We start from the raw sequence: 57,671 nt of genomic DNA, 5'->3' as shown, positions 1-57,671 counted from the left end.
GATCGCGAACTGGCTGGGCGAGTGCGGTGCGCGGCCGGGGCTGATCGTCGACGCCGGCAGCGGACCGGGAGCCGTCACCTGCGTCCTCGGCGAGGCCTTCCCGGATGCCCGGGTGGTGGCGGCCGACGGCTCCGAGCCGCTGCTGGAACGCGCCCGCGCGCGAGCCGCCCGGCTGGGCATGGCCGACCGTTTCAGCACACTGACCGGTGAACTCCCCGGCTCCCTCGACCAGTTGGAGTACCCGGTGGATCTGCTCTGGGCGAGCCGCAGCCTGCACCACCTCGGCGACCAGCGCGCGGCGCTCGCCGCTTTCGCGGACCGTCTCGCTCCGGGCGGGGTGGTCGCCCTGCTGGAGGGCGGCCTGCCGCCGCGCTCGCTCCCGCGCGACATCGGCATCGGCCGCCCGGGGCTGGAGGCCCGGCTGGACGCGGTGGAGACCGAGCGGTTCACCACGATGCGCGCGGAACTGCCCGGCGCGGTCACGGAGACCGAGGACTGGGCTGCCCTCATGACCTCCGTCGGGCTGAGCGCACCGGTGACCCGTACCTTCCTGTTCGAGCTGCCCGCGCCGCTCTCCGACGAGGCCCGCGCCTGCGTCGTCGCCGAGTTCCAGCGCCGTCGCGACAAGCTCGGGGACGGCCTGGACGTGACGGACCGCGCGACCCTGGACCGCCTCCTGGACCCGGACGACAAGGCGAGCCTGTACCACCGGCGCGATGTCTTCGTACTGGAGGCGCACACGATGCACACGGCCGTCAGGGCGTGACTCGGCACCCTGGTCGGCCCGGCCGGCGCCCTGCCGCGGTGACGCACTGACGCGCGCCGGGTGCCCGGCACCGGGCACCCGGCATGCCGGGATCAGTTGTCCGCGATGAACTGCTTGGCCAGGGACTGGCCGAGGGACACCGCCGCGCTGTGGCTCTCGATCGGCGACACCTGCGAGTTCTTGAACAGGATGTACGTCACGCCGGAGTCCGCGCCGCCGGTCGCCGGGTCGGGGTCGATGCCCAGCGCCTTCGCGGTGGCGTAGGACGCCTCACCGATGATCTTCGTCGGGCCGGTGTCGCCGACGACGGCGTACTCGACCTTGTTGTTGTAGATCACGGCGACCACGCCACCGCCCTTGATGCCGGAGCTGGAGTACTTCCAGATGCTGCTGGCGCTCGGCACGACGACGTACGGGAGCGATTCGGCGCGCAGCGGCTTGCCGTCGGACTGGTGGAACGCGGTGTCGTCCTGGAACCAGGGGTCGGTGTCGCTGTTGCACTTGCCGGTGACCTGACCGTCGCAGTCGACGTCCATGTCGGCCTTCCAGAACACCGCGCCGTTCTTGCCGCACACGGGGACGGTGGCCGAGGTCTCCTCGTCGGTCTTGTACTTGCCGTTCGATATCTGCGAACAGGACGTCACCTTGGCGAGGAGGTCGGCCGCGCTGACCGAGCCTTCCTGAGCGGACCGGGGGGCGGCTCCCGAGGCGTTCGCGGGGAGCGCGGCGGTGGCGAGGAGTGCGGCGCCGGCGGCCGCGGCGAGGGTCAGTGGTCGAGTGCGCACTGTGGGGGACCCTTCTGTTAGGAAAGTTTCCTTACCGGGTGCCGTACAAGGTGGACCCGTCTGCATGCTCGCGTCAAGCCCTGCAACGCGCGGGGGAGCGGCCCCGGTTGGGCGCCGACGACGAAAGCCGCAGCTCGGCCGCGTGAGCGAGGCCGTGCATGGCCGATCGGCCGACGGGTACTCGAAGCGCGTTTTCACGCCTGCCGTGAGGAGTCCGCCGAGTGACGCGAACGGACATCGCCGCCACGCGTCGACGCGCCCCGCGGGTCCCGCGCGGACCTCGCTGGGGTCAGGCGGCCGGTGCCCTGTCGCTGTCCGCGTCACCCGTCTTCATCGCGCTCAGCCGCACCGGCGCGGGCACCGCCTCGGCGTACCGCTGTCTGATCTCGCTGCCGTTCCTGGTGCTGCTGGCCCTCCCCGAGTGGCGCCGCGAAGGCCCACCGCCCCGGCGACAGCTCTGCTACGGGCTGGCCGGCGGGGCGCTGTTCGCCGGGGACACGCTGCTGTGGGCCAAGTCGATCACCGAGGTCGGCGCCGGGCTGTCCACCGTGCTGGTCAATGTGCAGGTCGTGGTGGTGCCGCTGCTCGCCTGGGCGGTGGACCGGGAGCATGTGCCCCGCCGGTTCCTGAGCTGGCTGCCGGTGCTGGTCGTGGGGGTCGTCCTGACCGGCGGGCTGTTCGAGAAGGGCGCCGGTGGCAGCGATCCCACCGCGGGCACGGTCCACGCGGTCCTCGCCGCGCTGAGCTACTCGGGCTTTCTCTTCCTGCTGCGCCGCGGGGGCTTCCGGGGGCATGTCCGGACCACGTACACGGTGGTGATCTGCGCGGCGACCGCCGTCTCGGCGGTCGGCGGCGCGGCATGGGGCGTCTTGGACCTCACGCCGTCCTGGACCGCGCTGGGCTGGCTGGCGCTGGTCGCGCTGAGCAGCCAGGTCGTCGGCTGGCTGCTGGTGGCCGTCAACTCCCCACGGCTGCCGAGCCACACCGGAGCGGTCCTGCTCCTGCTCACCCCGGTGGGCGCGCTCGCCCTCGGCGCCCTGGTGCTGGGGGAGCGGCCGACGCCGATGCAGGGGGTCGGTTGCGCGCTGATCCTGGTCAGCGCCTATGCGACGGCACGCGGGGACGCGCACGGCGATGCGCCCCGGGGCCACGGCGACGCGGCCCGGGACCATGGCGACGCGCCCCGGCACCACGGCGACGCGCCCCGCAACCGCCGTGGCGGAGGTCCGGGGCGCGTCGTTCGGTCGCCGGTCAGCCCAGGTCGAACGTCGCCGGGTCGGGACCCAGGCGACGGTCCTCGTTCAGCGCGCTGATTGCCGCCATGTCCTCGGTGTCCAGCGAGAAGTCGAAGACCTCGATGTTCTCCCTGATCCGGGCCGGGGTCACCGACTTCGGGATCACGATGTTGCCGAGCTGGACGTGCCAGCGCAGCACGATCTGGGCCGGGGTACGGCCGTGCTTCTGCGCGATGGCCACGATCGCCGGCACCTCGAGCAGACCCTTGCCCTGGCCGAGCGGCGACCAGGCCTCGGTCGCGATGCCCTGCTCCGCGTGGTACTCGCGGGCGGCGTGCTGCTGCAGGTGCGGGTGCAGCTCGATCTGGTTGACCGCCGGGATGACGGACGTGGCGTCGATCAGCTCCTGAAGGTGCTCCGGAAGGAAGTTGGAGACACCGATCGCCCGGGCGCGGCCGTCCGCGTGGAGCTTCTCGAAGGCCTTGTACGTCTCGACGAACGTGCCCCGGGACGGCAGCGGCCAGTGGATCAGGTACAGGTCCACGTACTCCAGGCCGAGCTTGTCCAGCGACGCGTCGAAGGCGCGCAGCGTGGCGTCGTACCCATGGTCGCTGTTCCAGAGCTTGGTGGTGATGAAGAGGTCCTCGCGGGGGATGCCGGAGGCGGCGACGGCCTTGCCGACGCCCTCCTCGTTGCCGTAGATCGCCGCCGTGTCGATGCTGCGATAACCGGCCTGAAGCGCGGTGGTGACCGCGGTCTCCGCCTCGTCGTCCGGCACCTGCCAGACGCCGAAGCCGAGCTGGGGCATCTCGACGCCGTTGTTCAGGATGATCGGGGGGACCTTGCTGCTCACGAGCTCTCGATCCTTCAGTCGTCGGGTGGTGCTCCTATCGTCAACGATCACCACCCTACGTGCATTCCTGAGCCCCGGGTTCCCCGCGAAGTCTCGACGACAACCACAGATTGGCCGGAAATGGATCCGACCTTATCGGTCCGGACCATTGACCGGGTCACGCCATCCCGCAACTCTGTATCGCGGTACCGAACGCATCACTGAACCTGGTGCATCTATGTGAACCACGCGCCTGCCTGGCCCTGACTGGGCCCACCCCACCCCCCACTCGCTGGAAAGCAGGTACGCAGCCATGAACGAGAAGGCCCACGGGGCCAGCCGACTGGAGCAGAGCATTCGGGAAACATCGGAGGACGCGGCCGGTCAGGTCCCCGACTGACCGGACCATCGGTGCGTCGGCGACCCGGTGACGCGAACTGTTCGCCGCCCCCCGGCAGTTGACGGCGCGCGCGGAGTTCGCGGAGGGGGGCGCGCGGCCGAACGGGGCCTGCTCACACGCCACCGTCCCGCTCCCGGCCCCGGAGGCCGCCGTCATCCGCCGCCCCCGTACACCCGTCCCGCGCCCGTCCCGAGCCCATCCCCGCGCCCGTCCCGAGCCCATCCCCGCGCCCGTCCCGAGCCCATCCCCGCGCCCGTCCCGAGCCCATCCCTGCGCCCATCGAAAGGAAGCGTCATGAGACGACGCCTGCGAGCCGCACTGACGGCGGGCGCGCTCGCCACCGCCGGGCTGACCGGGCTGGCGGCCACCGCACCGGCCGCCCCGGCTCCGGTACCCCACGCCACGCGCCCCGTCGCCGCCCCGGACTGGTCGGTCGCGGTCGTGGACTCGACCACGTCCCGTTACACGCCGAGCACGATCGGCGGCTGGTCCTACCCGGTCGGCCTGTACCTGTACGGCCAGTACCTCGTCTACCGGCGCACACACGACGCCCGCTACCTGACGTACATCAAGAGCTATGTCGACCGTTTCGTGAAGAGCGACGGCTCGATCGACCAGAACTTCGACAGCCTCGACAGCATGCAGGCCGGCCGTTTGCTCGTGCTCCTGCACCACGAGACCGGTCAGGACCGCTACCGCACCGCCGCCCGGAAGATCCGCGACCGGCTGAACACCTATCCCCGCACCTCGGACGGCGGTTTCTGGCACGCCGACACCGGCAGCCGGGCGCACCAGCTCTGGGCGGACGGCGCCTACATGGTGAACCCGTTCCTCGTCGAGTACGGCGAGGAGTTCGGCGACAGCGCGTACACCGACGACGAGGCGGCCAAGCAGCTCTCCGTCTACGGCAGCCATCTGCAGGTCGCCGACGGCCTGCTCAGGCACGCCTACGACGAGTCCAGGAGCGCGGGCTGGGCCGATCCGCAGACCGGGCTCGCCCCCGAGCACTGGTGCCGGGCCGTCGGCTGGTACTCCATGGCGATCGTCGACGTCCTGGACGCCATCCCCGCGAACCAGCCCCGCCGCCCCCGGCTGGTGTCGATCTTCCGCAAGCTGGCCGCGGGCCTGGAGAAGTACCAGGACCCGGCGACCGGGCGCTGGTTCCAGGTGATGGACAAGGGGAGCCGGCCCGACGACTGGACCGAGACCTCCTGCTCCAGCATGTTCACCTACGCCCTGTCGCGCGGTGCCCGACAGGGTTACATCGACCCGCACTACGCCGCCGTCGCGCGCCGCGGCTACCAGGGCGTGCTGGCGAAGCTCACGGTCGGCTCCGACGGCCGCACGCATCTCGCCGACATCTCCATCGGCACCAACGTCGGCGACTACGCGTACTACGTCGGCCGCACCCGGGCCACCGACGACTTCCACGGCCTGGGTGCCTTCCTGATCATGAACGAACAACTGCGAGGTGATTAGTGTCATGAGCACGTCCAGAAGGAGGCTGCTGGGCGCCGCCCTCGGTGGCGCGGCGGCGGTCGCGGCCGGCCTGCCGACCGCTGCCACGGCCCACGCCGCCTCCTGGCGGCAGAAGTGGGCGCCCTCCGCGAGCAGCGAAGGCCTCGGCGCCTTCGAGACGGTCGAGGACGACCGTGCCGACTCGCACCCCGCCGGGCATCCGCACATCTTCGCCACCGGCGACAACTGGCGCTTCAACATGCACATGGTCGACCGCGACACCTCGACCGACCGCCAGCGCCAGGAGGTCACCGGCCTGCGCACGAGCAGCAGCAGCTACCTCAAGTGGACCGAGGGACAGACCTGGCGGGTCACGTACTCGATGTACATCCCGAGCTCGCTGAAGGCGACCACGACCTTCACCCACATCATGCAGATGAAGCAGCCGGGCAACGGCACCTCGCCGATCGTCGTGCAGTCGCTGCGGCGCGTGAACGGCAAGCAGACCATCGAGTTGAAGCTCGCCGTCGACGACATCCTCGTCGGCCGGACCGACCTGGACCCGCTCCACGACAAGTGGACCGACGTCGACTTCCAGATCAAGGTCGGCAACGGCTCGGCGGGTTCGGTCCGCTGGATCCTCAGGTCCGGCGGCTCGACCGTGATCGACGCGTCGAAGACGGGCGTCGACACCTTCCTGGCCGACCGGGTGCGCCCGAAGTGGGGCATCTACCGCTCCCTCGGCGACACCTCCGGGTCCCTGCAGGACACCTACCTCCTGCTCACCAACCTCCGCGGCTACCAACTGGTGTGAGGAGCCGTCACATGAGACCCCCCACTGGTCCACGCAGCCGAGCGACGGCCGTCGTCCTCTTCGTCGTGGCCGTCGTCCTCGGCCTCACCCATCCCGCGGCCCTCGCCGCCCCGCACGCCATCGCCCGCGCCGCCACCGAGTACGACGTGCGCGACTACGGCGCCAAGGGCGACGGCTCCGCCAACGACTCCCCGGCCATCGACAAGGCGATCACGGCGGCCAACTCGGCGGGCGGCGGTACCGTCCGCTTCCCCTCCGGCACCTACAAGTCCAAGAACACCATCCACATGAAGAGCCATGTGACGCTCCGACTCGACAAGGGCGCCACCCTCCAGGGCTCCAGCGCCGACACCTACGACAAGGCCGAGTCCAACCCGTACGACGGCTACCAGGACTACGGGCACAGCCACTTCCACGACGCGATGATCTACGGCGACAAGCTGACCGACATCGGCTTCGTCGGCCAGGGCGTCATCGACGGCGCGGGCAACCTGATCACCGGCAACCCCAAGTCCGGCCAGGCCGACAAGATCATCTCGCTGACCCGGTGCGACGGGCTCAGGATCGGCGACGGTCTCACCCTGCGCCGGGGCGGCCACTTCGCGGCCCTCATCAACGGCTGCAAGAACGTGACCTCCGACCACCTGACCATCGACACCGCGAGCGACCGCGACGGCTGGAACGTCATCTCCACCACCGACGTCACGATCACCAACGCCACCATCCACGCCAACGACGACGCCCTGGTCTTCAAGAGCGACTACGCGCTCGGCGCCAAGCTGCCCAACGGCCATGTGCGGGTGAGCGATTCGACGCTCGGGGCCAAGTGCTGCAACGCCCTGATGTTCGGCTCGGAGACCTGCGGCGACTTCTCGGACTACCGGTTCGAGAAGATACGGATCGACGGCGCCGACAAGTCCGGCCTCGGCATGGTCTCCATGGACGGCTCGAAGATCTCCGACGTCCACTACCGCGACATCACGATGACCAACGTCCACTCGCCGATCATGCAGAAGATCGGCACGCGCAAGCGATGCGGGAACAGTCCCGGCGTCGGGTCGATCAGCGACGTCACGTACGACCACATCACGGCCACCGGCAACAGCCCGTCCTTCAGCCCGACCCTGTGGGGCGAGAGCGGCCACCGCATCAACGGCGTGACTTTCACCGACGTCAACATCACGGTCCCCGGCGGCAACGGCACCATGTCCACCGGCGTGCCGAGCAACGACCCGACCGACTACAACCCCAAGAGCATCGGCACCCGCCCGGCCTACGGCTGGTATCTGCACAACGCGGACAACGTCCAGTTCACGGACAGCTCGGTGAAGTTCGCCTCGAACGACGGCAGGCCCGCGTTCATCGCCGACGCGGCCGACGGCATCCGGCTCACCCGCTTCACCGCGCAGAAGGGCGGCGGCTCCCCGTTCGACGTGGGCTTCCAGGACGTCACCGACGCCTGCGTGACGGACAGCCACAACACGTCCGGCGGCGCTCTGCGGGTCTCGGGAAGCCAGGACTGCGGCAGTACGGCCGTCAAACCGCTCGACCTGCAGAACCCCCGTCAGGACTTCCTGCGCGCGTCCGTCGGCGGGCTCTTCCTGCACTGGGGCCTGCGCACCGCGCCGGCCCACACAAGCTGCACCGCCTGGGAGAACGACGTGACCAGCGGCGGCTGGAGCCCGGACTACTGGGTGAACGAGGCGCAGAAGCTGCACACCCAGTACCTGGTCCTCGCCACCTTCCACAGCCGCCTCGGCTACGCCCGCCCCTGGCCGTCGAAGATCCCCGGCTCCTGCTCCACCAAGCGGGACTTCCTCGGCGAGCTGATCACCGCCGCCAAGACCAAGGGCATGAAGGTCATCCTCTACATGACCAACGACCCGCAGTGGCACGACGAGGGCGGCCACGAGTGGCTCGACTCGGCCGCCTACTCCGCCTACAAGGGCGAGAACGTCGACCTGACCACCACCGACGGCTTCGGGCGGTTCAGTTACGACAACTTCTTCGAGGTCATGGAACGCTACCCCGACCTCGGCGGCTTCTGGATCGACAACGACAACCCGTACTGGGAGAGCCACAACCTCTACCAGCAGATCTACGACAAGCGCCCGAACTACACGCTCAGCAACAACAACGAAGACACGCCGATCATGGACATGATCAGCAATGAGCAGAAGACCGGGATGACCCCGGCCTACGACTACCCGCAGGCGGTCTACACCGCCCAGCCCCGCCTGACCGAGGCCGACTTCAAGCTGCCCTCGACCGGCGCCTGGTGGTACGACGGCTCCGACCCCTCCGTCGACCGCATGCTCACCCTCGGCCGCCTCATCACCAACGCCGGGTCCTCGGTGAAGGCGCTGATGGCCGAGACGGCCCAGGTCAACGGCAAGTTCCCGTCGAACCAGGCCTCCTTCAACAACTTCGCTAACTCCTACCTGGGCCCCATCTGGGAGTCCCTGCACGGCACCGAGGGCGGCGGCTACATGTACGGCGGCCTCAAGCCCGGCTTCTGGAACGACGGCGCCCACGGCGTGACGACCATCGCCAAGGACGACCCGAACCGGCAGTACATCCACGTCCTGACCCCGCCCAGCACCAGCACCCTGCGCGTCCGGGACAACGGCTACCGCATCGCCTCCGTCACCGACCTCCGTACCGGAAAGGCGGTTTCGTGGTCGCAGTCCGGGGGTGTGCTGACCCTGTCCGGGCTCGGTGACTGGGACCCGTACGACACCGTCTTCAAGGTGACCACCGCCGGCCGCGAGGGCATCCTCACCGGCGTCAAGGTCAGCGCGAGCGCCTCCGCGAGCGGACACGCCGCGTCGGCGGCCGGCGACGGCGACTACCTCACCTACTGGGACGACAACAAGACCCTGCCGGTGAACCTCACCTTCGACCTCGGCTCGGCCAAGAAGGTGCAGTACATCGGGCTCAACCAACGCGAGGACTCCGTGGCCTACGCCCGCTCGGACACCGAGCAGTCGGCGCGCATCAAGGACTACAAGGTGTACCTGAGCAACGACGGCCGGACGTGGGGGAGCGCGGTCAAGACCGGGCAACTGCCGAGCCGCCGGGGAGTCCAGGGCATCGACCTGACAGCCGCCAACGCACGTTACGTCCGTCTCGAGGTCGACACCACCTGGGCCGCCTCCAGCGACTCGGCCCGCTACAAGCGCCTGCGGATCGACGAGGCGTGGATCGGCACGTCGTACGCGACACCCGTGAACGGGGGACAGTCATGATCCGTGTCAGATCGCTCACGGCCGCGGCGGCCGGTCTGCTCGTCACGGCCGCCGTGCCGCTGGCAGGCGTCACCGCCCACCCGGCGGCCGCCTCCGACAACGGTCAGTCCGTCCGGCCCGCCATGGGCTGGTCGAGCTGGAGCTTCGTGCGCCGCACGCCGACCGAGGCGAAGATCAAGGCGCAGGCCGACGCACTGGTCTCCAGTGGCCTGAAGGACCACGGCTTCGTCTACGTCAACCTCGACGACTTCTGGCAGAAGTGCGACGACAACGGCTTCACCGTCGACGACTACGGCCGCTGGGCCGTCGACACGGCCAAGTTCCCGCACGGCATCAAGGGGCTGGCCGACTACGTCCACTCCAAGGGCCTGAAGTTCGGCTTCTACGTCACCCCGGGCATCGCGAAGAACGCCGTCACCGAGAACACGCCGATCGAAGGGACCTCGTACCACGCGAAGGACATCGCGGACACGTCCAAGACCGAGAAGAACTACAACTGCAAGAACATGTACTCCATCGACTACTCCAAGCCGGGCGCGCAGGAGTTCGTCAATTCCTGGGCGAAGCAGTTCGCGTCCTGGGGAGTCGACTACCTGAAGATCGACGGGGTGGGCAGCGCCGACATCCCCGACGTCCAGGCCTGGGACAAGGCGCTGCGGGCGAGCGGACGGCCCGTCAACTTCGCACTCTCCAACAACCTGCCCATCGCCGACGCCGCCACCTGGCGGAAACTGGCGAACAGTTGGCGCACCCAGGGCGACGTGGAGTGCTACTGCGGACCGGGGAGCAACGGCAGCGGCTACCCGCTGACCGACTGGTCCCACGTCTCCAAGCGGTTCGACTCGGCCGCCTCCTGGCAGCCGTACGCCGGGCCCGGCGGCTGGAACGACCTGGACTCGCTGGAGATCGGCAACGGCGACCAGGTGGGCCTGACGGCGGACCAGCGCCGTTCGCACTTCACGCTCTGGGCGATGGCCGCGGCCCCGTTGCTGCTCGGCACCGATCTCACACAACTCGACTCCGCCGACAAGGCGATGCTGACCAACGACCGGCTGATCGGGGTGGACCAGGACGGGGTCGCCGCGAAGCGGATCGTCGACAGCGGTGTCAAACAGGTCTGGAGCAAGAAGGAGAGCGACGGACAGTACGTCGTCGCGCTCTTCAACACCGGCACGTCGGGCAACGCCACCGTGAGCGTGAACTGGTCGCAGGTCGGCTTCAGCGGCTCCGGTGACGTCACCGACCTCTGGTCCGGCTCCCACAAGGGCGTGATCGCGAACTCGTACAGCGCGACCCTGCGTCCGGGCGAGACCCGGCTGATCCGGGTCAAGCCCGTCAACTCCCTGAGCACGACCGCGGCTTCCCCCGGATTCGCCGTGGCCCCATACGAGTACCTCGGCTGGGGCAACCCTCAGAACCCCACGTCCGTCATGTCCGCGACCGGCGTCAAGTGGTTCACCCTCGCCTTCATCCTCTCCGACGGCACCTGCAACCCGAAGTGGGACGGCTCGCGCCCGCTGACCGGAGGCGGCGACCAGTCGACGATCAACGCGATCAGAGCGGCGGGCGGTGACGTCGTCGTCTCCGTCGGCGGCTGGAGCGGGAACAAGCTCGGCGAGAAGTGCTCCAGCGCCTCCGCGCTCGCCGGCGCCTACCAGAAGGTGATCAACGCCTACAAGCTCAAGGCGCTGGACATCGACATCGAGAACACCGAGTGGTCCAACGCCACCGTGCGGCAGCGGGTCGTCGACGCGCTGAAGACGGTCAAGGCGAACAACCCGGGCCTGAAGACCGTCATCACCTTCGGCACCACCTCAAGCGGTCCCGACTCCACCGGCGTCGACATGATCGAGCGGGCCGCCACCTCCGGTCTGGCGAACGACGTCTGGTGCATCATGCCGTTCGACTTCGGCGGCGGCACCACGAACATGGGCACCCTCACCACCAAGGCCATGGAAGGCCTCAAGGCCCAGGTGAAGTCGGCGTACGGCTACAGCGACGCCACCGCCTACACGCACATCGGGCTGTCGTCGATGAACGGCAGGACCGACGACTCCGGTGAGCGCGTCCGGGTGGCCGACTTCAAGACCATGCTCGCCTACGCCCGGCAGCACCACATCGGGCGGCTCACCTACTGGGCCGTCAACCGCGACCGGGCCTGCGGCTCGGGCACCGACGGCGACTCCTGCAGCGGCGTGACGCAGCAGCCGTACGACTACCTCAAGGTCTTCACCCAGTACACGGGCTGAGGGGAACATCCGTGCACATCAGAAGAGTTCTGCCGTACGGCGTCGCGGCGGCCCTGGCGCTGCCGCTCGCCGGTCTCGGCCAGGGCACCGCGCTGGCCGCCACCGACTACCAGGCCGAGGACGCCCTGATCTCCCAGGGCACCGTCGCCACCAACCACACCGGATACACGGGCACCGGCTTCGTCGACTACACCAACGTCAAGGGCTCCTATGTCGAGTTCACGGTGAGCGCGGCCAACGCCGGCACCTCCGCCCTCACCCTGCGGTACGCCAACGGGACGTCCACCGACCGGCCGATGGACATATCCGTCAACGGCACGGTCGTCGCCTCCGGTGTGTCCTTCCCGGCCACCGCCGACTGGAACACCTGGGCCACCAAGACCGTGAACGTGCCGCTCACCGCCGGCACCGACAAGATCCGGGCCACCGCCACCACCGCCAACGGCGGCCCCAACCTCGACCGCGTCGGCCTGGACGCGGCCGCCGACACCCAGGCCCCGACCCGCCCCGGACAGCCCGGCTGCTCGGACATCGGCGAGGACGCGCTCACCCTGACCTGGGGCGCCTCCACGGACAACGTGGGCGTGACGGCGTACGACATCTACGAGCACGGCAACAAGATCGGTGAGGCGCCCGGGAGCTCGACCTCGAAGGCGCTGACCGGGCTGAAGCCGAACACCGACTACAACCTCACGGTGATCGCCCGCGACGCGGCCGGCAACACCTCCCTCGCCAGCCCCGTCGTCGACTGCACGACCAGGCCCAGCTCCGACACCACCCCGCCGAGCAGGCCGGGAACGCTCTCCGCGACCAACGTCGGCACCAACAGCGTCGATCTCAAGTGGGGTGCCTCGACCGACGACAAGGCGGTCGCCGCCTACGACGTGCGCAGCGACACCACCGTCTACGACACGGTCACCAGCGGCACCTCGACCACGCTGACCGGGCTCGCCTGCAACAGCCCCTACAGCCTGAACGTGGTCGCCCGGGACGCGGCGGGCAACGTCTCCGAGCCGAGCAACACGGTCACGTTCACCACCAGGGCCTGCGCGACGGACGGCGGGGTGCCGTCCTCGATAACCACCCTCTCCAGCGGCTGGACCATCCCGTGGGGCACCTACTGGATGCCCGACGGCAAGACCGCGCTGGTCACCGAGCGGGACGACTTCCGGGTCTGGAAGGTCACCAAGGCCGGCACGAAGACGCAGGTCGGCACCGTGCCGAACGCGGTGACCACCAACGGCGAGGGCGGACTGCTCGGCGTCGCCGTCGACCCCCGGTGGGACACCGACCACTACGTCTACTTCATGCACACCGCGTCCGAGGGCAACCGCGTGGTCCGCATGACGTACGACGGCACCAAGCTCGGCGACTACAAGATCCTGCTCCAGGGCATCAAGAAGAACCGCTACCACAACGGCGGCCGCCTCGCCTTCGGCCCCGACGGCTATCTGTACGTCTCCACCGGCGAGGCCCAGACGCCCGACCTCGCGCAGGACAGGAACTCCCTGAACGGCAAGATCCTGCGCATGACGACCGACGGCAAACCGGCCCCCGGCAACCCGTTCGGCAACTACGTCTACAGCCTCGGTCACCGCAATCCGCAGGGCCTCGCCTTCGACCGCAACGGCCGCCTGTGGGAGGCGGAGTTCGGCAACAGCTCCAAGGACGAGCTGAACCTCATCAAGCCGGGCGCGAACTACGGCTGGCCCACCTGTGAGGGAAGCTGCGACGTCGCCGGAATGACCAACCCCAAGGCCACCTGGAACGTCTCCGAGGCCTCACCGAGCGGCATCGCCATCGTCCGCAACGTGGTCTACATGGCCTCCCTGCGCGGCGAGCGGCTGTGGCGGATCCCGATCAACGGCGACAGCGAGAGCGTGGGCACCCCGAGCGCGTACTACGTCGGCACCTACGGCCGGCTGCGCACGGTCAGCAAGGTGCCCGGCGCCGACCAGTTGTGGCTGTCCACCACGAACTGCGACAACAACGGAGGTGCGGCGGACGGCTCCGACAAGATCTTCCGAGTGACGATCGAGTAGCCGGCCCCGAAGGGAGCGGAGGGGAGGGGGCGCTGTGCGGGGCTCAGGTCCGGTACAGCGCCTCGACCTCGTTCGCGTACGCGTTCTCGATGGCCTTCCGCTTCAGCTTCAGCGACGGCGTGAGCAGCCCGTGCTCCTCGGTGAACTGGTGGGCGAGGATACGGAACGTACGGATCGACTCGGCCTGCGAGACCAGCGTGTTCGCGGCGACCACCGCGCGGCGCACCTCCGTCTCCAGGTCCGGGTCCCGTACGAGCTGGGCGGGGGTCAGCTTCGGCTTGCCCTGCATCTGCAGCCAGTGCTCCACGGCCTCCGTGTCCAGTGTGACCAGTGCGGCGATGTAGGGGCGGTCGTTGCCGACGACGATGCACTGCGCGACCAGCGGGTGGTCCCGTACGCGTTCCTCCAGCAGCCCGGGCGAGACGCTCTTGCCGCCGGAGGTCACCAGGATCTCCTTCTTGCGCCCCGTGATGGTGAGATAACCGTCCTCGTCGAGGGAGCCCAGGTCGCCGGTGGCGAGCCAGCCGTCGTGCAGGGCCTCGTCGGTGGCCTTGGGGTTGTTGAGGTAGCCCTGGAAGACATGGCCGCCGCGCAGCCAGATCTCGCCGTCGTCCGCGATGTGCACGGTGGTGCCGGGGATGGCCTGGCCGACCGTGCCGTAGCGGGTGCGCTCGGGCGGATTGGCGGTCGCGGCCGCCGTCGACTCCGTCAGCCCGTAGCCCTCGTAGACGTGCACGCCGGCACCCGCGAAGAACAGCCCGAGCCGGCGGTCCATCGCCGAGCCGCCGGACATCGCGTGCCGTACCCGGCCGCCCATCGCCGCGCGGATCTTGGCGTAGACGACCTTGTCGAAGAACTGGTGCTGCATGCGCAGGCTCGCCGACGGGCCGGGACCGGTGCCCCACGCCTTCGCCTCCATCGCGTCCGCGTACCTCACGGCGACCTCGACGGCCTTTTCGAACGGCCCGGAGCGGCCCTCCTTCTCGGCCTTGCGGCGGGCCGCGTTGAAGACCTTCTCGAAGATGTACGGCACCGCGAGGAAGAACGTCGGCCGGAACGCGGCCAGGTCGGGCAGCAGCGCGGCCGCGTTGAGCTGCGGCTGGTGGCCGAACTTGACCCGGCCCCGGATGGCCGCCACCTCGACCATCCGCCCGAAGACGTGCGCCAGCGGCAGGAACAGCAGGGTGGCCGCCTCATCGCCCCGCTTGGAGTGGAACACCGGTTCCCACCGCTGGATGACCGTGTCGGCCTCGAACATGAAGTTGCCGTGCGAGAGGACACAGCCCTTGGGGCGGCCCGTGGTGCCGGAGGTGTAGATGATGGTCGCCACCGTCTCGGGGGTGACCGCCTGCCGGTGTCGGTGCACCACCTCGTCGTCCACGTGCGCGCCCGCGTCGTACAGCTCCTGCACGGCGCCCGCGTCGAGCTGCCACAGCCGGCGCAGCTCCGGCAGCCGGTCGATGACCGTGGCGACCGTCATCGCGTGGTCCTCGTGCTCCACCATCGCGGCCACGACCTGCGCGTCGTGCAGCATCCAGAAGACCTGTTCGGCCGACGAGGTGGGGTAGACGGGGACGACCTGGGCGCCGATCGCCCACAGCGCGAAGTCGAAGAGCGTCCACTCGTAGCGCGTACGGCACATGATCGCGACCCGGTCCCCGAAGCGGATCCCCTGCGCCAGCAGACCCTTGGCGAGGGCCAGCACCTCGTCGCGGAACTCGGCCGCGGTCACATCGCGCCACCGGCCCTCCGCGTCCTTGCGGCCGAGCGCGACACGGAGCGGATCTTCCTGGGCATACTCGAAGACGACGTCGGCCAGGCCGCCCACCGGCGGCGCCGACGCCGACGGAGGGTTGGTGAACTCGCGCAATCCCCGCTCCCGGCTCCTCGATTCGCCTGCGGGGTGCTCCAGCCGGTCATCTCACTGGTCGCACTCCGCACAGCGCCGTGAAAGCTACCCCACCCAAGGAGCGGGCGGGAGGGGGCTGAAAAGCCGGGGGCTCTCCGCAAACGCACAGGTCAGCCGAGGAAAATGCGAGCACAAGGGGAGCGGGCGGACAGAATCCCGTACGGTGGCGTAGGTTCCGGTCCCGTAATCTCCACGGAATCTGTACGGGGCGATTACCCCGCCGCACGTCCTACTGGCAAGTAGGGGCGGAGCGGTGGCGGGTGCCTTCCGCCGGCCACCGCCCCCGGCGGTCACCCCTGCGGTACCACTGTCTTCTTCAGCGTCCTCGGCGCCGATCCCGTCACTCGGCGTCCGGCACCTGGAGGTCACGAGATCACCTCATCGTCACCTCGTTCCTGCGCCGGGCCGAACAGCCCGCCTTCCCGCGACCGGTGCGGTGACCGGGGGGCCCGACAGCAGGCCCCCCCTACCGTCCGTGCAGCCGGTCGCCGCCCGCCAGGATCGCTGAGGCCAGTGCCCGGGCCGCGCTGTGGGCCGGGCCCCTGCGTTCTCCGTGGACCAGGACGAAGTCGATCTCGCCCAGGTCCGGCAGGCCCGCACGCTCGGGGACCCGGACCAGGCCCGGAGGGATGAGCCCCCGGGAGTGGGCCATCACACCGAGCCCGGCGCGGGCCGCCGCGATCAGGCCGTTGAGGCTGCCGCTCGTGCAGGTGATGCGCCAGGGCCGGCCCTGCTTCTCCAGGGCCTCGAGGGCACGGGCGCGGGTGATGCCCGGCGGCGGGTAGACGATCAGCGGGACCGGGCGGTCGGGGTCCAGACGCAGCCGCTCCGCGCCGATCCACACCAGCTTGTCGTGCCGGACCAGTGCGCCGCGCGGGTCCTCGGGGCGCCGCTTGGCCAGCACCAGGTCCAGCCGGCCCGCCGCCAGCCGTTCGTGCAGCGTGCCCGACAGTTCGACCGACAGCTCCAGGTCCACCTCGGGGTGCTCGTACCGGAAGCCCTCGAGGATCTCCGGCAGCCGGGTCAGCACGAAGTCCTCGGAGGCGCCGAAACGCAGTCGGCCGCGCGGCCGGGTCCCGGTGAAGAACGCCGTCGCCTGCTCGTGCACCTCCAGGATCCGCCGGGCGAAGCCGAGCATCGCCTCGCCGTCCTCGGTCAGCTCCACCGAGTGCGTGTCCCGCAGGAAGAGGGGGCGCCCGGTCGCGTCCTCCAGCCGCCGCACATGCTGGCTCACGGTGGACTGGCGCAGCCCCAGCCGCCGGGCGGCCTGCGTGAAACTCAGCGTCTGGGCCACCGCGAGGAACGTACGCAGATGGGACGGGTCGTACATGCCCGCAGCCTATCGCGTTCCATGATGACAGTAAGCGCGGTATACGGGATTCCCGATCACCCGCCGGAAGAGGACCATGGAGAGGGCGCGACCGTGCGCCGCACCGGGCACGACCGTGCCCCGCACCGGACGTACAGCGAAGTAAGCGAAGTAGTGGAGCACTGTGAAACGCCTGCGATGGCCGCGTTGGATGCCCGTCGACCCGTACATCCTCCTGTTGCTGGGGACGGTGGGGCTCGCCGCCCTCGTCCCGGCGCGGGGCACCTCCGCGAGCGTCACCTCCGGCGCCTCCACGGCCGCGATCGCCCTGCTCTTCTTCCTGTACGGGGCCCGGCTCTCCACCCGTGAGGCGGTGGAGGGACTCCGGCACTGGCGGCTCCACGTCACCGTGCTGGCCTGCACCTTCGTGATCTTTCCGCTGCTGGGCCTGGCGGCCCGCGGCCTGGTGCCGGTGTTCCTGACGCACAACCTCTACACCGGCCTGCTCTTCCTCACCCTCGTCCCCTCCACCATCCAGTCGTCGATCGCCTTCACCTCGATCGCCCGCGGCAACGTGCCCGCCGCCATCTGCGCGGGCTCCTTCTCCTCCCTCGCGGGCATCGTCGTCACCCCGCTGCTCGCGGCGGCCCTGCTGGGCAACAGCGGCGGCGGGTTCTCCGTGGACTCACTCGTCAAGATCGTGCTGCAGCTCCTGGTGCCGTTCCTCGCGGGCCAGGTCCTGCGGCGCTGGATCGGGACATTCGTCACCCGGCACAAGAAGGTGCTGGGGCTCGTCGACCGAGGCTCGATCCTGCTGGTCGTCTACACCGCGTTCAGCGAGGGCATGGTGCGCGGCATCTGGCACCAGGTGAGCCCGCTCCGGCTCGGCGGCCTGCTCGTCGTCGAGGCCGCGCTGCTCGCCGTGATGCTGGTCCTGACCTGGTACGGCGGCCGGGCTCTCGGCTTCAGCCGGGAGGACCGGATCGCGATCCAGTTCGCCGGGTCGAAGAAGTCCCTAGCCTCCGGGCTGCCCATGGCGAGCGTCCTGTTCGGCGCGCAGGCCTCCCTGGCGGTGCTCCCGCTGATGCTCTTCCACCAGATGCAGCTCATGGTCTGCGCGGTGATCGCCAAGCGCCGCGCCCACGACGCGGACGGCCCGGCGGGCGGTCCGGAGCCGGCCGCGGCGTCACACACCACGGTCGGTACGACGACCCGTTCCGGCTGACGCCCGCCTGCGCCGGGGCAGGTCCGCTCAGGGGCGCAGCACCACCTTGCCGAGGTTGCCGCGCGACTCGACGACCGTGTGCGCCTTCGCCGCCTCCTCCAGCGGGAACTCGGCGTGCACGACGGGTTTCAGCGCGCCCTCGGAGAACAGCCGCCACAGCTCCTGCCGCCACTGCTCGTACAGCTCCGGCTCCCCGCGGGCGATCCGCGCCATCTGGAAACCGATCACGGACTTGGCGCCCACCAGCAGGTCGTACGCCTGTATGGTCCCGCCGCCAGAGCTGTACGCGACCAGCCGGCCCCCCGGCGCGAGCGCGGCGATCGCCGGGCCGAGCAGATCGCCGCCCACCGCGTCGAGGGCGTAGTCGGCGGGCCCGCCCCACTCCGCGGCGTCGTAGACGACCACCTCGTCGGCGCCGAGCGCGCGCACGAACCCGGCCTTGCCGGCGTCGGACACCGCGCCGACGACGCGTGCCGCCCCGCGCAGCCGGGCCAGTTGCACCGCGAGATGGCCGACACCGCTCGCCGCCGCCGTGACCAGCGCCGACTCGCCCGGCGCGGGGCGGGCCGCCGTCAGCGCGCCGAGCGCGACCAGGCCGCTGCGGACCAGTGCGACGGCGTCGACGGCGCTCGCCGTGCCGGGGACCGGAGAGGCCATGGCCTCGTGCAGAACGGCGAAGTCGGCGTAACCGTGCCCGAAGCACAGTCCCGTCACCCGGTCACCGGTCCGGAAGCGGGTGACGCCGGCGCCCACCCCGACCACCTCGCCGGCGATCTCGCCGCCGAGCGGAACCGGCTCGGCGGCCTCGGTGACCTTGCGCACGACGGGCAGGGTGACCCCGACGGCCTCGCAGCGCACGAGGAGTTCGCCGGGGCCCGCCTCGGGGACGGGTACCTCCTCCAGGAACAGGGGGCCGCCGGTGGACTCGTACCGGACGCGACGCATCGCACCTCCAGGGGGCGTCGGGGTGTTCCCCGGAATTCGTTGGGAGTCCCAACGGTATCCCGAAGTCGTGGGGGACTCCAACGACTTTTTCGCTAGGCTGCGACCATGGCCGAAGCTCCTCTCCCCGCGATCCGCTCCCTCCCGAGCTGGCTCCTCGGCCGTGCCGCCGCCCGCGGTCGGGCCCTGGTGGCCGACGCCCTCGCCGCCGAAGGCATGAAGATGTGGCACCACGTGGTGCTCTCCGCCGTCCGGGACCTCGCCCCCGTCGCCCAGGCCGACCTCGGCCGGGGCATCGCGCTCGACCCGAAGGACCTGGTCGGCATCCTCAACGATCTGCAGGCGGCGGGTCTCGTCGTCCGCGAGCCCGACCCCAGGGACCGCCGCAAGAACGCGGTGTCGCTCACCGAGGAGGGCGGCCGGCTGCTGGAGCGCTGCGAGAAGGCGGCCCGCGAGGCGAACGACACGCTGCTCGCCCCGCTCACCGCGGCCGAACGCGACCGGTTCATGGACCTGTTGATCCGCATTTCCGGCACGGGCGGCTGACGACGGCTAACGTTCCGTCATGACCGTAGCCGACGCACTCGATCCCGCGCGCACCGCTCTCGTGCTCGTCGACCTGATGGACCGCATCGTCGCCCTGCCTCTGGAGCCACGCAAGGGCACGGACGTCCTCGCCACGACCGAGGCGCTGGCGGACGCGTTCCGCTCGGCCGGCGCTCCCGTCGTCCTCATCCGCGCCGAGCGCCCCGGCGTCGCCGAACAGCCGCCCGGCAGCGGGCTGGTGCCCGGACTGCTCCGGGACGGCGACCTGGAGGTGGTGAAGCGGACGATCGGCGGCTTCCAGGGCACGGGCCTGGACGAGCGCCTGCGCGAACGCGGCATCACCACCCTGGTGTTCGGGGGCATCGCCACCAACCTCGGCGTGGAGTCCACCGCCCGCGCCGCCGCCGACCTCGGTTACGACCTGGTCTTCGTCGAGGACGCCATGGCAGCCCTCACCGCCGCCGAGCACCAGGCGTCCGTCGGACTGGACTTCCCGCGCCTCGGATCGGTCCTGACCGCTGCCCAGGTGCGCCTGGCCACCGGCTGACCTCTCGCAGGGCCCTCAGAGCCCCGAACGAAATGGGCGCCCGGCCATTTCGTTCGGGGCTCTCAGACCAGCAGACCACCGCCGTCCACGACCACCACCGAGCCCGTGCTGTAGCCGCCGCGCATCAGGTACAAGTACGCCACCGCCACGTCCTGGGGCGTGCCCACCCGGCCGACCGGCAGCGACGCCGCACTGGACTCGAACAGACCCCGCCGGTCCTCCTCGGTCATCTCCCGCCACAGCTCGGTCTGCACCACCCCGGGGGAGACCACGTTGACCCGCAGCGGGGCCAGTTCCAGGGCCAGCGCCCGGGTGAGCGACTCCATCGCCCCGCACAGGCTGGCCGCGACGGTCGTGCCCGGCAGCGGCCGGTGCCCCGCGATCCCGGTCGTCAGCACCACCGAGCCGCCCTCCCGGATCGAGGGCGCGCCGTGCTTGACGGCCGTGTACGCGCCCCACAGCCGGGTGTCCAGGAACCGTCTGGCCCGCGCCAGGTCCGACTCGAGGAAGTTCTCCATCAGCAGTGACTCACCGGCCGTGTAGACCAGGTGGTCGAAGCCGCCGATCCGTTCGAAGAAGGCGCGCACCGCGGCCTCGTCCGTCGCGTCGAGCGTGTGCCCCTCGGCGCCCTGCGGCAGCCGCCCCAGCGCGGCCTCCACGCTCTCCTGCCGCCGGGAGGCGACCACCACCTCCGCCCCCTCCCGTGCGGCACCCTCCGCGACCGCCAGGCCGATGCCCGACGTGCCGCCGACGACCACGATCCGCTGTCCCCGCAGGCCCATTTAGAAGCCCCTTTCTCGCTTGTCCGACGTGCTTCAGCCTGCGCCCGGCGGCACCTCGCCGTCCAAGACCTCTTCCGTCCACGGCGATACCCTGAAGGCATCGCCACCGGAACGGCGGAAGGGGCGGCCATGGATCTCGACCTGCGGAAGGTCCGCTACTTCACGGCGGTCGCCGAGCAGCTCCACTTCGGGCGTGCGGCGGAGAGCCTGCACATCGCGCAGCCGGTGCTGAGCCGTCAGATCCGGGCGCTGGAGAAGGAGCTGGACGCCACGCTCTTCGTCCGGGACAGCCACGGCGTGACGCTGACGGCGGCCGGACGCCAGCTCCTGGACGACGCCCGCAACCTGCTCGCCGCCGCGGACGCCACCCGCCGCCGGGTGCGCCGGGCCGCGCGGGGGCCGAAGCGCTTCGTCGTCGGCTTCCGGGCGGGTGTGGTCGTCACCCCGGCCCGGCGGGAGTTCGCCGCCGCCCACCCCGACGTGGAGGTGCACGCACGCCGTGTGGAGTGGGACGACCAGGAGGCGCTGATCCTGGACGGGACGGTCGACGTGGCCTATGTGCGGCGCCCGGTCCGGGAGCGGGGGCTGAGGCTGCTGCCGCTCTACACCGAGGCGCGGGTGGCGATGCTCCCCGCCGACCACCTCCTCGCGGGCAAGCAGGAGCTGTCCGTGGCCGACCTGGCGGACGAGCCCCGGCTGAGCTACGGCGACCCCCGCCCCGACGACCTCCCCATCCGCACCATGGAGGAGAAGTTCGAGTGCGTGGCGGGCGGGGCCGGCATCACCCTCGTACCGGAGTCCGTCGCCCGGCACTACTCGCGCCCCGACATCACCTACGTGCCCGTCCCCGACGCGGAGCGCGACGAGGTGCTGCTGGCCTGGGAGGCGAGCCGCCGCTCCCCGCTGATCCCGGCGTTCGCGCAGGTGGCGCGGGAGGTCGGCGCCGAGTGAGCCGCACCGGCCGAAAGCACCCGTAGGCAGCGAGGAGAAAGAGCACAGCGGGGCCCCGGGCACGCAGGCGGCGCTCCCCGGCGACCGGAGCCCCCGCCGTGTCGTCGGAGGCGCTCAGCCCTGGGCGGCCGCGGCCCGCAGGGTGATGCGGTCCTCGCCCGCGTACACGTTCATGGAGCTGCCCCGCAGGAACCCCACCAGGGTCAGTCCCGTCTCCGCGGCCAGATCCACGGCCAGCGAGGAGGGAGCCGAGACCGCAGCGAGAACCGGGATGCCCGCCATCACGGCCTTCTGCGCCAGCTCGAAGGAAGCCCGGCCCGACACCAGCAGGATCGCCCGGGACAGCGGCAGGTCCCCGTTCTGCAGGGCCCGGCCGACCAGCTTGTCCACCGCGTTGTGCCGGCCCACGTCCTCCCGCACGTCGATCAGCTCGCCGTCCTCGCTGAACAGGGCCGCCGCGTGCAGCCCCCCGGTCCGGTCGAAGACCCGCTGGGCCGCGCGCAGCCGGTCGGGAAGGCTCGCGAGCAGTTCCGGCTCCACCCGGACCCGGGGCGTGTCGGCGATGGGCCAGCGCGCCGTCGTACGGACCGCGTCCAGGCTGGCCTTGCCGCACAGACCGCACGAAGAGGTGGTGTAGACGTTCCGCTCCAGCGTGATGTCCGGAATCGCGACACCGGGCGCCGTCTTCACGTCCACCACGTTGTAGGTGTTGGATCCGTCCACGGTGGCGCCCGCGCAGTACACGATGTTCTGCAGGTCCGACGCGGCACCCAGTACACCCTCGCTGACCAGGAACCCGGCGGCGAGCGCGAAGTCGTCGCCGGGCGTGCGCATGGTGATCGCCAGCGGCCTGCCGTTGAGCCGGATCTCCAGCGGCTCCTCGGCGACCAGCGTGTCCGGCCGGGTGGAGACCGCCCCGTCCCGGATCCGTATCACCTTGCGTCGTTCCGTGACTCGTCCCATGTCTGATCAGCCCCGGTTCTGTACGTGCTGGTGGCCGAAAGGGCCCTTGATGCAGAGGTTGCCGTGGGTCACCGGGTCGTCGTACGGGGAGGTGACCTTCACGATCTCATTGTCCTGCACGTGCAGGGTGAGGTCGCCGGCCCACACCGCAGTGGGCGCAGACCGTGGCGGTCCCCGGCTCCTCCCATGCACCCGCCGCGCGCATGCCGAACTCGGACCCGGACGGCAGCGCGCGCCGTACGATCCCGGGCCCTTCGACCCCGGTCGCGGCGTGGACCGCACAGCCGATGGCCCGTTCGGGCGCGAGCACCGCCCCGCCCGCGCCGTCGCGCATCCCGGAAACCGGCGGACGCACGACCGTTCGGCGCACGGCGGATACCGTTCACCGCATACGGTCGACGGGCGGGGTTCTCAACTCCCGTACGGCTTCCTACTGTTCGGGATCATGAGCCCTCCTGTCGCACCCCCGGGATGGAGTCGCTGGCTGGTGCCGCCCGCCGCTCTCTCCGTCCACCTGTCCATCGGCCAGGCCTACGCCTGGAGCGTGTTCAAGCCACCGCTCGAATCCGCCCTGCACCTCAGCGGCACGCAGAGCGCGCTGCCCTTCCAGCTCGCCATCGTGATGCTCGGGCTGTCCGCCGCGTTCGGCGGCACGCTCGTCGAGCGCAACGGTCCGCGCTGGGCCATGACCGTCGCCCTGGTCTGCTTCTCGACCGGCTTCCTGATCTCCGCGCTGGGCGCACAGACGCAGCAGTACTGGCTGATCGTCCTCGGCTACGGGTTCGTCGGCGGCATCGGCCTCGGCATCGGCTACATCTCGCCCGTCTCCACCCTGATCAAGTGGTTCCCGGACCGGCCCGGCATGGCCACCGGCATCGCCATCATGGGCTTCGGCGGCGGCGCGCTCATCGCCTCGCCGTGGTCGGCGCAGATGCTCAAGTCGTTCGGCTACGACCACTCCGGGATCGCGCTCGCCTTCCTCGTGCACGGGTTGACGTACGCCGTCTTCATGTCGCTCGGGGTGCTGCTGGTGCGGGTGCCGCGCGGCGAGAAGCCGGTGGACGCCGGGCCGAGCGCCTTCGAAGGGGCACAGGTCTCCGCCCGGAGCGCGGTGCGCACCCCGCAGTTCTGGTGCCTGTGGATCGTGCTGTGCACGAACGTGACCGCCGGCATCGGCATCCTCGAGAAGGCCGCCCCGATGATCATGGACTTCTTCGGGGACACCTCCACGTGGCCGAAGGGCCCGGCGGCCCCGGTGTCGGCCTCCGCCGCGGCCGGCTTCGTCGCCCTGCTGTCGGCGGCCAACATGGCGGGCCGGATCGGCTGGTCGTCGGCCTCCGACCTGATCGGGCGCAAGAACGTCTACCGCGTCTACCTGGGCGCCGGTGCGCTCATGTATCTGCTCATCGCGTTGTTCGGCGACTCCTCCAAGCCTCTGTTCATCCTCTGTGCGCTGGTGATCCTCTCCTTCTACGGCGGCGGGTTCGCGACGGTTCCCGCCTATCTGAAGGACCTGTTCGGCGCGTACCAGGTGGGTGCGATCCACGGCCGGCTGCTCACCGCCTGGTCGACCGCGGGCGTGCTCGGGCCGCTGATCGTCAACTGGATCGCCGACCACCAGAAGGAAGCCGGAAAGCACGGGTCGTCCCTCTACGGCCTGTCCTTCTCGATCATGATCGGGCTGCTCGTCATCGGATTCGCCGCCAACGAGCTGGTCCGGCCCGTCCACCCCCGTCACCACGCCTCCGCACCGAAGGAGTCCGCCGATGGCCGCCGAGAGCAGCCCGCCTGACCGGCGTGCCCTGATCGTCCTCGCCTGGGTGTGGGTGGGGGCGCCGCTGGGCTACGGCCTGTACGAGCTCGTCCTGAAGGCCAAGCAGCTCTTCACCGGATAACGGTGCGCCGGACATGCTCGGGCGTCCGAAGAACTGCGGGAAGCCGACAAGCCGGACGTCTCATTCCTGTCGTTTCACCTGCCGCCCTACCCGTGAGTCACTGATCAGACTGGTGGATCCCGACACCCACGGCACCGAGGGGAACCACCCATGAACGGCTCACGCATCACCGCCGTAGGCCACTACCAGCCCGCCAGGGTGCTCACCAACGAGGATCTGGCGGGCATGGTCGACACCAGCGACGAGTGGATCAGGACCCGGGTGGGCATCCGTACGCGCCACATCGCCGGAGCCGACGAGCCCGTCGACGAACTGGCCGCGCACGCCGCCGCCAAGGCGCTCGCGGCGGCCGGCCTGGCGCCCGGCGACATCGACCTCGTCCTGGTCGCCACCTGCACCGCCATCGACCGCTCCCCGAACACGGCGGCCCGTGTCGCGGCCCGGCTCGGCATGTCGCAGCCCGCCGCGATGGACGTCAACGTCGTCTGCGCGGGCTTCACCCATGCGCTCGCCACCGCAGACCACGCCGTGCGCGCGGGCGCGGCGAGCAGGGCACTCGTCATCGGCGCCGAGAAGATGTCCGACGTCACCGACTGGACGGACCGTTCGACGTGCGTGCTGGTCGGTGACGGTGCGGGAGCCGCCGTCGTCGAGGCCTGCCCGGCCGGCGAGGAGCCGGGGATCGGTCCCGTGCTGTGGGGTTCGGTACCGGAGATGGGGAACGCGGTACGCGTCGAGGGCACGCCTCCGCGGTTCGCGCAGGAGGGGCAGAGCGTGTACCGGTGGGCGACGACCCAGCTTCCGCCCATCGCGCGCCGCGTGTGCGAGCGGGCCCGGATCGCGCCCGAGGAACTCGCCGCGGTCGTACTGCACCAGGCCAACCTGCGCATCATCGAACCCCTCGCGGAGAAGCTGGGCGCGGTGAACGCGGTCGTGGCGCGCGATGTCGTCGAGTCGGGGAACACGTCGGCGGCGAGTATCCCGCTCGCCCTGTCGAAGCTCGTGGAGCGCGGGGAGGTCTCGAGCGGTGAGCCCGTGCTGCTGTTCGGGTTCGGCGGGAACCTCTCGTACGCGGGGCAGGTGATCCGCTGCCCCTGATGCCGGGTCTTCCAGGCGCACGCCCCGTGCACCGTAGACTGTAGACAATTCACACCGGCTTTCCGGCTGCCGCGCCGTTGCCCTGGAGGGGGACCGCGATGTTGTCGACAGGACTGCCGCAGGGAGCGGTGCCCCGGCTGGAGCGGCCGGGCCCGTTGCGCGACCGGGTCTACGAGGCGCTGCTCGAACTCATCACCACGCGGGCCCTCCAGCCGGGCCAACACCTCGTCGAGAGCGAGCTCGCCGGGCACCTCGGGGTCTCCCGGCAGCCCGTGCGCGAGGCGTTGCAGCGGCTGAACACCGAGGGATGGGTCGATCTGCGGCCCGCGCAGGGGGCGTTCGTGCACGAGCCCACGGACGAGGAGGCCGACCAGCTCCTGACCGTCCGTACGCTGCTGGAGGCGGAGGCCGCCCGGCTCGCCGCCGCGAACGCGGACGGCGCCGGTGTCGCGGTCCTGGAGGAGCTGTGCGCGGAGGGCGAGCGGGCCGCGGCGAACGACGACGTGGACGGGGCGGTCGCGCTCAACGCCCGCTTCCACGCGAAGGTGACGGAGCTGGCGGGCAACGCGGTCCTCGCGGAACTCGCGGGGCAGGTCGACCGCCGGGTGCGCTGGTACTACACTCCGGTCGCACGGCAGCGCGGCCGGCAGTCGTGGATCGAACACCGCGAGCTGATCGCGGCCATCGCGGCCCGTGACGAACAGCGCGCCGCCCACCTCATGCGCGAACACACCGAGCACACACGGCGGTCGTACCACGCCCGCCCGGAGTCCTGAGCCCCAGGCCGGCCCGGCCCCCTCTTCGGCGGCCCCAGGTGAGGCGGCCCTCCCCTCGACGGGGCCGCCTCACGCGGTGCGTCGCCCTCGAGGCGGCCCGGGGGAGCGTGGGCGGCACACCGACCGAAACGGCACGAACGGCACTCGGCGCACTGGCAGACCAGGCGTGATCTCACCCATAGTGGACGAGCGGTGACCGTCGCGCGGGACGCGGCGCCACCGGCTTCCTCGAACGACGCACGACGTACGACGTCCCCGCACGGCAGTGCGAGCCGTGTGCGGGGCGGGCCCTGTTCCTCTCGCCCGTGCACCGAGAGCGGAGCTCATTCATGGCACCCACCCTCACCCTCAAATCCGGTACGTCCTGGTCCGACGCCTGGCGGCGCGCGCTGGCCGTCGCCCCCGAGGCGTTCCGGGACGACCGTGTCCTCAACCTCTGGAACTCCACCTGGCAGCCGGACGGCCGGGCCCTGCCCGCCACCAGCCCCGTCGACGGCAGCCCCATCGCCGGGCCGCCGCGCGTCGGCCGGGACACCGCCCGGCGCGCCGTGCGCGCAGCGCTGGACCAGCACCGCGCCTGGCGGCACACACCCCTGCCGGAACGCCGCGCCCGGGTCGCCGCGACCCTCGACGCCCTGACCGAGCACCGCGAACTGCTCGCCCTGCTCCTCGTCTGGGAGATCGGCAAGCCGTGGCGGCTCGCCCAGGCCGATGTGGACCGGGCGATCGACGGAGTGCGCTGGTACGTCGACGGAATCGAATCGATGATCGACGGGCGGGCCCCGCTGGACGGCCCGGTCTCCAACATCGCGAGCTGGAACTATCCGATGAGCGTGCTCGTCCACGCCATGCTGGTGCAGGCCCTGGCGGGCAACGCGGTCATCGCCAAGACCCCGACCGACGGCGGCGTCGCCTGTCTCACCCTGGCCTGTGCGCTCGCCGCACGCGAGGGGCTCCCCGTCACCCTCGTCAGCGGCAGCGGGGGCGAGCTGTCCGAGGCGCTCGTACGGGCGCCCGAGATCGGCTGCGTCTCGTTCGTCGGCGGCCGGGACACGGGTGCCGCGGTGGCCACGGCCGTCGCCGACCTCGGCAAGCGGCACATCCTGGAACAGGAGGGACTCAACACCTGGGGCATCTGGAACTACTCGGACTGGGACGCGCTCACGACGGTCGTCCCCAAACTCTTCGACTACGGCAAGCAGCGCTGCACGGCGTATCCGCGCTTCGTCGTCCAGCGCGACCTGTTCGACTCCTTCCTCGCGGCCTACCTGCCCGCGGTCCGCACACTCCGGATCGGCCACCCGCTCGCGGTGGAGCACCCCGACGACCCCCACCCGGAACTGGACTTCGGGCCGTTGATCAACGCCGCCAAGGCCAAGGAGCTGACCGACCAGGTCGCCGAGGCGATCGACCGCGGCGCGATCCCGCTGCACCGCGGCAGCGCCGCCGACGCGCGCTTCCTCCCCGGCCAGGACACCTCGGCCTACGTCCAGCCGGTCACGCTCCTCAACCCGCCCCCGTCCTCCCCGCTCCACCACGCGGAGCCGTTCGGCCCGGTCGACACGATCGTCCTGGTCGACACGGAGGCGGAGCTGCTGGCGGCGATGAACGCGTCCAACGGCGCCCTGGTCGCCACGCTGTCCACGGACGACCGCGCGACGTTCGACCGGCTGGCCCCGCAGATCCGCGCCTTCAAGACCGGCCACGGCAAACCCCGCTCCCGCGGTGACCGCGACGAGCTGTTCGGCGGCTTCGGCGCGTCCTGGCGCGGGGCGTTCGTCGGCGGCGAACTCCTGGTCCGCGCCGTGACCCAGGGCCCGGCGGGGGAGCGGCTGCCGGGCAACTTCCCCGAGTACCAGCTCATGCCGTGAGGGGCGCCCGGGTGGTGTCCGCGCACGGCGGTCACCACCCGGCGACGACCTCGTCGGCCAGCCTGCGGACGACACCCGGCGGGTAGGGCCGCGGCAGATTGAGCACGATGTGGTTCATCCCCGCGGCCACGAGTTCGCCCACGGCGGCACGCGTGGCGGCCGGGTCGTCGTACGACACCAGGAGCTGGACCGAGCGCGTGATCTCCCGCGGGTCGCGCCCGAGGTCCGCGCAGTGCGCGTCGAGCACCCGTGCGCGTTCGGCGACGAATTCCACGGTGTGGTGCGGCGGCCCGGGGATGTTCCACAGGTCCGCGTGCCCGGCGACGAGCCGCAGCAGCCGGGTCCCCCAGCCGCCGATCAGCAGCGGGGGACCGGGCCGCTGCACGGGCTTCGGTTCGCAGCGTGTCCCCCTCAGCCGGTAGTGGCGGCCATCGAAGTCGAACACGTCCCGCGTCCACATCAGCTTCAGGATCTCGACGGTCTCGCCCAGCCGCGCGATCCCCTCCGCGGGGGGAACCAGCGTGAGCCCGTACGCCTCGTACTCGGCGATCGCCGGGTTGTCCCCGGCGATCCCGCCCGCGCCGGGCGGCTGATGCGTCCCCCCGACGCCCAGCCCCACGACGAGCCGGCCACCGGAGACCACGTCCACGGTCGAGGCCATCTTGCCCAGCACGGCGGGCGGCCGGATGCGGTTGCTCGTCACGAGCACACCGAGACGCAGCCGCTCGGTCTGGGCGGCCAGCGCGGCGAGCAGGGTCCAGCTCTCGTGCGCCTGGCCGTCCTTCGGCCCGGCGAGGGGCAGCAGATGGTCCCAGAGCCAGGCGTCCTCGATCTCGGGCACGGCGTCGGCCTCCCGCCAGACGCGGCGGATGTCCTCGTAGGAGACGTGCATGGGGGCGGTCTTGATTCCGAAGCGCACCTCAGTCATGAGCAATCAGCCTAGATGATAATCAGCAATCCTGACTATCACTCGACTGTCGGAGGAGCGGCTAAAGTCGGGCCCATGGTCACCGATGAGCGTCCGGCGCCCCTGGAATCACGGCTCGGCTACCTGCTCAAGCACGCTCAGCAGCGCCTGGCCGGCCTCTCCGCCGAGGCCCTCGCCCCGTTCGGGGTGGACGGCCACGAGCTGGCCGTGCTGGCGGTGCTGGCCGGCGAGGAGCCGCTCTCGCAGGTCGAGGCGGCCGGGCGGCTCGGGGTCGACCGGACCACGATGGTGTCGCTGATCGACGGCCTGGAGGACCGCGGCCTGGTCGAACGGCGACGCAGCCCCCGGGACCGGCGCAAGAACATCCTCGAGCTGACGGCCGCGGGCGAGGACTGCCTGCGCCGCGGCGAGGAGGCACGCCGCCGGGCGGAGCGCCGCTTCCTCGCCCCACTGACCGAGACCGAGGCGGCCGCGCTCACACGGACCCTGCGACGCCTGGTCGCGAGGACCGAGGCGGAGGACCGAGCGGAGGACCGAGCGGAGGACCGAGCGGAGGACCGAGGCGGTGACGAGTGACGGCCGCCGCCGGGAAACGCAGGTGAAAGCCACTCCGAAACCTTGGTATTGTTGTCCCTGTCGCCGCGGGGGACAGCCCCGGCAAGGCGACAGACACCTGGTCCGGGTGGCGGAATGGCAGACGCGCTAGCTTGAGGTGCTAGTGCCCTTTATCGGGCGTGGGGGTTCAAGTCCCCCCTCGGACACTCCTGTAGCGATACGGAAGCGAGGGCCTCGACCTTACGGTCGCGGTCCTCGTTGCGTTGTCGTAGGTAATGGTGATGCCGAGGGCTTCGTAAAGCGGCCCCTTCTTGTCGGGGTCGGCGGCTTGGATGCGTTGTGCGATGTCTCCGAGTCTCTCAGTGATCGCCTTGATCTGGTCGGCGGTGAGGGATGATTCCTTCTTCCGGTTGACGGCGGGCAGCGCGTTGAGCTTCTTGTGCGCGGCGTCCTTGTCCCGCTGCGCGTCGTTGATCCACTGGGTGACGACGGCCGGGTCGGCTCCGGCGTCGAGGGCGGCCTGGTAGCGGGCGAGCCGCCGCTCGCATTCCTTGATCGTCTGGCGGGCCTGGGCCTGCTCGGGGGTGTGGATCGGTGCGGTGCTGGCTGCGAGGCTCGCGGCGCTGAGTGCGGCGATGGTGGCGGTGAGCCGATCCGACTCGAAGGCCCGGGCGATCCACGCATCCAGTGCCCGGCACACGATGTCTTCGCGCAGGTTGACGGTCCGCGGATGGTCGAGCCCGGGGTAGAGGGCGGCTTCTTGCTCCATGATCTGCAGCAGTGGGGTCCTCACCTGCTCATGGCACTGACCGGCGGACGGCCGCGCGGCCGTCCGCCGCCCTCGGGGCAGGCCGCAGCCGCGGCCTGCCCGAGGTGCTCTCCTGGTCGAGAACAAGCGTGAAAGGCTGTCAGGTGATCCAGACTCTTGCCGAGCTCGCCCTGATCGGTATTCCACCGCTGTGCTGGGCCGCCCTCTACCGGACCCGGGGTGTCGGGGCCGTGGTGGGCGCGGTGCTGCTGGCCGTCGCCGCGCTGCTGGGCGCGGAACTCGCCGGCCTGCTTCCGCAGCGCGCGCGGGCCGAGGCGGTGGTCGGCTACGCACCGCTGACCATTGTGGTGATATCCGTCGGCGTACTCGTCGAGCGCCGACTGCGCGGGCGCCGTCGGCGCAACGAGCGGGCACGTTCCGCCACCGTGGCGCTCAGTTGGTACGGGATGGTGGTGATGCTGCTGTTCACCCCCTACTACGTCCTCTTCGGGCTACGTGAGTCCCTGGTGCCGTCCACCGACCTGGTGCTTCCCCTGCCACCCGGCTACATGGCCACCGAGTCCTCGGGCGGCTTCGACTCCTGCGGCAGCGCGGTCTGCTCCCGCCGGCTGATCGTCACCGGGCCGCACGGGCAGCCGATCGCGGAGACCAAGGCTGTGCTGCGGGACTGGCTGACCACCCACCACGGCTGGCACCTGGACGCCGCCGGGTCGGGCACCCAGCGGGCCGGCTGGCTGCTCGACCGCCGTAGTGCCAGCGTTGATCTGGTGGTGAGCGGGCACCAGGTCTCGGTGGTACTGGCAGGCAGCGACGGTTGGCACTGAGCCGACGCGGGGCGCCAGCCCGCCGACGCGCCCGGCCAGTGGTCATCACGCCATATGACCCCTTTGTGGTATGGCTCCATGACGGCCGCGGGAACCGGAGCCTCGGCATTGATCGTCATCCCCGGCAACACCAGCCACAACAGTGGGACGGAGGCAGGCGAGGGAAACAGCGATACGGAGGACGGAATGGACACGGCACGCATACCCGCCGAGGACGAGCAGACGCGGGAGAGTGCCCCGGCACCCCACACACGCACATGGCTCGTCCGGACGAGACGCACGGCCCTCGCCCTGGTCCTCGCCGTCCTGCTGCCGCTCCTCGCCGCCGAGATCGCGCTTCGCGTGAACTACGGGGGGCGACCTGGCGGACGGCACGCACACCAGGAACCGGGACGCGATCTGGCTTGGCCACGCCTGGATCGACGGCCGCAAGAGCGACGCCGACGTCGAGGCCCTCGCCGGGCGGCTTCGCGGCACCGGCATCCGTGACCTGTACGTCCATTCGCGCTGCGGGTGCCGATTATTACGTCCGAGCTGGTCAGGCGGCATGTGTGTACTGGCGGAGGAGGCCGCCGAGTCGGTCGTGTCGACGGATGTCGAGGCGGTCCGGGCCGGTGATTGGGTCGGGGAGTGGCTCCAGGGGAGCTGCGCTGTGCAGGGTGCGGTGAGGTCGATGCTGGTTGTAGACCGACTCGAACTCCCGGAGCGCGTGGAGCAGGTGGGGCTGGTTCCAGATGAGGGTGCGGTCGAGGAGTTCGTGGCGGCAGGTCTGCACCCAGCGCTCCATGATTGAGTTCATGCGGGGTACGCGGATGCCGGTGGTGACGACCGCAATGCCCTCGGCCTCAAAGACGGCATCGAACGTGCGGGTGAACTTGCTGTCGCGGTCCCTGATCAGGTACCGGACGGTGGCGCCGGCATCCTGGAGGTCTATGACCAAGTTCCTTGCGGCCTGGGCGATCCAGTCCGCGGTGGGGTGGGCGGTCGCGCCGAGGATGCGGATACAGCGGTTGGCGTGCTCGATGACGGCGAAGACATAAAGGGTCGGTCCGTTAAGGGGAGTGACGGTGAAGAAGTCGCAGGCCAGGATCGCGTGGGCTTGGCCCCGCAGGAATGCGGCCCAGGTCTGACGGTCACGTTCGGGCGCTGGCTCGATCCCGTGGGCTCGCAGGATCTCCCAGATGGTGGAGGGTGCCACCTTGATGACGAGCACGGCGAGTTCGCCGTGGATGCGTCGGTACCCCCAGGAGCTGTTCTCGCGGGCCAGGCGCAGGACAAGGGCCTGGATGGAGCGACGGGTCGGTGGTCTGCCGGACCGCTTGCGACGGGAGGCGTCAGCGTGACGACGGCGCATGAGGTCACCGTGCCACCTCAGGACTGTCTCCGGCGAGACGATCAGATGCAGCTGCCGCAGCTTCGGCTTGGGGAGGCGGTGGAGGAGCGCGGCCAGGAAAGCGCGGTCCGCTGGGGTGACGCGCGGCCTGTCGATCTGCCGCTGCAGGACGGCCAACTGGTGGCGCAGTGTCAAGATCTCGAACTACCGCCGCTGGCCTGCGGCTTCTGTCGCCGCCAGAGGGAGCGGCGCGGCTACCCCCGTCGACCCTGGAACCGTGGCGGAATCCGAGCTGCTGAGACCCGGCGGCCCCTCTTCTCACGCCGACTGGGTCATACCGCCACCCATCGGAGGTTCCCCGCCCGCCTGTCTGGCGCGAGGGGGGTTGGGCGGTCGGTACGGACGCACTGGAACCGCTGATGAAAGTGCCCACCCCGGCAGCCGGGTCGAAGCTGGCTCGTACTCAGACCACCGCTGCCCTGTCACCGCTGCCACAAGCGCGCCGCCAAGGCTGCCACCGTCCAGAGAGCCCTGCGCGAGAAGCAGATGGTGGATCTTCTGGCCAAAGGGCATGACAACATCGCGTTCTGACCCCGTAAAAAGCCCTTCCCTGCGGATCACTGACTCCGGTACTGCTGGTCTGTTCATGCATTCGACTACGGGGAGCGGAATGAGCCAGTTCGGTGTCGACCCCGACAGGCTGACCGACCTTGCCGGGAAGTTCGACAGGGAGGCGAGGGACCTGGCGAAGCCGATCGAAGGCTTCGCGGCGACCGCCTCCGAGATCGGAGAGGCCTTCGGCCTGCTCGGCGCCTGCGACGGTGCGGCGGAGAAGTACCGGACGCTGCTGGACAGCACCGTCAAGGCACTCGGGCAGCTGCCCGGGGTGCTCACCAGCGACGGCGACCGGCTGCGTCTCAACGCCGCCAACTACCGGGACTCGGACCGGACCGCCATGGACCACCTCCGTGCCGCGACCCAGCCGGCAGGAGGCCCGGCGTGAGCATCAACAGCTGGATAGACGGCAAGGTACTGGAAATCCTCCAGGCCTGCGGGGTGGAACTCCCGGGCGGCAACGGCGCAACGCTCCGCTCGGTCGCCCGTGCCTGGGACACCATGGGCGACGAGCTGACAGAAGTCGTGCATGCCATCGACGTCCAAATCCAGGGCGTCGACAAGCAGGGCTGGCACGGCGAGGCTCGCGACGCCTTCGAGAGGCACTGGGGGGAGCAGGAGCGCGTCATCAAGGACGTCGCGCACAACTTCCACCAGGTGGCCGACGGGCTGCGGGCGTACGCCGACGAGATCGACAAGATCAACGAGGAGATCATCGACATCTGCGTCGAGATCGCCGAGATGGAGGTGGCCGGCGCGGCGCTGTCCCTCTTCACCGGCTTCCTCTCCGACCTCGTCGCGAACACGGCCATGGCCTCGCGCGTCGCCAGGATCATCGACCTGGTGAAGCTCTTCACCTCGGCCGCGGAAAAGGTGGCGGCGCTGATCGAGAGGTTCTGCGGCCTCGCCGAGAAGTCAGCCGCATTCGTAGAGAAGATGCTCACGACCGGGGCAAAGGTCCTCGGAAACTTTGCCGAGAAGGGGCTCGAGAGCTTCGCCACGAACTTCGTCGCCGACTCGGGCAGCATGATGCTCAACCAGGCGCTCAACGGCCAGCCGATCACGGTAGGAGAGGACTTCGCCACTGGCGGCAAGGAAGCTCTGGGAACGGCTGCTTTCACAGCGGGTGGCGCGTCGCTGGCCGAAGGCGCCCATCTGACGGGCGCAGTCGGCAAGGTCCTCAGCGGCGACGGCCGGGTCGGGAGCGCAGTCAACGGGGCGCTCGGCAACATCAGCGGCGGCCTGACGGCCGACGTGTGGAACCATCAGGACGGCGCGACGATCGGGTGGGACGTGGCGACGAACGCCATGACCGGAGCGACCGGAAACGCCGCCAACGACGCCCACTTCCATCACATGGAGGAACACGGCAGCCTCGGCGGCGAGAACCTCAGCGACAGGGGCAAGCTCGCCGACTCCGCGTACAAGAACTCCTTCAGCACCGGCCTCAACACAGCGGTCTACGCGGCGGGCTCAGGCATCGAGTCGGATGTCCAGAACCTGGCCAAGGACGCCGAGAAAGCGGACGAGTGATCTGTGTACGGTGAGCTGGGGAACGTGATCCTCGCGGGGGTCGCCCACAACAACCCGAATTACCACCCCGGCTGGAAGGGCTTCTTCTCGGCGCTGGTCGTCATTGCTGGGGGTGCACTCATCCTCGCGGGTGTGACCGCGGGCTTCACCACGTGGCGTCGCGCCGAGCAGCCGCGTGAAAAGGGTCTTTGGCGGGTGCTCCTTGCCACGACGGGCTGCTTCGGGGTCGTGGGCCTCGCGATCATCGCCGTCGGCGTATGGCTGTAATGAGCCGCACACCCCGTGGCCCCTTGCCGGGGGCGGCAGGGCGACAGCATGCCGAACAGCAGGCCTGCTACGCCTGAAGGGTGCCAGTATTCGCTCATCGCTGTTGACCTGCGGTGATTCGCCTGACGGGGTGATGTGGCCTCAGGCTGGGCGGCAGTACTCGTTGATGAGTCCGCCGAGGATCTTGCGACGTCGAATCGTGCCGATCTGCGGAGGAGCGACGTTGCGCCGCAGGGCGCTCTGAGGTCCAGTGATCGGTGCGATCTGCCCGCGGCAGACCCAAACCTCGGCCTACGGCGACAGTAGCCTCAGAGGTGGAGCTGCTCCTGCGCCACCGCGACCGTATCGTCGGTGGCCAAGCCCCCCTCGTGACGAGGGCCCCCACCTTACGGTCGCGGTCCTCGTTGCGTTTTCGTAGCTGATTGTGATGCCTAGGGCTTCGTAAAGTGGGCCCTTCTTGTCGGCGCTGGCCGTTTGGATACACTGTGCGATGTCTCCAGGGCTCTCAGTGATCTGCCGGATCTGTTGCGCGGCTTCCTTGTCTCGCTGTGCGTCGTTGATCCACTGCCCGGCCCACGTCGTGCACGGCCACCGCGGTCGGCTCGACGAGCGCGGCGTGGTCCAGGGCGAGGGTGCCGGGCAGCCGGACGAGTGTCGAGGCGGGCACGGTCCAGCGCTGCTGCATCGCGCCCGGCGAGTCGATGCCGATGAAGTCCAGGTGCTGGCAGACGTGCCGATGCCCGGAACGGCAGGCCGGGCAGGTGTCGTCCCAGCGCAGCGGCATCACGGTGACCGCCTCTCCGGGCGCCCAGCCCTCCACGTCCGCCCCCACCTGCGTGACCAGGCCGGACATCTCGTGCCCCAGGACGGCGGGCGTGAGGACCCGGGTATCCATGTCGCCGTGGAAGATGTGCAGATCGGTGCCGCAGATACCGACGTAGGCGGGGGCCAGTTCCACCTCGCCGGGACCGGGCGGCGCACTGAGCGCGGGAGCCGTGTCCAGGGTGCGGGCGGACGTGTAACGGACGGCGAGTGTCATTGTGTCGTCAGGGTCCCTTCAGCGCGGACGCCGATGGTCAGCAGAGGCGGATGCATGTCCCGCGCGGGTTCGTCGGCGTGCGCGATGGGTGCGCACACCGGGATGGGCGTGAGGGTCAGATGGTGTGCGTGGCGCTGTCCGCCGCCACGTCGGCTTCCTCTGACACAGCGGAGGGGAGACGGTAGAAGGCGGTCGCGGTGCCGGCGAGTACGGCGTGGATCTCGGTGTCGGAACAGCCGTCGAGCAGTTCGTCCACGGTGGCGGCCCAGCGGTTCCAGCCGCCCGCGAGGTTCGCGACCGGCCAGTCGGAGCCGAACATCAGGCGGTCGGGGCCGAAGGCGGAGAGCAGGAGGTACCACACCGGCCGGATGTCGTCGACGGTCCACTTCTCGTGGTCCGCCTCGGTGATCAGGCCCGACACCTTGCAGACCACGTGCGGGTGTGCGGCCAGCCGACACAACTGGCGTTCCCAGTCGGCCAGGTCACCGTCGGCGATCGGCGGCTTGCCGGCGTGGTCGAGTACCTGGGGCAGGTCCGGGAAGCGCTCGGCCAGCCGGATCGCCTGGTCGAGCTGGTGGCTGCGGACGAGCACGTCGTAGCAGAGCCCGCGGTCCCGGGCCGCCGCCAACCCGCGTTCGACATCGGGGCGTTGCAGCCATTCCGGATCCGTCTCGGCCTGCACGAGATGACGCAGGGAGCGCAGATATGTACCGCCCGGCTCGGCGAGCAACCCGTCGAGCCGGGCGCCGATCCCCGGTGACGTCAGGTCCGCCCAACCGACCACGGCCTCGATCAGCGGCTCCTGCTCCGCGAGGGCGAGCAGGTCTTCGGTCTCGGACACGTCCGGGATGCACTGCACGGCCACCGTGCTGTGCAGACGGCGGCCCGCGATGGGCCGGGTGGCGGTGGTACGCAGGTCACCGGGGGTGAAGGTGTGGCGGATCGGTGCCACGGCGGGGTCGTTGAGCCAGGGGTGCGAACGCTGGTCGAGGTCCCACAGGTGGTGGTGGGCGTCGATGAGGACGGGGGCGGGGGTGAAGGTCACGGCAGGTTCCAGTCGGTTCGGTCCGGTGCGGGCCGCGTCAGACGGTTGCGTCTTCGCCTGGCGGGTGGAGGTGCCAGATCTCGGTGAGTTCCGTCCACTGGCGGGAGTCGCCCCGGTCGGGCCAGGGCTCCTGGCAGGGGTCGGTGAGCTTCCACCACTCCTGGGTCTCGGGGTCGGCCTCCAGGGTGGCCATGTCGGCCTCGAAGTCGTCGCCGTGGTACTCGAAGTAGGCGAACAGCACGTCACCGTGGAGGAAGATGCTGTAGTTGCGGATGTTCGACCGGTGCAGGGCGGCTTCGACTCCGGGCCAGACGGCCGAGTGGAGTTCGAGGTACTCCTCGCGGTGCTCGGGTCGGAGCCTGATGGTCTGGGCGATGCGTTTCATGGAGTTTCTCCCTCCGTGTCCGCAGAGGACGCGTCGGCCGGGGGGTCGAACGGTGTGCGGTAGCTGGGTGTGTTGGCGCGCAGCCGGAGGCGCAGGGTGAGCCGGATGCGGGTGGAGGCGGGCAGCCGGACCGTCAGGAAGGTGCTCTCGCAGATCTGCTCCGACTCGGTGACGACGGGCTCGGTGTGGCCGTAGTCGTACATGTCACCGATCCACGTGTCGTCCTGGCAGGTGGTGTACCGGACGGTGGTGATGGTGTGCTCGGCGAAGGCGCCCGCCTGGACGATCACCGTGCGCTTCGCCTCGGGGGCGAGGTTCACCAGGTCGACGGTCGTCGCCTCGGGGTCGATGGAGGTGACCAACGCGGCCACGTCCGGGGGCAGGCCGGGGCGCCGGGCGTCGGCGTCGTGGTAGCGCAGCCGGGCCTGCTGGAGGCCGCCGTTGTAGAGCACCTGGGGTCCGCCCCAGGTCAGCTGCACGAGGGCTTCGGTGGCCACCGGGTTGCACTGCTGCCACACATGGATGTCGGCCTCGGGCACGTCCAGGTCGCGGTAGCGGTCGATGCGCCTCAGGCGGTGGCGGACCTGGGCCTGGGCGGTGGCAAGGATGCGCTCGGGGTAGCCGGGGTCGTCACCGGCGAGGAAGGCGAACCACGCCTTCTCGTGCCCGGACTCCTCCTTGGCCCGGAACGGCCGGACGGTGCGCCAGTCGATGCCGTCGGCTTCGCGCAGCCGCTCCAGCCGGGTGCGGTCGGCGGCGGAGGCCGTGTGGTGCCACAGTGCCACCGGTACGGGCAAGGTGGCCGGGTTGTAGTCGAACCAGCCCGAGTCGTTGTGGCGGAACGGCAGGTGCGGTGTGGGCGTGTGGACGTCGTCGGGGCCGAGTTCGACCGCCCACTTGGAGGGGAGGCTGGAGTCCGCCTCGCTGTGGGGCATCACCTTGGCGTGGCCGATGAGGGTGTCGAGGGAGGTCGCGACCATGGAGAGGTAGTCGTCGTCGCCGGTGACCGTGGCCGCCGCGAGCGCCGCCACACAGGCCGCGTGGCCCACGCTGTGCCAGCCGTGCGGCCAGGACCAGCCGTAGTGGCCGCCGTACCAGCGGCCCTCCAGCAGGCCGCCGACGACGCCGTCCGGGTCGGCGTTGTCCGGGATGAGACCGCCGTTCGCTTCGGTGCGCTCCCGCCAGGCGCCCACGTACTGGACGATCCAGTCGCGGTAGCGGTCCTCGCCGGACAGGATCCAGGCGTTGAGGACCAGTCCCGCCGCGGCGAGATTGACCGCCGTGTCGCCGGCGCCCATCCGGTCCCGCATCTGCGCGCCGAGACGCGGATCCTCCGAGAGCGGGTACGGGCCGCCGGCCGCCTCGGGTATCCAGTCCAGCGGGAAGCCGTACGTCTCCGCTTCCTTCTCCAGCCAGGGATAGACGTCGCCGTCGAACAGGCCCCGGCGGTCGGGGTCGCTGCCGTTGTGCGGGCGGGTGATGACGCGGTGCTCGGGGTCGTAGTTGCCCTTGGCCGGGTCGACGTACAACTCGGCGAAGCGCAGGGCGCGCTCACGCCAGCGGTCGGGGGCGGCCATGCACAGGAAGTAGAGCAGGAGCAGGCTCTCTCCTTGGTGGAACCAGTCGTAGCCGCGCTCGAACTCGTCGCGCAGCATGCCCAGTTCGGTGAGCTGCCGGGTCACGCCCTCCCAGTGCCGCTCACTGGCGGGCAGCAGGTCGTCGGCGCCGCCGAGGAGATACAGCTGGGGCCAGTTGAAGAACACCTCGTAGAAGTCGTCCACGCCGTCACGGGTGGTCAGCCGGCCGGTGTAGTTCAGCCGTCCGTCCGGACCGGTGAAGTCGCGGGTGAAGCGCCGCCAGGCGTGGTCGAGCAGGTCGAACAGGGCCCGTTGGGCCACGGCCCAGCCGGGTGGTTCGAGCAGCGGCACCCGCGCCTCGATCTCGGGTGGCGCGACCGGCTGGTCGCAGGGGGCGTCCTCGCCCGAGGTGCGGCTGGCGGAGCTGAAGCTCATGGGAGATCTCCGTTCGGGGCGGGCGGCGGGGACGGCGCACGCCGGTGACGACGGTCGGCGGACTGGGCCTGTGTCATTCCTTCGTGGCGCCGGCGAGCATCCCGCTGACCAGGAAGCGCTGGGCGAAGAGGAAGACGATCAGCACGGGCGTGATGGCCACGAGCGTCGCCAGAGCCAGCTCCGGCCGCTGGATCGCCAGGTCGCCGACGGCCGGGTTGAAGGACGGCACGTTGCTGAGCAGGTTGCCGACGCCCACCTGGATGGGCATCTGGCTGCTCTCGGGGAGCATCACGTAGGGCAGGAAGTAGTTGGTCCAGTTGGCGACGAAGCTGAAGAAGCCCACGAGCGCGATGACCGGGGTCGCCAGCGGCAGCGCGATGTGCCGGAAGACGCCGAACTCCGAGCAGCCGTCCATCCGTGCCGCGGCCAGCAGGTCCTTCGGCACAGCGGTGGTGAAGTAGATGTACGTCAGGTACACGCCGAACGGGTAGAACGAGTACGGCAGGATGATCGACCACATCGTGCCGATCAGGTGCACCGCGTTGATCTCCAGGAACAACGGCACCACCAGCGTGGCGTTCGGCATGAGCATCACGACCAGCGTCGAGACCAGCAGGGTGTGCCGGCCGCGGAACTCGGTCATCGCCAGGGCGTATCCCGCGGGAATGGCGACACCGAGAGTGATGACCAGCGAGATCACCGCGTAGAGGGCCGAGTTGCCCAGCCACTGCATGATGGCGTTGTCCTGGAACGCCGTGAGCGCGTCCCAGTTGGCTTTCAGCGCGTGCCATGACCCGAAGGAAAGCGGGTTGTCGTGGACCAGTTGCTGGTCGGTCTTGGTCGCCGCGAGGACGAGCCACAGCACCGGCAGCACGAAGAAGGCGAGGAACACGGCCAGTACGGATCCGGTCAGCAGCTGTGATGCCACACGCCGCTGCGGACGGGGACGCCGCCGCACCGGAGCCCGGTGCTGCGTTCGGCTCATGACGCTTGGTTCCCCTTCCGCATGTGGGGTGGCGGCAACCGGGAAGGCGAAGGACTTATTCGGCATCGAAGAACCCCGACCGTGCGACGAAGACGGCGGCGGCCGACACACTGACGACCAGGAGCTCCACCGAGACCGCGGCGGCGCCGTTGATGTTGTTCATCTGGAAGGCGAAGTCGTAGGTGAGCTGGTTGAGCGAGTAGTCGCGTCCGGCCACGCCCACGCTGGCGAGGGAGAGCAGTTGCGGCTCGACGAAGAGCTGGGCGCCGCCGGCGAAGGCGAGGATCACCATGTACACGATCCACTTGCGGAGCATCGGGATCTGGATGTGCCAGGCGGTCTGCCAGGCGCCCGCGCCGTCGATGCGGGCGGCTTCCATGACGTCCGTGGGGATGTTGTTGAGCGCGCCGTACATGACGACGATCCAGCCGCCCGCGCCGGTCCAGAACGCGATGATCGTGAACAGCAGGGGCAGGTTGCCGGGCGCGATCACCTCGCCGAAGGTGTGGAACCCCAGCGCGTCCAGCAGCGAGCTGACCGGGCTCACCGTCGGGTCGAGCATGAACAGCCACACCAGCACACTCGCGGCGCCGGCGAGCGCTCCCGGGATGTAGTAGAGGAAGCGCAGCGCCTTGCTCGCGGAACCCGAGGCCAGGCGGTGCAGCAGCAGGGCCAGGGCCACCACGAACACCACCAGGGACAGGAGCCAGAAGGCGAGGTAGACGGTGACATGGCCCACGGCGTCCAGGAAGCGGAAGTCCTGTGCCGTGGTGACGAAGTTGGCGAAACCGGTGACCGTGCCTCCGGCGTCGGTGAAGGCGAAGTAGACGGCGTAAGCGGTCGGAAGGACGCCGAAGGCGATCAGCAGGATCACGTAGGCGGCGACGAAGGCCATGCCGGCCCGGCTCTGCCGGGCGGCGCCGCGAGGGCGCCGGGTGGCGGAGCCGGCCGGGGAGTGGGTGAGGGTCACTGGGAGACCTTGTATCCGTTGGACTTGGCGTACTTGACGATGGAGTCCTGCCAGGCGGGGAGCATGGAGACGATGGTCTTGCCCTGGGTCAGGCCGGGCTTGACAGTGGCGGCCCAGATCGCCTCCTGGCTGAACTGGCCCGAGCCCCAGCCCGGCCAGACCTGGGAGGACGCGTCCTTGAGGGCGCTCAGGTCACTGGCGAAGTATCCGGAGGCGTTCTGCCCCTTCAGCCATACCTCGGCTGCCGGCGCGTACGCGGGGAAGCCCGGCGCCTTCTCGCCCTGGTAGGCGTTGTCGGTGGTGACCCACTTCAGGAAGTCGGTGGCCGCCTTGATGTGCGCGGAGTGCTGGGACAGCAGCCAGGTCCCCCCGCCGACGTTACCCGTGGACGGCGAGGTCTCCCCCTTCCACTGCGGGATGGGCGCCGCCGCGATCTGCTTGGCCGGCGTCTTGAACGTGCCCTCGAACAGCGCGCCGCCGTACCAGGCCGGACCCGGCATGAGCAGCACCTTGCCGGCCTCGTTCTTGCCGAAGTCGGTACTGAAGACCCCGCTGATGGACATGGACTTGTTCTTGATCAGTACGTCCATGAGCCGGGCCATCCTGGTGCAGGCCTCGCTGGTGGTGTTCACCGAAACCGACTTGGGGCCGGTGATGTGGTTGGCTCCGCACTTGCTCGCCCACAGGTAGATCTCGGGGGTGAAGGAGTCACCGGCGTCGCCCACGAGATAGCCCGGGTGCTCCTTGGCCACCTTCTCGCCGAGCTGCTGGTACTCCTCCCAGGTGGTGGGCACCGTGTAGCCGAACTTCTTCAGCAGCGGCGCGTTGTACCAGAGCACCGCCTGGGAGAGGTCGTTGCGCAGGCAGTACACGGTGCCGCCCACCGTGCAGACGTTGTTGGCGCCCGCCGCGAACTGCCCCAGGGTCGACTCGGGGATCAGGCCCTTGTTCAGCGGAGCGGCGAAGCCCGCGTCGACCGCCCAGGTCACCTCGTTGTTCTGGGAGCTGAAGACCACGTCCGGCCAGCCCTTGCCGGTGCGGTTGAACAACTGGACCTTGGTCTGGAGGTAGTTCGAGCCGTTGGCGTCGCCGTCGTAGGTGACGATGTCCAGCTTCACGTCCGGATGCAGCTTCTGGTACAGCTTCGCGGCGTCCAGACGGGTCGCGTCCACCCAGAGTGTCAACGCGCCGTCCTTCTGGGGCACCTGAGCGAACCCGTCCTTCGTCGTCGTACCCGTGGCGCCGCCGCCGCAAGCAGTCAGGGCCAGCGCCGCCGTGGCCGCACAGCCGGCCAGCAAAGCCGCACGCCTCTTGCTGGACACTCTCTGCTGACCGGACGAAGGCTTGTTGACGGTCATGTGCGACTCCACTGGTTTCACAGGGCGCCCCGAGCGGATGGACAGGTGGCGCGAGGATGGGACGACGCCGGCCGTACCGGTCGGGCGTCGGGGAGCGTGGACGGCCGTCCCGCGTGCCGTCGCGGAAGAAATTAGCCGCCTTATCGAGGGGGCCGTCAAGGGTTTGTGCAGCCTTCTCTCCAGTGATCTGGATGGGATGCAACGACACAAGGGCGAGCAACACCCAGAAAGCCACCATATGCATCGGTTCCGTCTATCGCTTTCTGGCGTGGATCTATCTCTGCGATGAGTACGACTCATTCAGGCTTGAGATACGATGAACACGGCTCCACAGCGATCAGCCGCCCCAGTTGCGTCAGCCAGGAGGCAGGACAGATGAACGACACGCCCGCGGCCCAGGCGGCCATGCCGACGCAGGCGCCTCCGGTTGTGACGGCAGCGGTGAACGACACGGACGAGCGGCGTGACTACCGGCCCGGCTACGAGGTCGTGGCGGAGCGGATTCTCGAGTTCATCGCCGAGGCCCGTCTGGTGGCGGGTGATCGGCTGCCCACGGAGAACGATCTTGCCCAGAGGCTGAACACCAGCAGGGCAGTGGTTCGGGAGGCCGTGAAGATCCTTTCGGCGCTCGGCCGGGTCCGGGCGCACAAGGGGCGCGGACTGTTCGTCGCGGACGACGAGGGCATGCTCATCACCAACCGCTGGGGCGGCTTCTTCCGCCCCGTCGACCTCGATCACGTGCTCATGCTGTTCGAGTTCCGCAGGGTTCAGGAGATGGCCGCGAGCAGTCTGGCCGCCACCCGTGCCACGCCCGCCGAGCTGCGGACCATCGAGGTGGCCATGCAGCAGTGCCGGCACGGGTTCGTCCACGGTCAGGTCGACGAGTTCAACCAGGCGGACGAGGACTTCCACATGGGCGTCGCGGTCGCCTCGCACAACACCTTCCTCGTCAGCGCCGTGCGAGATGCGCGACGACTGCAGCGACAGTCGAGTGCGATCGGGATCCACGACAAGCTGGGCGAGGGCACCGAGTCGGCCGTCGAGGAGCATGAGGCGATCTACCGGGCCATCCGAGACGGCCGTCCGGACGAAGCGGCTCAGGCCACGGCGGCCCATCTCGACAGGACGCTCGAGGACTACCGGCGAGAGATCCAGCGGCGCCTGTTCGGTTAGGTGACAAGGAAGCGAGCACGGCCTCCCCGCGCTTCTGCAGGGCTGCCGTGCTCGCTGCTGGAGGCGCTTTGCCGAGGCCGGTTGCTCGTCAGCCCCAGGGCGATGCGGTGAGCCAACTGGTGTCCTGGGCCCACGACGACGTGGAGTCCCAGGCGTTGGAGCCGCCATTGCCGGCTATGTAGGCCGTGAAGTCGTAGTGGCGGATGTACTTCGTGGGGTAGTTGACGGACTGGAAGGAGTGGCCGACCCCGCTGTTGCCCGTGGTGGGGCAGAAGGTGGCGTCCTGCGCGAACGAGCCGCCGCCGTTGTCGGTGTTCAGGTAGAGCTCGAAGTTGTAGTGGCGCAGGAACTGGCCCGGCCTGTTGGCGGACTCGAAGGACAGGCAGGAACTGTCGGCCAGGCCGGCGCGGACGATCCAGGTGGCGTTGCCCTTGTCGGTGGTCGAGCTGCCGGAGGTCACCGGAGCGATCACGACCTTGTCGTCGCTGGTGTCGTGCTGCAGGTAGTCGCTGGTGCAGCAGGAGGTGGTGGCCTGCAGCGACACCTTCGCGCCCGGGGTGAAGGGGTTGGAGGTGTTGGTGCTGTAGCCGGCCGCGGCGATGTTGGCCTGGACCGCGGCGTCGGTGGCGTCGGAGGGGTAGCCCTTGACCATGGCGCCCTCGTAGAAGGTGCCTGCGCTCGCGTTGCGGTTGGTCTGGCAGCAGTCGCCGCCGCTGCCGAGGATGACGGCACCCTGCTTGTGCATCGGGTTCCATCCGCTGGGCAGTGCGCCGCTGTAGAGCTGGGTCAGGCTCCCGGACTGGGCGCCTGCGGCCTTGAGCGCCATCCGGGTGGTGCCGTTGTTCTTGAGCATCGCGGTGACGAAGCGACTGGTCTGGGAGACCTGGTCGGGGTTCCACGTCTTGCTGCCGCCGGAGAACAGGCCGTTCTCCAGGTCCGCCTGGACCCACGGTCCGGTTCCGCTGCAGCCGCCGAACCAGCATTCCGTGCCGAAGTTGATCGCGTCCATGGCACCGTTGCCGTCGGCCTTGTGGTCGATCTCCGTGTTGCCGTAGTCGAAGCAGCAGCCGTTGTTGACGTGGGTGCCGCTGGTGACCATGTACTCGCCCTCGGGTGAGCTGCCGGTCGGCACGCCCCCGGAGGAGTTGTAGGCGAAGTAGCTGTTGCCGGGGTTGATGTAGAGCGCGTAAGCCTTCCGGCCGCCCACGCCGAGCGCTTCGGTGGTCGCGTCGGCCGCCGTGTCGGCGCCGCCGGTACCGCCGGGCCCCTGGTAGACCAGGGTGTTGCCGCCGCCGGTCTGGTCGTAGACGCGGGTGATGGTGCAGGTGGTACCCGCGCAGAACGAGTCCTGTGCCGCGGCGTTGGCGACGCCTCCGGCCGACAGTACGCCGATGTCGTGCAACGTACTGTCCGACGCCCGCTGCACCTGGTAGAGCGGGCCGTCGTAGGAGGCGAACAGCGCGCGGGTGGTGCTGTGCGCCGCGACGCACGGCGTGCCGCCCGCCGCGTAGATGTCGCAGGGCCCTTGTGCGGCGGCCTGCGAGGCGCCGCTGAAGGCGATGAGGCCGGTGAAGGCGAGCGCCACCGCGGCCAAGGAGACAACCACCCCCCGGCGCAGTCGGCGAAGAATGAGCAGCGCAAACACCAGGAACTCCTTTGTTCATCGATACGGGGAGGGGTGATGGAACGTGAACGGCACGAGAACTCCCGGGCATGGGCGGCGGCCGGCACCACCCGAGGACGAGCAACGAGGTGGAACTGGCCGCCTTGACCAAGGGCGGCGGGGAGGCCGTCGGGTGGCGAGGTCGACGCTTCCGGACCGGCTCGTCCCACTGCTCGGGTTGTAGTCCCCGCCGAGGGCGAGCCCGCCCAGGCGGTCGGCGATACTGCGCGTGGTCATGACCGAGCCTCCCTACGGAGAGTGAGGCGCTGCTTGCGGGCCGCCCGACCCTCCGTACGGAGAGTCGGGCGGTGCTTCCGGGCAGAGGGCGACCGGTCACTGGTCACCCTTTCGGTTTGTCGCGGTGTCAGAAGCCCGCGACGCCCCAGGAGGTGGCGGTGTAGCTGCCCGGCCCGAACTCCCAGCCGGCCATGATGCTGTTGAGGTACTGGTCGTTGGTGTAGTAGCCCCTGTTGATGCCCCAGTTGAAGAACGGGGTGAGGCTGCCGGACCACCAGCCGGACCTGCTCGTGTCCAGGAAACTGATGGTGTGGCTGACGCCGTCCGGCCAGTTGTACTCGTAGATGTTCCAGGTGCGGCCGCCGAGGCTGACGTTGGTCACGGTCGGGATCGCGTTGCCGCTCGCGTCATAGGCGTTGGCCAACGGCTTCGTGTTGGACCAGTTGAGCCAGATCATCAGCTCGTTGTGGGAGTTGCGGTCGGTGGGCCCAGCGGTCGGGTCGATGAAGATGTCGTACGTGGCGTCGTAGTACGAGCCCGAGGCCGGGGACGAGGTCTGGGAGAACCACGTCGTGTTGTTGGGGTTGATGGCGCTGAGCTTCTTGGGGAGCGTGGTCACCGGGGACGTGGTGCCCCAGTCCTCGCCGTCGACCATGGCGACGAAGCCGGTGCCGGTCGAGGAGTTCACGCCCCAGGAGTTGTCGTTGGCGTACCACGTCGATGCGTTGCCGCCGGTCGCGTAGTACTTGAAGTAGTACGTCGACGAGGCTGCCGCTGCCGAGTTCGGCAACGTCAAGACGAGAGCCAGAGCCGCGAGCAGTGCGGCCCAGCCGATACGGAATTTCATCAGCCCTCCGGAATGTGTGCTGAGTGGGGGGATCACACAGGAGAGGAGAGGTCGGTCGTCCTGCCCTGGTGGCAGGGCCACGTCGGTCTCCCCTTCGGGACGGCAGGTGCGGAGCGAGGCGACCGGGAGCCGGGTCTCACTTCGGGTCGCCGTAGATGACTCCGCGTCCGTTGGTCCCGAAGTAGACGCGGCCGTAGACCCTGGGGTCTCCGGTCATGGTGTTGCCGGTCCAGGCGTACTGGTGGCGGTCGTCGTTGATGCGGATCCAGGTCCGGCCCGCGTCGTCGGACCGGAAGATGCCGCGCACGCCGTCGATCTTGGAGCTGGTGTAGACGGCGGGGTACGTGGCGCCGGGTGCGGCCTTGCCGAATCCGACGACATCGCCCTCGTCCACCGCCTTGAACCTGGTGAAGGTTCTTCCGGAGTCGGTCGACCGCCACATCCCGTACGGCGTGGGGGTGGTGGGCTTGTCGGTGCCGCCGGCCAGCCAGATGTCGCCCTCGTGGCCCGGTACCGCCTTGAACCGGACGTTCCCCGCGGTGGGCAGACCGGTGGCCGCCGTGGCCTTGAAGCTCTTGCCGCCGTCCGTGCTGAGGTAGAAGACCCCGGAGCCGTAGGCGTAGAACTTCGCCGGGTTCACCCGGTCCGAGCGCACCGAAGCCCCGGCCGGGAGGCCCTGCGAAGCCGTCCAGGTCGCTCCGTTGTCGTCGGACCAGCTGACCGGCGCTCCGTCCGGTGACCAGACGATCCGCCTGCCGTCGGCGCTGATGGCGACGGCCTGGTCGTGTCCTCCGGGCCCGGTGACGCCGGACGGCTCACTGCCCGACGGTGTCCAGGTGGCGCCGCTGTCGGTGGAGATGGCGAAGTGCTGGGTCCAGCCGCTGGTGGGGCTGCCGACCCGCACGATGGTGTGGGGCGCCAGTTCCGCGTAGTCCAGGGCAGTGGTCACGCCGAAGGTCGGGCTGTCGTACATCTTCGTCGCCTTGTTCAGATCCGTGTGGCGGAAGCCGCCGACGTCGCCGACGCCGGAGAAGAGGTGCGCGGGGCCGACGGGTGGGCTGATCACGCAGGCGATCGAGCACTCCTCCAGGCCCTGGGCCCGCACGGACAGGTGTACGGTGCCGCCGCGGTCCCAGTCGGTCAGGTTGTCCGCGCCGTAGATCGTCGCGCCGGTTCCGTACATGAAGTGGTCGGAGTCGAAGGGGTCGATCTGGACGGATTCCATCATCCAGCCCAGCTTGGGGGTCATCTCGGGAAGCGACGGCGAGGCGTTCCAGGTCAGCCAGGGGGCGGCGGAGATGTCGATGTCGTAGCGCAGGGTGCGCTCGGAATTCGTGCCCAGGTCCCACGCGCGGGTCCAGCTCGCGCCGCCGTCGGTGGAGCGGAAGAGGATGCAGTCGGGCCACCACTTGACCTGGGTGGACACCATCAGGGTGTCCGGGTTCTGCCGGTCGATGGTCAGGCCGCTGTAACCGTACTGGTTGTCGTCGCTGGTGGAGGGGACCGGGCTGATGCGGGTCCAGGTGTCGGTGGCGGTGTCCAGCTTCCACACGTCGCCCTTGGAGCCGTCGTAGGGGCCGGCGGTGTTGCTGGTCGCCAGGTACAGGTAGCCGCCGACGTGGTCGAAGACCGCGTGGTGCGGGATGTAGCCGGTGGGCTGCCCGGGGACGCGTTCCCAGGTCGCTCCCGCGTCGGTGGACCGGTACAGGATGTTGTCCTTGTCGGCGACGGTGACGTAGAGGGTCCGGGTGGCCCTGCCCGCTCTGCCGGTGCGCTTGTCGAAGACGACTTGCAGCACGCCCAGGTTGTCGCCGTTGGGGCCGCCCGTGTCGGTGGGGTCGGGGACGAAGTTGCCCGGGTTGGGGAAGCCGGTCACCTGCGCGAAGGTCTTGCCGTAGTCGGTGCTGCGCCACAGCCCGTTGCCGCCGCGCACTCCCAGGTAGAGGATCCTGTTGCGGTTGGGGTCGATCACCAGCCGTTCGCCGATGCCCCGGCCGGGCATGTTGCCGCCCAGCCGGAACGGCAGGGGAGTGGTCTTCCAGGTGCGGCCGCGGTCGGTCGACCGCAGGATCGCCGCCATGCTCGGGTCCCAGTCGGGCATGGGGTAGGTGCCCGCCGCCAGGTAGACGCGGTCGGGGTCGACCTCGTCGGTGGCGATGCTGATGATGCCGGTGTGCCCGTACTCGTCCCAGCCGATCCAGTCGGTGAGGGGGAGCCACCGCCGGGACGCCGTGTCGAGGCGGTAGGCGCCGCCGATGTCGGTCCGGGCGTACACCAGTCCGGGCTCGCTCTGGTTGAAGACGATGCCGGTGACGAAGCCGCCGCCGACTATCTGCGCGTTGCGGAAGGTGTAGGGCGTGCGTCGGACGGTCCCGGCCGCACGGGCGGACGTGGCGGAGGCGGCGGAGGGAGCGAGCACGGGGAGTGCGGCCGCGGCCGCACCGGCGGCCAGCAGTCCTCGGCGGGAGAGGTGCGGGACATGGGGCATGACGGGTTCTTGCCTTTCGGGTGCGGGTGCGGGTGCGGGTGCGGGTGCGTACGGGCCTGCCCACAGGCGGCAGTCCCGTCGGCTCTGGTGTGGCGGGGGAGGGCTGGGTGGACGGTGCCTCGCCCAGCGCGTCGAGGGTGCCGTACCGGTGGCGCAGCCGGAGTCGGGAGACCTCCGGGGCGTTCGGTGATGCGGTGAAGCATGGGCGCCCCGCTAGCCCTTGATCGCGCCGGTGAGCATGCCCTTCGCCAGATGCTTCTGCAGGAACGGGAAGGCGACGACGACGGGGAGCAGCGTCAGTACGACCACCGCCATCTGGAGCGACAGCGGAGCCGTCAGCGATGTGCCGTCGCCGAAGCCGGCGTTGGTCTGGCCGGGCATGTTGAAGCCGAGGCTGACGTACTGGTACAGCACGTACTGCAACGGCCACTTCCTGCTGTCGAGCGGCATGTAGAGCATGACGTTGAAGAAGGAGTTCCAGTAGCCCACGGCGTAGAACAGCGTGACCACGGCGGTGACCGCGCGCGACGTGGGCAGCACCACCGACCACAGGATGCGCCATTCGCCGGCGCCGTCCATCCGCGCGGCGTCGATGAGTTCCGTGGCCGTTCCCGAGTAGAAGGCGCGCAGCACGATGATGTTGAACACGCTCACCGCGCTCGGCACGATCAGCGCCCAGTACTGGTCGTATCCGCCGAGTCCCACGACCACCAGGTAGCTGGGGATCAGTCCGGCGGTGACGAACATGGTGACGATGAGCAGCGTCAGGATCGTGCGGTGGCCCAGCGATCCCCTGCGGGAGAGCCCGTAGGCGCACAGCACCGAGATCACCATCGAGAACAGGGTGCCCACGACGGTGATGCCGAGGCTCACCACGAGTGCCCGGGCGACCGGGCCGCCGTGCAGGATCGTGTCGTAGGCGTTCAGGGTCAGGTCGCGCGGTACGAGGACCATGCCCCCGGCCTCGTTGATCGCCGCCTGGGTGGACAGACTGGTGATCACCACGGACCACAGCGGAACCAGGACGGCGAGCAGGATGACGACGAGGACGGCCGACTTGCCGGCCCGGCCGGCGACGGACGGCGGCTCCTCCCACACCGGGCGGGCGGGGTTGCGGCGGCGGGCAGCCGTGGCGGCTGCGGTGACAGTGGTCATCGGCGGTACAGTCCGTCCTCGCCCAGGGCGTGTGCGAGCTTGTTGGCGCCCCACAGCAGCAGCAGGGAGATGACGCTCTTGAAGATGCCCGCTGCCACGCCGTAGCCGTAGTTGTTGGTGGCGATGCCGTAGTAGAAGGAGAAGGTGTCGAGGACGTCGGCCGCGTCGTGCCCGACCGCCGTCCGCTGGATGAGCAGTTGCTCGAATCCCACGCTGAGGATGTTGCCGAGGCGCAGCACCAGCATCAGAACGGTGACCGCGCGGATGCCCGGCAGCGTGATGTGCCACAGTCGGCGCCAGCGGCCCGCGCCGTCCACGGCCGCAGCCTCGTAGAGGTTCTGGTCGATCGCGGCGAGCGCGGCGAGGAAGACGATGATGCCCCAGCCGGACTCCTTCCACACGACCTGTGAGGTGACCAGGAGTTGGAAGGTGTGCGGATCGGTCATGATGTTCCACGGCGTCATGTCGTGGTTGCGCAGGAACTGGTTGAGCAGCCCCGCCCCACCGAGCATCTGCTGGAACAGGGTGATCGTCAGGACCCAGGAGAAGAAGTGGGGCAGCAGGGTGACCGACTGGATGACCGACCGGATCCGGCTGCTGAGCACCGAGTTCAGCAGCAGCGCGAGCATGATCGGCACCGGGAAGAAGAGCACGAGCTGGACGAGGCTGAGTTCCAGGGTGTTCCTCAGCGCCTGCCAGAAGAGGGGATCGCCGAACAACTGGCGGAAGTTGTCCAGTCCGATCCAGTCGCTGTCGATCACGCCGACCAGCGGGTCGTAGTACTTGAAGGCGACGACGTTCCCGAGGATCGGCAGGTAGTTGAAGACCAGCAGCAGGACGACGACCGGCAGGGTCATCAGGATCAGGGACTTGTCGCGGCGCAGCCGCATCCTGAAGGTGAGCTTCGGGGCGGCGTCCGCCCGGGCCGCACGGCGCCCGGCCGCCTTGCGTCGCGGCTCGTGCTGCGGGCTGTCCGGGCTGACGTCGACGACTGTGGTGTGCACCTGTCCTCCTGGGCTCGGCTCTTTCCGCTCCGGTCGCGGTCTGCGCCGCGCCGGCGGCCTGGTCACAGCGCGCTTCACCGCTACTGGTTGGTCCCGTACTTGGCGAGGACCGAGTCCTGGTACCAGCCCACCAGCCGGTCACCGCCGTTGCGCCGCCAGGTGCCGACCGCCTCCTGGAAGGCCGAGACCGGCTTGAGCCCGTGGATGACGGAGATGATGGTGTCCTCGACGGCCTGCGCCGTGTCGGCGGCGTTGTACCGGGCCGGGACGGTGACGTTCAGGTTCCAGAAGACCGGCTTGACCGCGAACGGGGCGGTGGCCTTGAGCCAGGCGCACTGCTCCTTGGTGATCTCCGGGTAACCCGGGGTGTTCACCGTGTTCGGGCACGCGGCCAGGAAGGGATACGTGGCCTGCTGGACGTTCTTCTGCCCGGTGGGCGTCGCGACGGGAACCCCCTTGACCAGGTTGTAGTCCACGCCTTTGACGCCGTAGACGGTCATCGTGTACTCGGCCGAACCCCACGGCGCGGCCAGGTAGTCGGCCACGGAGAGCAGCTCCCGTATCTGGCTCGGCTTCAGACGCGCGTTGAGATAGCTCACGTACCCGGTTCCCGGGCCGATGTAGACGTACGGCTTGGAGTGGCCGTCCGCCGCGAAGACCGGCAGCAGGCTGCGCCGGTACTTCTTGTTCGCCGCCTGCCCCGACTGGGCGTCTCCGACGCTCCAGGCACCTATGCCGTCGCCCACGATGAGGGTCTTGCCGGCGTAGAACCGGGTCTTCTGGTCGTTGACGTTGCCGGCCAGCGCGTCCGGGTTCATCAAGCCGGACTTCGCCAGCTTGTAGTGCCAGGCGAGGGCCTCGAGGATCTCCGGTGTCAGGTACTTGTGGACCAGTTTGCCGCCGTCCACCCGGAACTTCGGCGGAACACCGAACGCGCCGCTGAAGTACGTCCAGATGTCGTCGAACGCCCAGCGCCCCGCCTTGGCGTCGGTGAGTTCCCTGCCGACGCGCATCAGATCGTCCGCGGACTTGATGTCGGCGGCGTCGATGCCGTGGTCCTGGAACACGTCCTTGCGGTAGAAGACGACCTGGTTGAAGCTCGTGCCGCTGGTGAAACACGGGATGCCGTAGAGCTTGTTCTCCCAGGCGCCCGACATCCAGCCACTGCTGGGGATGGCCGCCAGGTTGGGGTACTCCTTGACGTTGTCGCCCGACAGGTAGGGCGTCAGGTCGGCCAGGTGCCGGCCCACCAGCCCGCCGGTCTGGGCCTGCCCGTTCATCCAGGTCGGGATCTGCACCCAGTCCGGGAGGTTGTCGGAGGCGGAGAGGGTGGCCAGGGACTGGCCGTAGGTGTTCCCGTTGGCGGGCTGCATCTTGATCGTGGTGCCCAGCGCCTGCGACATGGCCTGGTAGTACTGGTTGCCGGCGGGTGGGATGGTGCCCCACAGCGGCGTGGCGGACGTGTAGTGACCGCCCTTGCCCGGGATCTTCTTCACCGTGGTGAGCGGCTCGGCGGGGAAAGTGAGGTAACCCGGCTCCGTGACCGCTCCGTTGGGGAACGTGACGGACGGGATGTCCGGCTTGGCGACTGTGCTGGGCACATAGGCGGGCAGCGCGGCGGCCAGGCCCTTCTTGCTGCTGGTGCCTCCCTTGCCGGCGCCGGAGCCGCTGCCGCCGCAGGCGGCCAGCAGCGGTGAGAGGGAGGCGGCGCCCACTACGCCGGCGGCCGTTCGCAGGACGGCTCGGCGGTTCGTCTCGATGCTCATGTCGTTGCGGCCCTTCGTTTTCGCGGACCCGACCGGCGGGCGGGCCGACGCTGCGTCGTCCGGTGGCCTGACGTCGGGAGGGCGGGAGGAAATCCAGTCGATGCGCTTCGACGTTTCGGTGACACTAAGGTCGTGTTTTCGGGCGTGACAACGGGCCGTCCAGGTCACTTTCCGGTAACAGGCACGGCCAAGGGTGACTCCCCGCCCCGCCCTCCGTACGGCTCATTCGCAGGTGGACTGGCCTTCTGGGCGAACTCCCGGAGAGGAGCGCCAGCGTCGGAGAAGGGTTCTGACGGCCGGGCGACATGTGATTGACACATGACTCAGCGTCATGGCAACGTCGAAGCGCTTCGACTACTTCGACTGCACGCCGACGCGCTCGCGGAAAGCCTTACGCCGCCCGCGCCCGCGGTCGCCCACGCTTCCCACGCCTTCTCCTTCGACCTCCTGCAAGGGACATCTTTGGTGAGTACCGCCGCCACACCCCCCGAGCCGCCCACCACCGATCTGCCGTTCCGCGACCCCGCGCTCCCCCTCGCACAGCGAGTCGACGACCTGATCTCCCGGCTGACGCTCGACGAGCGCATCCAACTGCTCTACCAGTACTCACCCGGAGTCCCCCGCCTCGGACTGGCCCCCTTCAAGACCGGCACCGAAGGGCTGCACGGCGTGGCCTGGCTGGGGCCGGCCACCGTGTTTCCGCAGGCGATAGGCCTGGGAGCCACCTGGAACGAGGAACTGCTGCACGAGGTCGCCACGGCCGTCGGCACCGAGGCCCGCGCCTTCCACCAGCGTCCCGCCGTCGACGGCCACCGGCACAGCCTCCAGGTCTGGGCCCCCGTGGTGAACCTGCTGCGCGACCCCCGCTGGGGCCGCAACGAGGAGGGGTACGCGGAGGATCCGCTGCTCACCGGCCGGCTCTCCGTCAGCTTCTGCCGCGGGCTGGCCGGGGACCACCCGGTCTATCTGCGCACGGCACCGCTCCTGAAGCACTTCCTCGCCTACAACAACGAGAACGAGCGCGACATCACCTCCTCCGTGGTGCCGCCCAGGGTGCTGCACGAATACGACCTCGCCGCCTTCCGCCCGGCGATCGCGTCCGGCGCCGCCACCGGCGTCATGCCGGCCTACAACCTCGTCAACGGCCGCCCTTGCCACGTCAGTCCACTGCTCGAGACCCAGGTACGACGCTGGGCCGAGCCCACCGGCCACGAGCTGTTGGTCTGCAGCGACGCCGGAGCCGTGACCAACCTGGTCGACACGGAGCACTACTTCGACGACCACCCCACCTCCCACGCGGCGGCCGTACGCGCCGGCGTCGACAGCATCACCGAACAGGGCGAGGACGGCAGCATCACCCTCGGCAGACTCCGCGCAGCGGTCGACCGCGGGCTGCTCACCGAGGCCGACATCGACCGCGCCGCTCGACGCCACCTGTCGATCCGCCTCCGCCTCGGCGAGTTCGATCCGGGCCTCGACCCCTACGCCGGCATCCGCGACGACGTCGTGGACAGCCCCGCACACCGTGCGCTCGCGCTGCGCGCCGCCACGGAGTCGGTGGTGCTGCTGAAGAACGACGGCGCACTGCCGCTGTCGCCGGCACCCGGTCGGCGCGTGGCGCTCGTCGGTCCGCCGGCGGACACCCTCTTCGAGGACTGGTACAGCGGCACCATGCCGTACCGGATCACCATCGCCACCGGCCTGGGGGCGGCACTCGAGGAGCGCGGCGCCGAAGCGGTCCGCGCGGAGGGAGTGGACCGGATCACGCTGCGCGCCGCCTCCACCGGGGGCCTCCTGCGCGTGCCGGCCCTCGACCCCGGCGGGCCCATGGTGGCCGGTGCTCCCTCGGACGAGCAGGAGGCGGGCGACAACGCCTGCCACGACCTGTTCGACTGGGGTGAAGGCGTGCTGACCCTCCGCAACGCGCGCACGGAACGCTACGTCACCCTCAAGGACGACGACCTCACCCTCGCCGCCGACCAGACGCAGCCGAACGGCTGGTTCGTCCACGAGACCTTCCGGCTGGAACCCCAGCCGGACGGCACGGAACTGCTGCGCAACATCAGCAACGGCCGATACGCCGCCGTGGACCCCGCCACCGGCCGGGTCACCCTCACTGCCGAAGCCCCCGAGAAGGCGGAACGCTGGACCCGAACGGTCGTCAGGGACGGAATCGCCGAAGCCGTCGCGGCCGCCGCCTCGGCGGACGTCGCCGTGGTCGTCCTCGGCAACGACCCGCACATCAACGGCCGCGAGACCGAGGACCGTGCGGGCATCTCACTGCCGCCCGCGCAGGAAGCCCTGCTGCGCGCCGTCGCCACCGAGCGCCCCGAGTCGGTACTGGTCGTGATGAGCAGCTACCCGTACGCCGTCGACTGGGCGGACGAGCACCTGCCCGCCGTGGTGTGGACCTCCCACGGCGGGCAGGAGACGGGCCGGGCACTCGCCGCGGTCCTGCTCGGCGAGGCCGAACCCTCCGGACGGCTCCCGCAGACCTGGTACCGCGGCGACGACCCGCTGCCCGACCGCCTCGACTACGACATCATCAGCGCCGGCTGGACGTACCAGTACCACGACGCCGCACCCCTGTACCCCTTCGGGCACGGCCTGTCCTACACCAGCTTCGCCTACTCCGACCTGCGGCTGTCCGCCCGGGAAGCGGCGCAGGACGACACCGTGACCGTGAGCGTCGAGCTCACCAACACCGGAGCGCGCACGGGCACCGAGACCGTGCAGCTCTACACCCGCGCGCTCGCCGCCCGCCACCGCGCGCCCAGGCGCAGACTGACGGACTTCCGCAAGGTCTCCCTCGCCCCCGGTGAACGGCGACGGCTGGAGTTCGACATGCCCGTCACGGCCTTGGCCCACTGGTCCGTCTCAGCCGGCGCCTTCGCCGTGGACCCGGGACCGTACGAGATTCTGATCGGGCACTCGGCCGAAGCCATCGCCCTGACGGCGCCCCTCACCGTGACGGAGCCGGCCCTCCCGGTCCGCAGCCTCATCGGTGGACGACTGGAGGCCGTCGACTTCGACGAGTGGGCCGGCGGCACGCTGGTCGACGCCACCCGGGAGAAAGGTGAGGCGGTCACGCGGGCAGCCGGTGAAACCTGCTGCGGACTGCGCTACCGCTCGGTCGACCTGGGCGGCCCGGCAGACGGACCGCGCGTCATCACGGCCGAGGTGTCCCGCGCGTCGGAGGAGGCCGCGACCGTCGAGATCTACGCCGACGGCGGTCCCGGTACCGGCACCTTGCTCGCCGGCCTCCACGTGCCCGCCGGCACCCACGGCCGGTACGACTGGCGCACGGTCAGCGCACCGATGCCCGCGGAGGTGACCGGGGTGCACGATCTGCATCTCGTTCTGCGGGGCGGTGTCCACCTGACCGCGATCACCGGTGGGACGCGGTGAGTACCGGTGGGACGCGGTGAGCACCGGTGGAACGCGGTGAGAAAAGGGTCCGCGCCGCCGCGTTCCACCCCTTCCGAGCATTGACGCACGTGGTCCGCGCGGATCTATCCTCTGCCCGAAGATGGGGCGCCCGCGCTCCGGCCGCGTCGTCGTACCGCCGGACGGCCTGGAGGATCGGGGAGCCTCCACCCGTCCGGTCGGCGCATTCCGCCGCGCGCCATGCGCGAGACGTGGCGCGCCGCCGACGTACCGGAAGAGAGCCGAGGCGGGTATGCGACAGATCGCACGGCATGACGTCGTCTTCGTCGCCGGCAGCGCCGGAGAGCATGAACTGACCTGGTCGCAGAAGGCCCATGCACGCGAAGGATGCCACCCCCATCTCGACGGACCCCGCAACAAGAACCAACGGATGGCGCGGGCACTCCACGGCACACCCGACATGGCCGCGGTGCTTCATGCCTTCGCCGCGGTCATGGCCCACTTCGAGGCGCTGCGCACGCTGTATCCACGTGACGCGGACGGGCACCCGCGCGCGGTCGTGGTGGCTTCCGGCGCGCTCGAGGTCGACGAGTACGCCTTAGAGGTCCTAACAAAGGCGTTGGACGTGACGGTGGGTGATGAGGCAGGTGGCGAGGCCGAGGAATGCTTCGTGGATGTCGTCGCGTCGCT

At 69.9% G+C, this 57,671-nt stretch carries 45 protein-coding genes, 1 tRNA gene and 4 pseudogenes (1 of these 50 running past the window's edge); 26 read left to right on the top strand and 24 right to left on the bottom strand.

Annotated features, from left to right (window positions below):
• Window positions 1–766, top strand: partial view of a class I SAM-dependent methyltransferase gene (locus tag ACZ4SW_RS34350; protein WP_468253012.1) — the 3' portion only. The gene continues 107 nt to the left of window position 1, outside the view; 766 of the gene's 873 nt are visible here — the last part of the coding sequence; the start codon falls outside the window, past its left edge; its stop codon occupies window positions 764–766.
• 92 nt (window positions 767–858) lie between these two features.
• On the opposite strand, the gene ACZ4SW_RS34345 is transcribed toward ACZ4SW_RS34350, so the two are convergent.
• The gene (locus ACZ4SW_RS34345) at window positions 859–1,551 is read right to left on the bottom strand and encodes a glycoside hydrolase family 75 protein (protein WP_468253005.1); all 693 of its coding nucleotides are present in this window, start codon (window positions 1,549–1,551) and stop codon (window positions 859–861) included.
• A 221-nt stretch (window positions 1,552–1,772) separates the two neighbouring features.
• Here ACZ4SW_RS34345 and ACZ4SW_RS34340 point away from each other — a divergent pair, with 221 nt between their 5' ends.
• Window positions 1,773–2,864, top strand: a complete 1,092-nt coding sequence (locus tag ACZ4SW_RS34340) for a DMT family transporter (RefSeq protein WP_468253004.1) — start codon at window positions 1,773–1,775, stop codon at window positions 2,862–2,864.
• On the opposite strand, the gene ACZ4SW_RS34335 is transcribed toward ACZ4SW_RS34340, so the two are convergent.
• Window positions 2,803–3,639 carry an aldo/keto reductase gene (locus ACZ4SW_RS34335; RefSeq protein WP_468253003.1) on the bottom strand — a complete coding sequence of 279 codons (837 nt, stop codon included), beginning with the start codon at window positions 3,637–3,639 and terminating at the stop codon, window positions 2,803–2,805. The two genes, ACZ4SW_RS34340 and ACZ4SW_RS34335, sit on opposite strands and share 62 nt — an antisense overlap.
• A 673-nt stretch (window positions 3,640–4,312) precedes the next feature.
• Between ACZ4SW_RS34335 and ACZ4SW_RS34330 the strand changes: the two genes are divergently transcribed.
• Genes ACZ4SW_RS34330 through ACZ4SW_RS34310 form a run of 5 tightly spaced genes read left to right on the top strand, consistent with a single transcriptional unit; the run spans window position 4,313 to window position 13,829 of the window.
• Entirely contained in the window at window positions 4,313–5,497 is a 1,185-nt protein-coding gene (locus ACZ4SW_RS34330) for a glycoside hydrolase family 88/105 protein (protein WP_468253002.1), read from the top strand.
• 4 nt (window positions 5,498–5,501) lie between these two features.
• Window positions 5,502–6,290: a Tat pathway signal sequence domain protein gene (locus tag ACZ4SW_RS34325; RefSeq protein WP_468253001.1), complete on the top strand. Its 789-nt coding sequence runs from the start codon at window positions 5,502–5,504 to the stop codon at window positions 6,288–6,290.
• Between the two features lie 11 nt (window positions 6,291–6,301).
• Window positions 6,302–9,538: a glycosyl hydrolase family 28 protein gene (locus ACZ4SW_RS34320; RefSeq protein WP_468253000.1), complete on the top strand. Its 3,237-nt coding sequence runs from the start codon at window positions 6,302–6,304 to the stop codon at window positions 9,536–9,538.
• Complete coding sequence (locus ACZ4SW_RS34315) at window positions 9,535–11,787, top strand: alpha-galactosidase (RefSeq protein WP_468252999.1); 2,253 nt, start codon at window positions 9,535–9,537, stop codon at window positions 11,785–11,787. The genes ACZ4SW_RS34320 and ACZ4SW_RS34315 overlap by 4 nt, the downstream gene beginning before the upstream one ends.
• An 11-nt stretch (window positions 11,788–11,798) precedes the next feature.
• Window positions 11,799–13,829, top strand: coding sequence for a PQQ-dependent sugar dehydrogenase (locus ACZ4SW_RS34310; protein ID WP_468252998.1), 2,031 nt, complete (start codon window positions 11,799–11,801; stop codon window positions 13,827–13,829).
• Window positions 13,830–13,872: 43 nt separating this feature from the next.
• Here ACZ4SW_RS34310 and ACZ4SW_RS34305 read toward each other — a convergent pair whose 3' ends face one another.
• Entirely contained in the window at window positions 13,873–15,699 is a 1,827-nt protein-coding gene (locus ACZ4SW_RS34305; RefSeq protein ID WP_468252997.1) for an AMP-dependent synthetase/ligase, read from the bottom strand.
• Between the two features lie 505 nt (window positions 15,700–16,204).
• Window positions 16,205–17,068, bottom strand: a complete 864-nt coding sequence (locus tag ACZ4SW_RS34300; protein ID WP_468252996.1) for a LysR substrate-binding domain-containing protein — start codon at window positions 17,066–17,068, stop codon at window positions 16,205–16,207.
• Window positions 17,069–17,258: 190 nt separating this feature from the next.
• Between ACZ4SW_RS34300 and ACZ4SW_RS34295 the strand changes: the two genes are divergently transcribed.
• On the top strand, window positions 17,259–18,272 hold the full coding sequence (locus ACZ4SW_RS34295; protein ID WP_468252995.1) for a bile acid:sodium symporter family protein: 1,014 nt from the start codon (window positions 17,259–17,261) through the stop codon (window positions 18,270–18,272).
• 27 nt (window positions 18,273–18,299) lie between these two features.
• On the opposite strand, the gene ACZ4SW_RS34290 is transcribed toward ACZ4SW_RS34295, so the two are convergent.
• Window positions 18,300–19,217, bottom strand: coding sequence for a quinone oxidoreductase family protein (locus ACZ4SW_RS34290; protein ID WP_468252994.1), 918 nt, complete (start codon window positions 19,215–19,217; stop codon window positions 18,300–18,302).
• A gap of 105 nt (window positions 19,218–19,322) precedes the next feature.
• Here ACZ4SW_RS34290 and ACZ4SW_RS34285 point away from each other — a divergent pair, with 105 nt between their 5' ends.
• Both ACZ4SW_RS34285 and ACZ4SW_RS34280 read left to right on the top strand, forming a co-directional pair.
• Window positions 19,323–19,760: a MarR family winged helix-turn-helix transcriptional regulator gene (locus ACZ4SW_RS34285; protein ID WP_468252993.1), complete on the top strand. Its 438-nt coding sequence runs from the start codon at window positions 19,323–19,325 to the stop codon at window positions 19,758–19,760.
• Window positions 19,761–19,779: 19 nt separating this feature from the next.
• Window positions 19,780–20,307 (top strand): isochorismatase family protein, encoded by a 528-nt coding sequence (locus ACZ4SW_RS34280; protein ID WP_468252992.1) that lies wholly within the window; start codon window positions 19,780–19,782, stop codon window positions 20,305–20,307.
• A 62-nt stretch (window positions 20,308–20,369) separates the two neighbouring features.
• Here the strand turns inward: ACZ4SW_RS34280 and ACZ4SW_RS34275 are convergent, their stop codons facing one another.
• Complete coding sequence (locus ACZ4SW_RS34275; RefSeq protein WP_468252991.1) at window positions 20,370–21,089, bottom strand: SDR family oxidoreductase; 720 nt, start codon at window positions 21,087–21,089, stop codon at window positions 20,370–20,372.
• A 129-nt stretch (window positions 21,090–21,218) separates the two neighbouring features.
• Here ACZ4SW_RS34275 and ACZ4SW_RS34270 point away from each other — a divergent pair, with 129 nt between their 5' ends.
• Entirely contained in the window at window positions 21,219–22,040 is an 822-nt protein-coding gene (locus ACZ4SW_RS34270) for a LysR family transcriptional regulator (protein WP_468252990.1), read from the top strand.
• A 114-nt stretch (window positions 22,041–22,154) separates the two neighbouring features.
• On the opposite strand, the gene fdhD is transcribed toward ACZ4SW_RS34270, so the two are convergent.
• Window positions 22,155–23,003: a formate dehydrogenase accessory sulfurtransferase FdhD gene (fdhD, locus tag ACZ4SW_RS34265; protein ID WP_468252989.1), complete on the bottom strand. Its 849-nt coding sequence runs from the start codon at window positions 23,001–23,003 to the stop codon at window positions 22,155–22,157.
• A gap of 6 nt (window positions 23,004–23,009) precedes the next feature.
• Window positions 23,010–23,235, bottom strand: a pseudogene (locus tag ACZ4SW_RS34260) (2Fe-2S iron-sulfur cluster-binding protein); the annotation flags it as partial.
• A 213-nt stretch (window positions 23,236–23,448) separates the two neighbouring features.
• Here ACZ4SW_RS34260 and ACZ4SW_RS34255 point away from each other — a divergent pair.
• The 5 genes from ACZ4SW_RS34255 to ACZ4SW_RS34235 all read left to right on the top strand — a co-directional run bounded on the left by ACZ4SW_RS34255 (window position 23,449) and on the right by ACZ4SW_RS34235 (window position 28,643).
• A complete protein-coding gene (locus tag ACZ4SW_RS34255) occupies window positions 23,449–24,795 on the top strand; it encodes an OFA family MFS transporter (protein WP_468252988.1) in 1,347 nt (448 codons plus the stop codon).
• Complete coding sequence (locus ACZ4SW_RS34250; protein WP_468252987.1) at window positions 24,770–24,898, top strand: MFS transporter small subunit; 129 nt, start codon at window positions 24,770–24,772, stop codon at window positions 24,896–24,898. The genes ACZ4SW_RS34255 and ACZ4SW_RS34250 overlap by 26 nt, the downstream gene beginning before the upstream one ends.
• A gap of 150 nt (window positions 24,899–25,048) precedes the next feature.
• On the top strand, window positions 25,049–25,996 hold the full coding sequence (locus ACZ4SW_RS34245; RefSeq protein WP_468252986.1) for a beta-ketoacyl-ACP synthase III: 948 nt from the start codon (window positions 25,049–25,051) through the stop codon (window positions 25,994–25,996).
• Window positions 25,997–26,094: 98 nt separating this feature from the next.
• On the top strand, window positions 26,095–26,772 hold the full coding sequence (locus tag ACZ4SW_RS34240) for a GntR family transcriptional regulator (protein WP_468252985.1): 678 nt from the start codon (window positions 26,095–26,097) through the stop codon (window positions 26,770–26,772).
• A 329-nt stretch (window positions 26,773–27,101) separates the two neighbouring features.
• Window positions 27,102–28,643 carry an aldehyde dehydrogenase family protein gene (locus ACZ4SW_RS34235; protein ID WP_468252984.1) on the top strand — a complete coding sequence of 514 codons (1,542 nt, stop codon included), beginning with the start codon at window positions 27,102–27,104 and terminating at the stop codon, window positions 28,641–28,643.
• Between the two features lie 31 nt (window positions 28,644–28,674).
• Here ACZ4SW_RS34235 and ACZ4SW_RS34230 read toward each other — a convergent pair whose 3' ends face one another.
• On the bottom strand, window positions 28,675–29,571 hold the full coding sequence (locus ACZ4SW_RS34230; protein ID WP_468252983.1) for an LLM class flavin-dependent oxidoreductase: 897 nt from the start codon (window positions 29,569–29,571) through the stop codon (window positions 28,675–28,677).
• A 75-nt stretch (window positions 29,572–29,646) separates the two neighbouring features.
• Here ACZ4SW_RS34230 and ACZ4SW_RS34225 point away from each other — a divergent pair, with 75 nt between their 5' ends.
• Window positions 29,647–30,147: a MarR family winged helix-turn-helix transcriptional regulator gene (locus ACZ4SW_RS34225; protein ID WP_468252982.1), complete on the top strand. Its 501-nt coding sequence runs from the start codon at window positions 29,647–29,649 to the stop codon at window positions 30,145–30,147.
• Window positions 30,148–30,247: 100 nt separating this feature from the next.
• Window positions 30,248–30,332 (top strand) — tRNA-Leu (locus ACZ4SW_RS34220).
• On the opposite strand, the gene ACZ4SW_RS34215 is transcribed toward ACZ4SW_RS34220, so the two are convergent.
• Window positions 30,314–30,919: a hypothetical protein gene (locus tag ACZ4SW_RS34215; RefSeq protein ID WP_468252981.1), complete on the bottom strand. Its 606-nt coding sequence runs from the start codon at window positions 30,917–30,919 to the stop codon at window positions 30,314–30,316. The genes ACZ4SW_RS34220 and ACZ4SW_RS34215 overlap by 19 nt on opposite strands.
• Before the next feature lie 119 nt (window positions 30,920–31,038).
• Between ACZ4SW_RS34215 and ACZ4SW_RS34210 the strand changes: the two genes are divergently transcribed.
• Together ACZ4SW_RS34210 and ACZ4SW_RS34205 are read left to right on the top strand one after the other, a co-directional pair.
• Window positions 31,039–31,719 (top strand): hypothetical protein, encoded by a 681-nt coding sequence (locus ACZ4SW_RS34210; RefSeq protein ID WP_468252980.1) that lies wholly within the window; start codon window positions 31,039–31,041, stop codon window positions 31,717–31,719.
• A gap of 186 nt (window positions 31,720–31,905) precedes the next feature.
• A pseudogene (locus tag ACZ4SW_RS34205) lies at window positions 31,906–32,224 on the top strand (hypothetical protein); the annotation flags it as partial.
• 33 nt (window positions 32,225–32,257) lie between these two features.
• Here the strand turns inward: ACZ4SW_RS34205 and ACZ4SW_RS34200 are convergent.
• Window positions 32,258–33,250, bottom strand: a complete 993-nt coding sequence (locus ACZ4SW_RS34200; protein WP_468253011.1) for an integrase core domain-containing protein — start codon at window positions 33,248–33,250, stop codon at window positions 32,258–32,260.
• Between the two features lie 472 nt (window positions 33,251–33,722).
• Here ACZ4SW_RS34200 and ACZ4SW_RS34195 point away from each other — a divergent pair, with 472 nt between their 5' ends.
• From ACZ4SW_RS34195 to ACZ4SW_RS34185, 3 genes are read left to right on the top strand one after another with little or no spacing between them, the layout of a single operon-like run.
• Complete coding sequence (locus ACZ4SW_RS34195) at window positions 33,723–34,055, top strand: WXG100 family type VII secretion target (RefSeq protein WP_468252979.1); 333 nt, start codon at window positions 33,723–33,725, stop codon at window positions 34,053–34,055.
• Window positions 34,052–35,200 carry a WXG100 family type VII secretion target gene (locus tag ACZ4SW_RS34190; RefSeq protein WP_468252978.1) on the top strand — a complete coding sequence of 383 codons (1,149 nt, stop codon included), beginning with the start codon at window positions 34,052–34,054 and terminating at the stop codon, window positions 35,198–35,200. The genes ACZ4SW_RS34195 and ACZ4SW_RS34190 overlap by 4 nt, the downstream gene beginning before the upstream one ends.
• A 3-nt stretch (window positions 35,201–35,203) precedes the next feature.
• On the top strand, window positions 35,204–35,467 hold the full coding sequence (locus ACZ4SW_RS34185) for a hypothetical protein (RefSeq protein WP_468252977.1): 264 nt from the start codon (window positions 35,204–35,206) through the stop codon (window positions 35,465–35,467).
• A gap of 565 nt (window positions 35,468–36,032) precedes the next feature.
• Here the strand turns inward: ACZ4SW_RS34185 and ACZ4SW_RS34180 are convergent.
• The 7 genes and pseudogenes from ACZ4SW_RS34180 to ACZ4SW_RS34150 form a co-directional block, all read right to left on the bottom strand.
• Window positions 36,033–36,506 (bottom strand): annotated as a pseudogene (locus tag ACZ4SW_RS34180) (alcohol dehydrogenase catalytic domain-containing protein); the annotation flags it as partial.
• A 115-nt stretch (window positions 36,507–36,621) separates the two neighbouring features.
• A complete protein-coding gene (locus ACZ4SW_RS34175; RefSeq protein WP_468252975.1) occupies window positions 36,622–37,551 on the bottom strand; it encodes an amidohydrolase family protein in 930 nt (309 codons plus the stop codon).
• A gap of 37 nt (window positions 37,552–37,588) precedes the next feature.
• Complete coding sequence (locus ACZ4SW_RS34170) at window positions 37,589–37,936, bottom strand: L-rhamnose mutarotase (RefSeq protein ID WP_468252974.1); 348 nt, start codon at window positions 37,934–37,936, stop codon at window positions 37,589–37,591.
• Window positions 37,933–39,948 carry a DUF8034 domain-containing protein gene (locus tag ACZ4SW_RS34165; RefSeq protein WP_468252973.1) on the bottom strand — a complete coding sequence of 672 codons (2,016 nt, stop codon included), beginning with the start codon at window positions 39,946–39,948 and terminating at the stop codon, window positions 37,933–37,935. The genes ACZ4SW_RS34170 and ACZ4SW_RS34165 overlap by 4 nt, the downstream gene beginning before the upstream one ends.
• A gap of 73 nt (window positions 39,949–40,021) precedes the next feature.
• Window positions 40,022–40,876, bottom strand: a complete 855-nt coding sequence (locus ACZ4SW_RS34160) for a carbohydrate ABC transporter permease (RefSeq protein ID WP_468252971.1) — start codon at window positions 40,874–40,876, stop codon at window positions 40,022–40,024.
• Window positions 40,877–40,988: 112 nt separating this feature from the next.
• Entirely contained in the window at window positions 40,989–41,903 is a 915-nt protein-coding gene (locus ACZ4SW_RS34155) for a carbohydrate ABC transporter permease (RefSeq protein ID WP_468252969.1), read from the bottom strand.
• On the bottom strand, window positions 41,900–43,261 hold the full coding sequence (locus ACZ4SW_RS34150; RefSeq protein WP_468252967.1) for an ABC transporter substrate-binding protein: 1,362 nt from the start codon (window positions 43,259–43,261) through the stop codon (window positions 41,900–41,902). The genes ACZ4SW_RS34155 and ACZ4SW_RS34150 overlap by 4 nt, the downstream gene beginning before the upstream one ends.
• A 375-nt stretch (window positions 43,262–43,636) precedes the next feature.
• Here ACZ4SW_RS34150 and ACZ4SW_RS34145 point away from each other — a divergent pair, with 375 nt between their 5' ends.
• Window positions 43,637–44,434: a FadR/GntR family transcriptional regulator gene (locus ACZ4SW_RS34145; protein WP_468252966.1), complete on the top strand. Its 798-nt coding sequence runs from the start codon at window positions 43,637–43,639 to the stop codon at window positions 44,432–44,434.
• 88 nt (window positions 44,435–44,522) lie between these two features.
• Here ACZ4SW_RS34145 and ACZ4SW_RS34140 read toward each other — a convergent pair whose 3' ends face one another.
• From ACZ4SW_RS34140 to ACZ4SW_RS34115, 6 genes are all read right to left on the bottom strand, one after another.
• Window positions 44,523–46,079 (bottom strand): alpha-L-arabinofuranosidase B, encoded by a 1,557-nt coding sequence (locus ACZ4SW_RS34140; protein ID WP_468252965.1) that lies wholly within the window; start codon window positions 46,077–46,079, stop codon window positions 44,523–44,525.
• Window positions 46,080–46,461: 382 nt separating this feature from the next.
• Entirely contained in the window at window positions 46,462–47,181 is a 720-nt protein-coding gene (locus ACZ4SW_RS34135; protein WP_468252963.1) for a GH12 family glycosyl hydrolase domain-containing protein, read from the bottom strand.
• A gap of 136 nt (window positions 47,182–47,317) precedes the next feature.
• Window positions 47,318–49,669 carry a WD40/YVTN/BNR-like repeat-containing protein gene (locus ACZ4SW_RS34130; protein ID WP_468252962.1) on the bottom strand — a complete coding sequence of 784 codons (2,352 nt, stop codon included), beginning with the start codon at window positions 49,667–49,669 and terminating at the stop codon, window positions 47,318–47,320.
• A 213-nt stretch (window positions 49,670–49,882) separates the two neighbouring features.
• A complete protein-coding gene (locus tag ACZ4SW_RS34125; protein ID WP_468252961.1) occupies window positions 49,883–50,824 on the bottom strand; it encodes a carbohydrate ABC transporter permease in 942 nt (313 codons plus the stop codon).
• The gene (locus ACZ4SW_RS34120) at window positions 50,821–51,828 is read right to left on the bottom strand and encodes an ABC transporter permease (RefSeq protein WP_468252959.1); all 1,008 of its coding nucleotides are present in this window, start codon (window positions 51,826–51,828) and stop codon (window positions 50,821–50,823) included. Before ACZ4SW_RS34120 ends, ACZ4SW_RS34125 begins: the two co-directional genes overlap by 4 nt.
• Window positions 51,829–51,908: 80 nt before the next feature.
• Complete coding sequence (locus ACZ4SW_RS34115; RefSeq protein WP_468252958.1) at window positions 51,909–53,594, bottom strand: extracellular solute-binding protein; 1,686 nt, start codon at window positions 53,592–53,594, stop codon at window positions 51,909–51,911.
• Between the two features lie 465 nt (window positions 53,595–54,059).
• Between ACZ4SW_RS34115 and ACZ4SW_RS34110 the strand changes: the two genes are divergently transcribed.
• Complete coding sequence (locus ACZ4SW_RS34110; protein ID WP_468253010.1) at window positions 54,060–57,002, top strand: glycoside hydrolase family 3 C-terminal domain-containing protein; 2,943 nt, start codon at window positions 54,060–54,062, stop codon at window positions 57,000–57,002.
• A gap of 271 nt (window positions 57,003–57,273) precedes the next feature.
• Window positions 57,274–57,671 (top strand): annotated as a pseudogene (locus tag ACZ4SW_RS34105) (hypothetical protein); the annotation flags it as partial.

It is taken from the genome of Streptomyces sp. NPDC028331 (assembly GCF_055565775.1).
Note: the sequence above shows the minus strand (reverse complement) of the source record. Positions and strands in the feature narration are given on the sequence as shown.

Excerpts from the sequence above, each read along its gene's own strand:
- ACZ4SW_RS34330 (WP_468253002.1), top strand. The coding sequence starts at position 4,313 with ATGAGACGACGCCTGCGAGCCGCACTGACGGCGGGCGCGCTCGCCACC.
- ACZ4SW_RS34325 (WP_468253001.1), top strand. The coding sequence starts at position 5,502 with ATGAGCACGTCCAGAAGGAGGCTGCTGGGCGCCGCCCTCGGTGGCGCG.
- ACZ4SW_RS34320 (WP_468253000.1), top strand. The coding sequence starts at position 6,302 with ATGAGACCCCCCACTGGTCCACGCAGCCGAGCGACGGCCGTCGTCCTC.
- ACZ4SW_RS34315 (WP_468252999.1), top strand. The coding sequence starts at position 9,535 with ATGATCCGTGTCAGATCGCTCACGGCCGCGGCGGCCGGTCTGCTCGTC.
- ACZ4SW_RS34300 (WP_468252996.1), bottom strand. The coding sequence starts at position 17,068 with ATGTACGACCCGTCCCATCTGCGTACGTTCCTCGCGGTGGCCCAGACG.
- ACZ4SW_RS34295 (WP_468252995.1), top strand. The coding sequence starts at position 17,259 with ATGCCCGTCGACCCGTACATCCTCCTGTTGCTGGGGACGGTGGGGCTC.
- ACZ4SW_RS34290 (WP_468252994.1), bottom strand. The coding sequence starts at position 19,217 with ATGCGTCGCGTCCGGTACGAGTCCACCGGCGGCCCCCTGTTCCTGGAG.
- ACZ4SW_RS34285 (WP_468252993.1), top strand. The coding sequence starts at position 19,323 with ATGGCCGAAGCTCCTCTCCCCGCGATCCGCTCCCTCCCGAGCTGGCTC.
- ACZ4SW_RS34280 (WP_468252992.1), top strand. The coding sequence starts at position 19,780 with ATGACCGTAGCCGACGCACTCGATCCCGCGCGCACCGCTCTCGTGCTC.
- ACZ4SW_RS34275 (WP_468252991.1), bottom strand. The coding sequence starts at position 21,089 with ATGGGCCTGCGGGGACAGCGGATCGTGGTCGTCGGCGGCACGTCGGGC.
- ACZ4SW_RS34270 (WP_468252990.1), top strand. The coding sequence starts at position 21,219 with ATGGATCTCGACCTGCGGAAGGTCCGCTACTTCACGGCGGTCGCCGAG.
- fdhD (WP_468252989.1), bottom strand. The coding sequence starts at position 23,003 with ATGGGACGAGTCACGGAACGACGCAAGGTGATACGGATCCGGGACGGG.
- ACZ4SW_RS34255 (WP_468252988.1), top strand. The coding sequence starts at position 23,449 with ATGAGCCCTCCTGTCGCACCCCCGGGATGGAGTCGCTGGCTGGTGCCG.
- ACZ4SW_RS34250 (WP_468252987.1), top strand. The coding sequence starts at position 24,770 with ATGGCCGCCGAGAGCAGCCCGCCTGACCGGCGTGCCCTGATCGTCCTC.
- ACZ4SW_RS34245 (WP_468252986.1), top strand. The coding sequence starts at position 25,049 with ATGAACGGCTCACGCATCACCGCCGTAGGCCACTACCAGCCCGCCAGG.
- ACZ4SW_RS34240 (WP_468252985.1), top strand. The coding sequence starts at position 26,095 with ATGTTGTCGACAGGACTGCCGCAGGGAGCGGTGCCCCGGCTGGAGCGG.
- ACZ4SW_RS34235 (WP_468252984.1), top strand. The coding sequence starts at position 27,102 with ATGGCACCCACCCTCACCCTCAAATCCGGTACGTCCTGGTCCGACGCC.
- ACZ4SW_RS34230 (WP_468252983.1), bottom strand. The coding sequence starts at position 29,571 with ATGACTGAGGTGCGCTTCGGAATCAAGACCGCCCCCATGCACGTCTCC.
- ACZ4SW_RS34225 (WP_468252982.1), top strand. The coding sequence starts at position 29,647 with ATGGTCACCGATGAGCGTCCGGCGCCCCTGGAATCACGGCTCGGCTAC.
- ACZ4SW_RS34195 (WP_468252979.1), top strand. The coding sequence starts at position 33,723 with ATGAGCCAGTTCGGTGTCGACCCCGACAGGCTGACCGACCTTGCCGGG.
- ACZ4SW_RS34170 (WP_468252974.1), bottom strand. The coding sequence starts at position 37,936 with ATGAAACGCATCGCCCAGACCATCAGGCTCCGACCCGAGCACCGCGAG.
- ACZ4SW_RS34165 (WP_468252973.1), bottom strand. The coding sequence starts at position 39,948 with ATGAGCTTCAGCTCCGCCAGCCGCACCTCGGGCGAGGACGCCCCCTGC.
- ACZ4SW_RS34150 (WP_468252967.1), bottom strand. The coding sequence starts at position 43,261 with ATGACCGTCAACAAGCCTTCGTCCGGTCAGCAGAGAGTGTCCAGCAAG.
- ACZ4SW_RS34145 (WP_468252966.1), top strand. The coding sequence starts at position 43,637 with ATGAACGACACGCCCGCGGCCCAGGCGGCCATGCCGACGCAGGCGCCT.
- ACZ4SW_RS34135 (WP_468252963.1), bottom strand. The coding sequence starts at position 47,181 with ATGAAATTCCGTATCGGCTGGGCCGCACTGCTCGCGGCTCTGGCTCTC.
- ACZ4SW_RS34130 (WP_468252962.1), bottom strand. The coding sequence starts at position 49,669 with ATGCCCCATGTCCCGCACCTCTCCCGCCGAGGACTGCTGGCCGCCGGT.
- ACZ4SW_RS34125 (WP_468252961.1), bottom strand. The coding sequence starts at position 50,824 with ATGACCACTGTCACCGCAGCCGCCACGGCTGCCCGCCGCCGCAACCCC.
- ACZ4SW_RS34115 (WP_468252958.1), bottom strand. The coding sequence starts at position 53,594 with ATGAGCATCGAGACGAACCGCCGAGCCGTCCTGCGAACGGCCGCCGGC.